This is a genomic window from Enterobacter sp. E14S (assembly GCF_055666685.1).
The window spans coordinates 575,428-629,506 of record NZ_JBVODQ010000002.1 but is presented as its reverse complement, the minus strand read 5'-3'; the positions used below and the strand labels follow the sequence as shown (position 1 = coordinate 629,506).

The 54,079-nt window shown below is 53.1% G+C and carries 56 protein-coding genes, 3 tRNA genes and 6 pseudogenes (1 of these 65 cut by a window edge); 36 read left to right on the top strand and 29 right to left on the bottom strand.

The genetic code is table 11. The features are described from left to right. The coding region (locus ACZ6J2_RS08135; RefSeq protein ID WP_471725357.1) for a contractile injection system protein, VgrG/Pvc8 family at positions 1-386 on the bottom strand (386 nt) is incomplete at its 3' end. A 380-nt stretch (positions 387-766) separates the two neighbouring features. Next, a complete protein-coding gene (locus ACZ6J2_RS08130; RefSeq protein ID WP_023336148.1) occupies positions 767-1,435 on the bottom strand; it encodes a YecA/YgfB family protein in 669 nt (222 codons plus the stop codon). 423 nt (positions 1,436-1,858) lie between these two features. Here ACZ6J2_RS08130 and ACZ6J2_RS08125 point away from each other — a divergent pair, with 423 nt between their 5' ends. The 5 genes from ACZ6J2_RS08125 to ACZ6J2_RS08105 all read left to right on the top strand — a co-directional run bounded on the left by ACZ6J2_RS08125 (position 1,859) and on the right by ACZ6J2_RS08105 (position 6,865). Next, a complete protein-coding gene (locus ACZ6J2_RS08125) occupies positions 1,859-2,980 on the top strand; it encodes a branched-chain amino acid ABC transporter substrate-binding protein (RefSeq protein WP_471725356.1) in 1,122 nt (373 codons plus the stop codon). Positions 2,981-3,079: 99 nt separating this feature from the next. Beyond that, positions 3,080-3,994 carry an ABC transporter permease subunit gene (locus ACZ6J2_RS08120; RefSeq protein WP_023312278.1) on the top strand — a complete coding sequence of 305 codons (915 nt, stop codon included), beginning with the start codon at positions 3,080-3,082 and terminating at the stop codon, positions 3,992-3,994. An 11-nt stretch (positions 3,995-4,005) separates the two neighbouring features. Then, positions 4,006-5,280: a high-affinity branched-chain amino acid ABC transporter permease LivM gene (gene livM, locus ACZ6J2_RS08115; protein WP_471725366.1), complete on the top strand. Its 1,275-nt coding sequence runs from the start codon at positions 4,006-4,008 to the stop codon at positions 5,278-5,280. Then, a complete protein-coding gene (locus ACZ6J2_RS08110; protein WP_471725355.1) occupies positions 5,277-6,152 on the top strand; it encodes an ATP-binding cassette domain-containing protein in 876 nt (291 codons plus the stop codon). The genes livM and ACZ6J2_RS08110 overlap by 4 nt, the downstream gene beginning before the upstream one ends. Then, positions 6,149-6,865 (top strand): ABC transporter ATP-binding protein, encoded by a 717-nt coding sequence (locus tag ACZ6J2_RS08105; RefSeq protein ID WP_471725354.1) that lies wholly within the window; start codon positions 6,149-6,151, stop codon positions 6,863-6,865. The genes ACZ6J2_RS08110 and ACZ6J2_RS08105 overlap by 4 nt, the downstream gene beginning before the upstream one ends. A 168-nt stretch (positions 6,866-7,033) precedes the next feature. Here the strand turns inward: ACZ6J2_RS08105 and ACZ6J2_RS08100 are convergent, their stop codons facing one another. From ACZ6J2_RS08100 to uvrY, 7 genes are all read right to left on the bottom strand, one after another. Next, a complete protein-coding gene (locus ACZ6J2_RS08100) occupies positions 7,034-7,381 on the bottom strand; it encodes a hypothetical protein (protein ID WP_471725353.1) in 348 nt (115 codons plus the stop codon). Between the two features lie 550 nt (positions 7,382-7,931). Further along, a tRNA-Leu gene (locus ACZ6J2_RS08095) sits at positions 7,932-8,018 on the bottom strand. Between the two features lie 12 nt (positions 8,019-8,030). Next, positions 8,031-8,104 (bottom strand) — tRNA-Cys (locus ACZ6J2_RS08090). Positions 8,105-8,150: 46 nt separating this feature from the next. Further along, positions 8,151-8,226 (bottom strand) — tRNA-Gly (locus ACZ6J2_RS08085). A 152-nt stretch (positions 8,227-8,378) separates the two neighbouring features. Next, positions 8,379-8,927 (bottom strand): CDP-diacylglycerol--glycerol-3-phosphate 3-phosphatidyltransferase, encoded by a 549-nt coding sequence (gene pgsA, locus ACZ6J2_RS08080; protein WP_028019572.1) that lies wholly within the window; start codon positions 8,925-8,927, stop codon positions 8,379-8,381. Between the two features lie 56 nt (positions 8,928-8,983). Beyond that, the gene (gene uvrC, locus ACZ6J2_RS08075) at positions 8,984-10,816 is read right to left on the bottom strand and encodes an excinuclease ABC subunit UvrC (protein ID WP_471725352.1); all 1,833 of its coding nucleotides are present in this window, start codon (positions 10,814-10,816) and stop codon (positions 8,984-8,986) included. After that, entirely contained in the window at positions 10,813-11,469 is a 657-nt protein-coding gene (gene uvrY / locus ACZ6J2_RS08070; protein WP_013096026.1) for a UvrY/SirA/GacA family response regulator transcription factor, read from the bottom strand. The genes uvrC and uvrY overlap by 4 nt, the downstream gene beginning before the upstream one ends. A 372-nt stretch (positions 11,470-11,841) precedes the next feature. On the opposite strand from uvrY, the pseudogene ACZ6J2_RS08065 reads away from it, so the two are divergent. Both ACZ6J2_RS08065 and ACZ6J2_RS08060 read left to right on the top strand, forming a co-directional pair. After that, positions 11,842-11,910, top strand: a pseudogene (locus ACZ6J2_RS08065) (hypothetical protein); the annotation flags it as partial. A 25-nt stretch (positions 11,911-11,935) separates the two neighbouring features. Further along, a complete protein-coding gene (locus ACZ6J2_RS08060) occupies positions 11,936-12,160 on the top strand; it encodes a DUF2594 family protein (protein WP_008500345.1) in 225 nt (74 codons plus the stop codon). A 66-nt stretch (positions 12,161-12,226) separates the two neighbouring features. On the opposite strand, the gene sdiA is transcribed toward ACZ6J2_RS08060, so the two are convergent. From sdiA to ACZ6J2_RS08010, 10 genes and pseudogenes are all read right to left on the bottom strand, one after another. Continuing rightward, on the bottom strand, positions 12,227-12,949 hold the full coding sequence (sdiA, locus tag ACZ6J2_RS08055) for a transcriptional regulator SdiA (protein ID WP_033145891.1): 723 nt from the start codon (positions 12,947-12,949) through the stop codon (positions 12,227-12,229). Positions 12,950-13,170: 221 nt separating this feature from the next. Next, positions 13,171-13,923, bottom strand: a complete 753-nt coding sequence (tcyN, locus tag ACZ6J2_RS08050; RefSeq protein WP_047061118.1) for an L-cystine ABC transporter ATP-binding protein TcyN — start codon at positions 13,921-13,923, stop codon at positions 13,171-13,173. After that, entirely contained in the window at positions 13,920-14,588 is a 669-nt protein-coding gene (gene tcyL / locus ACZ6J2_RS08045; protein ID WP_014884380.1) for a cystine ABC transporter permease, read from the bottom strand. Before tcyL ends, tcyN begins: the two co-directional genes overlap by 4 nt. A 21-nt stretch (positions 14,589-14,609) precedes the next feature. Beyond that, complete coding sequence (gene dcyD, locus ACZ6J2_RS08040) at positions 14,610-15,596, bottom strand: D-cysteine desulfhydrase (RefSeq protein WP_112778414.1); 987 nt, start codon at positions 15,594-15,596, stop codon at positions 14,610-14,612. A gap of 106 nt (positions 15,597-15,702) precedes the next feature. After that, a pseudogene (tcyJ, locus tag ACZ6J2_RS08035) lies at positions 15,703-16,502 on the bottom strand (cystine ABC transporter substrate-binding protein). 86 nt (positions 16,503-16,588) lie between these two features. Then, positions 16,589-17,140: a flagella biosynthesis regulatory protein FliZ gene (gene fliZ, locus ACZ6J2_RS08030; protein WP_008500339.1), complete on the bottom strand. Its 552-nt coding sequence runs from the start codon at positions 17,138-17,140 to the stop codon at positions 16,589-16,591. 54 nt (positions 17,141-17,194) lie between these two features. Continuing rightward, a complete protein-coding gene (locus ACZ6J2_RS08025; protein ID WP_039263779.1) occupies positions 17,195-17,914 on the bottom strand; it encodes an RNA polymerase sigma factor FliA in 720 nt (239 codons plus the stop codon). Positions 17,915-18,043: 129 nt separating this feature from the next. After that, positions 18,044-19,039 (bottom strand): flagellin lysine-N-methylase, encoded by a 996-nt coding sequence (gene fliB, locus ACZ6J2_RS08020; RefSeq protein ID WP_471725351.1) that lies wholly within the window; start codon positions 19,037-19,039, stop codon positions 18,044-18,046. After that, positions 19,036-19,248, bottom strand: coding sequence for a hypothetical protein (locus tag ACZ6J2_RS08015; protein ID WP_471725350.1), 213 nt, complete (start codon positions 19,246-19,248; stop codon positions 19,036-19,038). Before ACZ6J2_RS08015 ends, fliB begins: the two co-directional genes overlap by 4 nt. A gap of 62 nt (positions 19,249-19,310) precedes the next feature. Further along, entirely contained in the window at positions 19,311-20,135 is an 825-nt protein-coding gene (locus ACZ6J2_RS08010; RefSeq protein ID WP_033145896.1) for a flagellin N-terminal helical domain-containing protein, read from the bottom strand. 401 nt (positions 20,136-20,536) lie between these two features. On the opposite strand from ACZ6J2_RS08010, the gene fliD reads away from it, so the two are divergent. From fliD to amyA, 4 genes are read left to right on the top strand one after another with little or no spacing between them, the layout of a single operon-like run. Continuing rightward, positions 20,537-21,961, top strand: a complete 1,425-nt coding sequence (gene fliD, locus ACZ6J2_RS08005; RefSeq protein ID WP_033145897.1) for a flagellar filament capping protein FliD — start codon at positions 20,537-20,539, stop codon at positions 21,959-21,961. Positions 21,962-21,982: 21 nt separating this feature from the next. Continuing rightward, complete coding sequence (fliS, locus tag ACZ6J2_RS08000; protein ID WP_033145898.1) at positions 21,983-22,387, top strand: flagellar export chaperone FliS; 405 nt, start codon at positions 21,983-21,985, stop codon at positions 22,385-22,387. Positions 22,388-22,392: 5 nt separating this feature from the next. Next, complete coding sequence (fliT, locus tag ACZ6J2_RS07995; protein WP_033145899.1) at positions 22,393-22,767, top strand: flagella biosynthesis regulatory protein FliT; 375 nt, start codon at positions 22,393-22,395, stop codon at positions 22,765-22,767. Positions 22,768-22,818: 51 nt separating this feature from the next. After that, positions 22,819-24,306, top strand: coding sequence for an alpha-amylase (gene amyA, locus ACZ6J2_RS07990; RefSeq protein ID WP_471725365.1), 1,488 nt, complete (start codon positions 22,819-22,821; stop codon positions 24,304-24,306). A 43-nt stretch (positions 24,307-24,349) separates the two neighbouring features. Here the strand turns inward: amyA and yedD are convergent, their stop codons facing one another. After that, positions 24,350-24,763, bottom strand: coding sequence for a lipoprotein YedD (gene yedD, locus ACZ6J2_RS07985; protein WP_109845215.1), 414 nt, complete (start codon positions 24,761-24,763; stop codon positions 24,350-24,352). A gap of 131 nt (positions 24,764-24,894) precedes the next feature. Between yedD and ACZ6J2_RS07980 the strand changes: the two are divergent. From ACZ6J2_RS07980 to ACZ6J2_RS07960, 5 genes and pseudogenes are all read left to right on the top strand, one after another. Continuing rightward, a pseudogene (locus ACZ6J2_RS07980) lies at positions 24,895-24,987 on the top strand (SOS response-associated peptidase); the annotation flags it as partial. A 230-nt stretch (positions 24,988-25,217) separates the two neighbouring features. Further along, positions 25,218-25,580 (top strand): GtrA family protein, encoded by a 363-nt coding sequence (locus tag ACZ6J2_RS07975; protein ID WP_471725349.1) that lies wholly within the window; start codon positions 25,218-25,220, stop codon positions 25,578-25,580. Next, positions 25,577-26,500, top strand: a complete 924-nt coding sequence (locus ACZ6J2_RS07970; RefSeq protein ID WP_471725348.1) for a glycosyltransferase family 2 protein — start codon at positions 25,577-25,579, stop codon at positions 26,498-26,500. Before ACZ6J2_RS07975 ends, ACZ6J2_RS07970 begins: the two co-directional genes overlap by 4 nt. Further along, entirely contained in the window at positions 26,497-28,131 is a 1,635-nt protein-coding gene (locus ACZ6J2_RS07965) for a DUF6056 family protein (protein ID WP_471725347.1), read from the top strand. The genes ACZ6J2_RS07970 and ACZ6J2_RS07965 overlap by 4 nt, the downstream gene beginning before the upstream one ends. Positions 28,132-28,942: 811 nt before the next feature. Next, positions 28,943-29,290: pseudogene (locus tag ACZ6J2_RS07960) on the top strand (integrase); the annotation flags it as partial. Between the two features lie 26 nt (positions 29,291-29,316). On the opposite strand, the gene fliE reads toward ACZ6J2_RS07960, so the two are convergent. Beyond that, positions 29,317-29,631 carry a flagellar hook-basal body complex protein FliE gene (gene fliE / locus ACZ6J2_RS07955; RefSeq protein WP_008500329.1) on the bottom strand — a complete coding sequence of 105 codons (315 nt, stop codon included), beginning with the start codon at positions 29,629-29,631 and terminating at the stop codon, positions 29,317-29,319. A gap of 228 nt (positions 29,632-29,859) precedes the next feature. Between fliE and fliF the strand changes: the two genes are divergently transcribed. The 14 genes and pseudogenes from fliF to rcsA all read left to right on the top strand — a co-directional run bounded on the left by fliF (position 29,860) and on the right by rcsA (position 41,394). Continuing rightward, positions 29,860-31,539, top strand: a complete 1,680-nt coding sequence (gene fliF / locus ACZ6J2_RS07950) for a flagellar basal-body MS-ring/collar protein FliF (protein WP_471725346.1) — start codon at positions 29,860-29,862, stop codon at positions 31,537-31,539. Beyond that, on the top strand, positions 31,532-32,530 hold the full coding sequence (gene fliG / locus ACZ6J2_RS07945) for a flagellar motor switch protein FliG (RefSeq protein WP_023312301.1): 999 nt from the start codon (positions 31,532-31,534) through the stop codon (positions 32,528-32,530). Before fliF ends, fliG begins: the two co-directional genes overlap by 8 nt. Next, positions 32,523-33,230 carry a flagellar assembly protein FliH gene (gene fliH, locus ACZ6J2_RS07940; protein WP_023312302.1) on the top strand — a complete coding sequence of 236 codons (708 nt, stop codon included), beginning with the start codon at positions 32,523-32,525 and terminating at the stop codon, positions 33,228-33,230. Before fliG ends, fliH begins: the two co-directional genes overlap by 8 nt. Then, on the top strand, positions 33,230-34,600 hold the full coding sequence (gene fliI, locus ACZ6J2_RS07935) for a flagellar protein export ATPase FliI (RefSeq protein WP_023312303.1): 1,371 nt from the start codon (positions 33,230-33,232) through the stop codon (positions 34,598-34,600). Before fliH ends, fliI begins: the two co-directional genes overlap by 1 nt. A 21-nt stretch (positions 34,601-34,621) precedes the next feature. Continuing rightward, positions 34,622-35,065: a flagellar export protein FliJ gene (gene fliJ / locus ACZ6J2_RS07930; protein WP_023312304.1), complete on the top strand. Its 444-nt coding sequence runs from the start codon at positions 34,622-34,624 to the stop codon at positions 35,063-35,065. After that, positions 35,062-36,294 (top strand): flagellar hook length control protein FliK, encoded by a 1,233-nt coding sequence (gene fliK / locus ACZ6J2_RS07925; protein WP_471725345.1) that lies wholly within the window; start codon positions 35,062-35,064, stop codon positions 36,292-36,294. Before fliJ ends, fliK begins: the two co-directional genes overlap by 4 nt. Before the next feature lie 106 nt (positions 36,295-36,400). Further along, positions 36,401-36,871, top strand: a complete 471-nt coding sequence (gene fliL, locus ACZ6J2_RS07920) for a flagellar basal body-associated protein FliL (RefSeq protein ID WP_023312306.1) — start codon at positions 36,401-36,403, stop codon at positions 36,869-36,871. A gap of 4 nt (positions 36,872-36,875) precedes the next feature. Further along, complete coding sequence (gene fliM / locus ACZ6J2_RS07915) at positions 36,876-37,880, top strand: flagellar motor switch protein FliM (RefSeq protein WP_023336184.1); 1,005 nt, start codon at positions 36,876-36,878, stop codon at positions 37,878-37,880. Continuing rightward, the gene (gene fliN, locus ACZ6J2_RS07910; protein ID WP_023312308.1) at positions 37,877-38,290 is read left to right on the top strand and encodes a flagellar motor switch protein FliN; all 414 of its coding nucleotides are present in this window, start codon (positions 37,877-37,879) and stop codon (positions 38,288-38,290) included. Before fliM ends, fliN begins: the two co-directional genes overlap by 4 nt. A gap of 2 nt (positions 38,291-38,292) precedes the next feature. Then, entirely contained in the window at positions 38,293-38,667 is a 375-nt protein-coding gene (gene fliO / locus ACZ6J2_RS07905) for a flagellar biosynthetic protein FliO (RefSeq protein ID WP_471725344.1), read from the top strand. Next, entirely contained in the window at positions 38,667-39,404 is a 738-nt protein-coding gene (gene fliP, locus ACZ6J2_RS07900; protein ID WP_033145903.1) for a flagellar type III secretion system pore protein FliP, read from the top strand. Before fliO ends, fliP begins: the two co-directional genes overlap by 1 nt. A gap of 9 nt (positions 39,405-39,413) precedes the next feature. Continuing rightward, complete coding sequence (gene fliQ, locus ACZ6J2_RS07895; protein ID WP_008500315.1) at positions 39,414-39,683, top strand: flagellar biosynthesis protein FliQ; 270 nt, start codon at positions 39,414-39,416, stop codon at positions 39,681-39,683. Positions 39,684-39,690: 7 nt separating this feature from the next. Beyond that, positions 39,691-40,483, top strand: a pseudogene (gene fliR / locus ACZ6J2_RS07890) (flagellar biosynthetic protein FliR); the annotation flags it as partial. A gap of 287 nt (positions 40,484-40,770) precedes the next feature. Beyond that, the gene (gene rcsA, locus ACZ6J2_RS07885) at positions 40,771-41,394 is read left to right on the top strand and encodes a transcriptional regulator RcsA (RefSeq protein ID WP_008500313.1); all 624 of its coding nucleotides are present in this window, start codon (positions 40,771-40,773) and stop codon (positions 41,392-41,394) included. A 101-nt stretch (positions 41,395-41,495) separates the two neighbouring features. Here the strand turns inward: rcsA and dsrB are convergent, their stop codons facing one another. Then, positions 41,496-41,684, bottom strand: coding sequence for a protein DsrB (gene dsrB / locus ACZ6J2_RS07880; RefSeq protein WP_013097741.1), 189 nt, complete (start codon positions 41,682-41,684; stop codon positions 41,496-41,498). 129 nt (positions 41,685-41,813) lie between these two features. On the opposite strand from dsrB, the gene yodD reads away from it, so the two are divergent. Both yodD and ACZ6J2_RS07870 read left to right on the top strand, forming a co-directional pair. Then, the gene (gene yodD / locus ACZ6J2_RS07875) at positions 41,814-42,041 is read left to right on the top strand and encodes a YodD family peroxide/acid resistance protein (protein WP_008500310.1); all 228 of its coding nucleotides are present in this window, start codon (positions 41,814-41,816) and stop codon (positions 42,039-42,041) included. Between the two features lie 301 nt (positions 42,042-42,342). After that, entirely contained in the window at positions 42,343-43,143 is an 801-nt protein-coding gene (locus ACZ6J2_RS07870) for a mannosyl-3-phosphoglycerate phosphatase-related protein (protein WP_471725343.1), read from the top strand. On the opposite strand, the gene dgcQ is transcribed toward ACZ6J2_RS07870, so the two are convergent. The 3 genes from dgcQ to ACZ6J2_RS07855 form a co-directional block, all read right to left on the bottom strand. Continuing rightward, the gene (gene dgcQ / locus ACZ6J2_RS07865) at positions 43,140-44,828 is read right to left on the bottom strand and encodes a cellulose biosynthesis regulator diguanylate cyclase DgcQ (protein WP_471725342.1); all 1,689 of its coding nucleotides are present in this window, start codon (positions 44,826-44,828) and stop codon (positions 43,140-43,142) included. The two genes, ACZ6J2_RS07870 and dgcQ, sit on opposite strands and share 4 nt — an antisense overlap. A gap of 73 nt (positions 44,829-44,901) precedes the next feature. Beyond that, a complete protein-coding gene (locus ACZ6J2_RS07860; protein WP_023312315.1) occupies positions 44,902-45,084 on the bottom strand; it encodes a YodC family protein in 183 nt (60 codons plus the stop codon). Between the two features lie 78 nt (positions 45,085-45,162). Then, a complete protein-coding gene (locus ACZ6J2_RS07855; RefSeq protein WP_471725341.1) occupies positions 45,163-46,074 on the bottom strand; it encodes a DUF808 domain-containing protein in 912 nt (303 codons plus the stop codon). Positions 46,075-46,252: 178 nt separating this feature from the next. Here ACZ6J2_RS07855 and yedA point away from each other — a divergent pair, with 178 nt between their 5' ends. Continuing rightward, complete coding sequence (yedA, locus tag ACZ6J2_RS07850; RefSeq protein ID WP_033145907.1) at positions 46,253-47,167, top strand: drug/metabolite exporter YedA; 915 nt, start codon at positions 46,253-46,255, stop codon at positions 47,165-47,167. Here the strand turns inward: yedA and ACZ6J2_RS07845 are convergent. The 3 genes and pseudogenes from ACZ6J2_RS07845 to ACZ6J2_RS07835 all read right to left on the bottom strand — a co-directional run bounded on the left by ACZ6J2_RS07845 (position 47,139) and on the right by ACZ6J2_RS07835 (position 49,788). Then, a complete protein-coding gene (locus tag ACZ6J2_RS07845; RefSeq protein ID WP_471725340.1) occupies positions 47,139-47,630 on the bottom strand; it encodes a very short patch repair endonuclease in 492 nt (163 codons plus the stop codon). The two genes, yedA and ACZ6J2_RS07845, sit on opposite strands and share 29 nt — an antisense overlap. Next, positions 47,611-49,025 (bottom strand): annotated as a pseudogene (locus tag ACZ6J2_RS07840) (DNA cytosine methyltransferase). The gene ACZ6J2_RS07845 and the pseudogene ACZ6J2_RS07840 overlap by 20 nt, the downstream one beginning before the upstream one ends. Positions 49,026-49,086: 61 nt before the next feature. After that, positions 49,087-49,788: a phosphohydrolase gene (locus ACZ6J2_RS07835; RefSeq protein ID WP_471725339.1), complete on the bottom strand. Its 702-nt coding sequence runs from the start codon at positions 49,786-49,788 to the stop codon at positions 49,087-49,089. Between the two features lie 283 nt (positions 49,789-50,071). On the opposite strand from ACZ6J2_RS07835, the gene ompC reads away from it, so the two are divergent. Then, on the top strand, positions 50,072-51,247 hold the full coding sequence (gene ompC, locus ACZ6J2_RS07830) for a porin OmpC (protein WP_471725338.1): 1,176 nt from the start codon (positions 50,072-50,074) through the stop codon (positions 51,245-51,247). A 52-nt stretch (positions 51,248-51,299) separates the two neighbouring features. Here the strand turns inward: ompC and ACZ6J2_RS07825 are convergent, their stop codons facing one another. Next, positions 51,300-52,163, bottom strand: coding sequence for an N-acetylmuramic acid 6-phosphate etherase (locus ACZ6J2_RS07825; protein ID WP_471725337.1), 864 nt, complete (start codon positions 52,161-52,163; stop codon positions 51,300-51,302). A gap of 165 nt (positions 52,164-52,328) precedes the next feature. Between ACZ6J2_RS07825 and ACZ6J2_RS07820 the strand changes: the two genes are divergently transcribed. Further along, positions 52,329-53,945, top strand: coding sequence for a sensor histidine kinase (locus ACZ6J2_RS07820; protein ID WP_471725336.1), 1,617 nt, complete (start codon positions 52,329-52,331; stop codon positions 53,943-53,945). Then, positions 53,942-54,079, top strand: the 5' portion of a protein-coding gene (dcuR, locus tag ACZ6J2_RS07815; RefSeq protein ID WP_045887823.1) for a two-component system response regulator DcuR. The gene runs 582 nt beyond the window's last position; 138 of the gene's 720 nt are visible here — the first part of the coding sequence; the start codon lies at positions 53,942-53,944; the stop codon falls past the right edge of the window. The genes ACZ6J2_RS07820 and dcuR overlap by 4 nt, the downstream gene beginning before the upstream one ends.

The window sequence follows — 54,079 nt, the reverse complement described above, 5'->3', positions numbered from 1 at the left end:
CGGTAATTCCGGTCCAGCAGCGCCAGATCATGCTCCAGCACACACTCGTAAAGGGCTTCATCGGCAGAGGACTTCAGACGGGCAAACGACGTGATCACTCCGTTAATCTGGCGCACCGGCAACCAGGATTCTTGATTGTGCCAGGTCGATTTCGCTTTCGGGTCAGGCGCGCGCAGAATAAATTCAGCCATCTGGTTCAGAACGTCTTTGACTGCAACGTTCGGATTTGGACTGGTGAAGCGAATGGTATAACGGTAGGGCTTACTGAGTTCTTCTTCCCCGCAAAACGAATGAACATCCGGTGAAACGGTTTTACTTCGTGGGAAATACAGTAAATAACGATTCAGGGTATCCTGTTGTTGAACCGTGTCTGATTGTCCTGCCATCGTCAAATATCCTTTTGATCAATCGATAAGATTAATCAAAATATACGCCTGGAGACCACTCATTAAAACATTATTTCGCAAAAAGGGATAAGGGATTTAATTTATTCAACGCACAAATAAACACAAAATAAACATTCATGAATTAAATGAAAAGATAAAATAAATACCAGAAAGAAATATGACAATATCAGAATAAAAATAAGCACCTCAAGGCGTATAGATCAATGATATTCGGTGAGCAACGATAACATTGAGCTTATTCACGTCTGATACGCCTGGCCATATAAGGGGCCTCGACGGCCCCTTATCTCGGTCACAGGTTAAAAACGTATTATTCTCTACTGGTCTTAAGGTGAACGAACCAAAACCACAAAAATGTATCAGTGCAAACAGCAGCTCTTAAACTTCTTCCCGCTGCCGCAAGGACACGGATCGTTACGCCCGACCTTCGTGCCGTTCACCGTCGGTTTCTTCACTTCCGGCTGCTGCGGATTGTTAACCCAGTATTGATATAAACGCAGTGCCGCAGGCTGGATGCTTTCGATGCTGGCGATATACTCCTCTTCGGACAGTTCATCCAGCTTTTCGCTGTTCTCTTCCGTCCCGTGCAGGGCAATTACCTCAAGGTCGGCCTTCAGGGCTTCCGGCAGGGCTGACCAGTCCGTCAGCGCCACGCCGCGCATATAGCCATAGCACCACTCTTCCACCACGGTATAACTCTCACCGTCAACGTCGTTATAACCGAACATCGGTTCAAACTGATCCGGGTACTCGCTCAGGCGCTCGGCAATATCGTTCATATGCTTAAAGCAGAGATCGATAAAACGGTTCATCTCACGATCGTTTTTCCAGCGCGGAATGTACTTCTCGCCACCCCACACCGCCACCAGCCAGGCGTCTGGCTCAACGACAACAGGACCGGAAAGCACTGCGGTAAGCATGCCGTCCAGTTCGGACACGTCAATCACGGACGCGTCATCATGACCGTAAGACATTAACGTCTCTTCAAGCCACGCCATTTCGCTTTCATTCAATGGGCCTTCAGTCATCGCTGACACTCCTGCAAAAGGAAACGATCCTAACACATAACTCACGCCTCTCCGGGCTGAAGTTTAGGTCTTTATTGCTGCAAAAGCGTGCAAACCGTGACCTTTGCACAACTTATGGGCTTTATTGTTAACGATATGTGATCTCCGCTGTAATTTCTTCTCCTCCCGCAAGGCGGCATAACGCGGCGCTCTATACTCAAACATGTCGCATGCTCGTCAATGGGTTAACCATTCTGGCAACGTTTTTGCTTAACGTTCTTCGCGCGCCTCTGCGCAGGGAAATCTCGCCGTAATATGCAGGATGCCGTCTGTATCTTGTTCGTTTAGTGCATTTTGTTCTTGCTCGTGTTTCGGATTGGCTGCGCCGTCGGGCGTTCGGGTTTACGCCGTGGTGCAAAAACCTCTTTGCTAAGGAACATAATAATGTCGCTGAAATTAATCAGAACTCCTCTTTCTCTTGTGTTGGCCGGTTGCCTGGTGACGGCGTTTTCCGCCCGGGCAGATATTGTGATTGGCGTGGCAGGGCCGTTCACGGGTCCGAATGCCACCTATGGCGATCAGTACTGGCACGGCGCAACGCAGGCCGCTGAAGACATTAATGCCGCAGGCGGCATTAACGGCGAGAAGATCAAACTGGTTCAGGGGGATGATGCCTGCGAGCCCAAGCAGGCCGTGGCCGTCGCCAACCGTTTAGTTGACCAGGATAAAGTCAACGCCGTGGTCGGCCATTTCTGCTCCTCTTCCACAATGCCCGCCTCCGAGGTGTATAGCGACGCGGGCATTATTGCGATTACCCCCGGCTCAACTAACCCGCTGATCACCGAACGCGGCATGAGCGATATGTTCCGCATGTGCGGACGCGATGACCAGCAGGGTCAGGTTGCCAGCGACTTCATCATCGACAAGCTGAAAGCCAAGCGCGTGGTGATTATTCACGATAAAGACACCTATGGTCAGGGTCTGGCTGACGCCACCAAAGCGGCGCTGGCGAAACGCGGGGTTCAGGATGTGATGTATGAGGGGTTATCTCGCGGTGAGAAAGACTTTAACGCGCTGGTGACCAAGATCGGCGCGCTAAAACCGGACGTCGTGTTCTTCGGTGGCTGTCACCCGGAAGCCGGTCCGCTGGTTCGACAGATGCGCGAACAGGGCGTGCAGGCGAAATTCTTCTCCGGCGACTGTATTGTCAACGAAGAGATGGTGACCGCCGCGGGGGGCCCGCAATACACGAACGGCATTTACATGACCTTCGGTAAAGATCCGCGCCTTATCCCGGACGGTAAAGCGGTTATCGAGAAATTCCGCGCCGGTAAATTCGAGCCGGAAGGTTACACCCTTTACTCCTATGCCTCCGTACAGGCCATTGCCGCAGCCTTCAAGGCCACCGGCGGCAAGGACTCCGCCAAAGCCAGCGAGTGGCTGAAAGCCAATTCCGTCGACACGGTGATGGGCAAAAAAGCCTGGGACAACAAAGGCGATCTGAAAGTGTCTGACTACGTGGTGTACCAGTGGGACGACAAAGGCAAATATAAGGAAGTGCAGTAACGGGACGGAGTCACGCTCAACGTCGGCGGGCCTGCCCGTCGGCGCGTAATAAACATCAGGCTGCGCGCATCGCGCAGCCTATAAAACGAGCGCGCTAAGATGAGTACATTCTTCCTGCAACAGTTAATCAATGGCTTAACGCTGGGCTCCGTCTACGGTTTAATCGCCATCGGCTACACCATGGTGTACGGCATTATCGGGATGATCAATTTCGCCCACGGCGAAGTGTATATGATTTCCGCCTATCTCTGCGCCATTGGTCTGGCGCTGCTCTCGTTCTTCGGTCTGCAGTCGTTCCCGCTGCTGATTCTGGGTACGCTGGTGTTCACCATTGTGGTTACCGGGGTGTACGGCTGGACCATCGAGCGTATCGCCTACAAGCCGCTGCGCAACTCCACGCGCCTGGCGCCGCTGATCTCCGCCATCGGGATGTCGCTTATCCTGCAAAACTACGCGCAGCTGAGCCAGGGTCCGCGTCAGCAAGGGGTGCCGACCATGCTGGACGGCGTGATTCGCCTGCATCTGGGCGACGGCTTCGTGCAGATAACCTACACCAAAGTGTTTATTTTGGTTGCATCGTTTGCCGGCATGCTGGTGCTCACCTGGATTATCAACCATACCCGGCTGGGCCGGATGTGCCGCGCGGTACAGCAGGATCGTAAGATGGCCTCCATTCTGGGCATTAACACTGACCGGATTATTTCGCTGGTCTTTGTGATCGGCGCGGCGATGGCCGGTCTGGCAGGCGTGCTGATCACCATGAATTACGGCACCTTTGATTTCTACGTCGGGTTCGTGATCGGCATTAAAGCCTTCACTGCGGCGGTGCTCGGCGGCATCGGCTCCCTCCCCGGCGCCATGCTCGGTGGCCTTATCCTGGGCGTGGCGGAAGCCCAGTTCTCGGGCATGGTGAACTCGGACTATAAAGATGTCTTTTCGTTCGGCCTGCTGGTCATGATCCTGATTTTCCGTCCCCAGGGGCTGCTTGGGCGCCCGATTGTGGCCAAAGTGTGAGGGAGAGAATGATGACATCACACGGTTTTTCACTTAAACGCTGCATGCTGGACGCGATTTTTTCCGGGCTGATTGCGCTGATAATCTTCGGCCCCATAGCGGGCGTAGTGCTGGACGGTTACAGCTTTAACTTTGCCGGGCAGCGACTGGCCTGGATGGTTGGCATCGTCATGCTCGGGCGTTTTCTGCTGAGCGCCTTTTTAGGTACCGCCGCGGGCACCCGTTTCCAGGCGCGCTTCGAAGCCGATAGCGCGGGCGTATATGTCCGGCCACCGGAATACAAAAGCCGCATGCGCTGGATTATTCCTCTGGTGATTGCTCTTGCGATTTGCTTTCCGTTTGTCGCCACGAAATATGTACTGACCGTCGCCATTCTCGGGCTGATCTACGTGCTTCTCGGTCTGGGGCTGAATATCGTCGTGGGTCTGGCCGGCCTGCTGGATCTGGGATATGTCGCGTTCTACGCAATTGGTGCGTACGGTCTGGCGCTGGGATACCAGTATCTCGGCTTAGGCTTCTGGAGCATGCTGCCGCTGGCGGCAATCATGGCCGCCGCCGCAGGCGCCCTGCTCGGTTTTCCGGTACTGCGCATGCACGGTGACTATCTCGCCATCGTCACCCTCGGGTTCGGGGAGATTATTCGCCTGATACTGAACAACTGGCTGACCTTCACCGGCGGACCAAACGGCGTGTCGGCCCCTCCCCCCACCTTTTTCGGTCTGGAATTTGGACGACGCGCGAAAGAAGGCGGCGTGCCCTTCCACGAATTTTTCCACCTCACCTACAACCCGAACATGAAGTTTATTTTTATCTACGCGGTTCTGTTCCTGGTGGTGATGCTGGTGCTCTACATCAAGCACCGCCTGACGCGGATGCCGATTGGTCGGGCGTGGGAAGCGCTGCGTGAAGACGAAATTGCCTGCCGCTCGATGGGGTTAAATCATGTTCTGGTTAAGCTGTCGGCCTTTACGCTGGGTGCGTCGACCGCGGGCATTGCCGGGGTGTTCTTCGCCACCTATCAGGGGTTCGTAAATCCCACCTCCTTTACCTTCTTTGAATCGGCGCTGATCCTCGCCATCGTGGTGCTGGGCGGTATGGGCTCGACGCTTGGCGTGGTACTGGCCGCCTTTGTGCTTACGGTAACGCCGGAACTGCTGCGCAGTTTTGCCGAGTACCGCGTCCTGCTGTTTGGCATGCTCATGGTGGTGATGATGATCTGGCGTCCACGCGGTTTGATCCGCATTAACCGCAGCGGGTTTGCCGTGCGTAAGGGCGTCGCGCCATGAACGAAACGATATTACGCGTTGAACATCTGATGATGCACTTCGGCGGGATTAAGGCGCTAAACGACGTCAACCTGGACGTGCAGCGCAGCTCAATTACCGCCCTGATTGGGCCAAACGGGGCGGGGAAAACCACCGTGTTTAACTGCCTGACGGGCTTCTACAGAGCCTCCGGCGGCAACATTTTATTTAATACCCGCCATAAAACGACTAACGTTATTCAGGTGCTCGGACAAAAATTCCAGCCGGGTGACTGGATTAACCCCGCGCAGTTCGGGCAGCGTCTGTTCTACAAAATGTTCGGCGGAACGCATCTGGTCAATCGCGCAGGGCTGGCGCGCACGTTTCAAAATATCCGTCTTTTTCGCGAGATGTCTGTCGTGGAAAACCTGCTGGTTGCGCAGCATATGCGCGTTAATCGCAATCTGCTCGCCGGGATCTTAAATACGCCGGCATACCGGCGGGCGGAAAGCGACGCCCTGGACAGGGCCTTCTACTGGCTGGAAGTGGTGGATCTGGTGGAGTGCGCCAATCGTCTGGCGGGAGAGATGTCGTACGGCCAGCAGCGGCGTCTGGAAATTGCGCGAGCAATGTGCACCGGGCCGGAAATGATCTGTCTGGATGAACCCGCCGCCGGGCTTAACCCGGTTGAAACGCACAAGCTGAGCAGCATTATTCGTTTTCTGCGGGATCATCATGACATCACGGTATTGCTGATTGAGCATGATATGGGGATGGTGATGGAGATTTCGGACGACATTATCGTGCTCGACCACGGGGATGTTATTGCCAGGGGAAAACCCGAGCAGATCCAGCATGATGAAAAGGTGATTGCCGCCTACCTGGGTACGGATGAAAGCGAGGTCAACCTATGAGCGAACCGCTGCTGGCATTTCGCGAGGTGGACGTATTTTACGGCGTCATTCAGGCGCTTAAACAGGTTTCCCTTGAGGTCAATAAGGGTGAAACCGTGGCGCTGATTGGCGCAAACGGCGCGGGTAAATCGACATTGCTGATGTCCATCTTTGGCCAGCCCCGTATTCGCAGCGGAAAGATACTTTTCAGCGGCGAGGATATCAGCCATAAATCCACCCACTACGTCGCGTCCGGCGGTATTGCGCAGGCGCCGGAAGGCAGACGAATCTTCCCGGATATGACCGTTGAAGAGAACCTGCTGATGGGGACCATCCCCATCGGCAGCCAGTTTGCCGCTGAGGATATGCAAACCATGTTCGACCTGTTCCCGCGCCTCAAGGAGCGAAGCAAGCAGCGCGCGATGACCATGTCCGGCGGGGAACAGCAGATGCTGGCGATCGCCCGGGCGCTGATGAGCCGTCCGAAGCTGCTGCTGCTGGATGAACCGAGCCTCGGTCTGGCGCCGATTGTGGTGAAACAGATCTTCCAGACGCTGCGCGAGCTGGCCCGCAACGGCATGACTATCTTTCTGGTGGAGCAGAATGCGCATCACGCGCTGAAGCTTTCCGACCGCGGGTATGTGATGGTTAACGGGCAGATCCGGTTGAGCGGCACCGGCGAAGAGCTGCTTGGAAATCAGGAGGTGAGGAAGGCGTATTTGGGCGGGGTGTGACTGACGGATTTTAGGCACAAAAAAACCACCTTTCGGTGGTTTCACGACACTGCTTATTGCTTTGATTATTCTTTGTTTCCCATGGTAGTGGGAATTGGCCCCACACAGCGCGAACGATGGGGATAGTGAATAATGCGTTTTATCACAAAGTTAAGCTATAAGGACTCATTATTGCTGTGTACAGGTGAAACCGCCGTTTATAGTCGGATTACAATTAGTTTCCAGGGTAGGTTTAGGCTGAATACTTTGATTATATGCAGCGCTAGCTGCATTCAGGTTAGCCGCCTTTTGTTGCCATCCTGCTGCCGTACTTTGTGTAATAGCCGCACAATCTGCCGCACTGACCGTAGAAGTGCCCGCCTGTATTCTGGCTTGCATCATTTGAGCCGCTTCCGACCCACTGGTGAACGTGTCACCGCTCATAGCCTGACATAATTCATAGTCAGAGGCGTTAGGATTATTAGCACATCCCGTCATCACTACTGATAAAAAAGCAGCTATCATTATTTTTTTCATTTTTAATTATCCAATTCTTTTAAAATCCAGTCTCTCTCCCGACAGGGATACGGCTTCTTGTTATTGTAAAATATACATTTTGTTAACTGAGATAGGTGTGTTTCTGGTAAAGGCATTACTTGCCAGGACTTAACCCCGTGAACATAAGACTGACGGTTTGGTCCGGCAATATAGCGAATGGCCACCAGCAATTATCAAATTAAACGTCTTCTCGCTACGGCTAAGATACATCACTATTATTTTTTAGCGCGAATTAATTAATATTAGAAATGCATTAACTTAAATCAGTTTGATTTGCATCAATTTATGCGAACCGTGCTTCATTCGAAACTGGAAGATACTCGACTAAAACACAACCGTCTTTAAACATGACTATCTATTTAATAAAAAAAGGAAAAATGGTTGATGTAGGGTGTACGGGACAAGATTGTCCTTTTCCTGAGGCGAGTCAAGCTGACGAAAAAAGTGAACAGAAATTACAGGCACAAAAAAACCACCTTTCGGTGGTTTCACGACACTGCTTATTGCTTTGATTATTCTTTGTTTCCCATGGTACCCGGAGTGGGACTTGAACCCACACAGCGCGAACGCCGAGGGATTTTAAATCCCTTGTGTCTACCGATTCCACCATCCGGGCTCGGGAAGAAAGTGGAGGCGCGTTCCGGAGTCGAACCGGACTAGACGGATTTGCAATCCGCTACATAACCGCTTTGCTAACGCGCCGTAAAACTTTTCAAACTGACACCCGCTACTGCGCATGTCTTTAATCTGGAGCGGGAAACGAGACTCGAACTCGCGACCCCGACCTTGGCAAGGTCGTGCTCTACCAACTGAGCTATTCCCGCATGTCATCAAGTAAACATCTAACCACTTGATTTCATTACCGTCCGGCTTGCTGTGCCGCCGTTCGATGCGTTGCATTCTACTGATATGACGTTATGAGTCAACGTTATTTTTTGCATCCCTGGATCGTTTGCTGAAAATTACGGCGAAACGATCACTGATCAAGCAAATCCCCGCGCGCAGCGTTCAAATATTGCAGCATGGACCACAGCGTCAGCACTGCCGCCACCCACAGCAGACCAATTCCCGCCCATTCAACCCAGGCGTTCGGACGCCAGAGCATCCAGACCAGCGCAGCCATCTGCGCCGTCGTTTTGACTTTACCAATCCACGAGACCGCCACGCTGCTGCGTTTCCCCAGTTCCGCCATCCATTCGCGCAGCGCAGAGATAATGATCTCGCGACCGATCATAGTGGCCGCAGGCAGCGTTACCCACCAGGTATGATAGTGCTCGGCTACCAGCACCATGGCGATAGCGACCATCACTTTGTCTGCCACCGGATCGAGGAAGGCACCGAAACGGGTGCTTTGATTCCAGCGACGGGCCAGGTAGCCATCAAACCAGTCGGTGACCGCTGCGATCAGGAAGATCAACGCACACGCAAAGGGTGCCCAGACGACCGGCAGGTAAAACGCCAGTACAAAGAACGGGATGAGTACGACACGGAAGAGAGTGAGCAACGTAGGGATATTAAATTGCATAATGACGGTAACTGTTTGTTGTCAGTAAAATTTAGCTCTATGTTGCTACAGAGCCCTCAATGTTTCAACGAGTAGTAGATCTTTTCTGCCAGCCCTTGCGAAATACCCGGCACTTTTGCAATTTCCTCCATGCTGGCGTTGAGTAATCCTTGCAATCCGCCCATATACTTCAGCAGCATCTGGCGACGTTTTGGCCCCACGCCTTCGATCGTTTCCAGGCTACTGGTATTTTTCACCTTCGCCCGTTTTTTGCGGTGACCGCTGATGGCATGATCGTGTGATTCATCGCGAATATGCTGGATGACGTGCAGCGCCGGGGAATCCGGCGGAAGGCTGAAGCCCTCGCCTTCCGGCTCGAAGAACAATGTCTCCAGACCGGCCTTACGATCGGCCCCTTTTGCGACGCCCAGCAGCAGCGGATGGTTTTTATCCCAGCTGACATCAAGCGATTCAAATACCGCTTTCGCCTGGCCGAGCTGCCCTTTCCCGCCGTCAATCAGGATCACATCCGGAATTTTGCTCTCCTCTATGGCTTTACCATAGCGACGACGCAGCACCTGATTCATGGCCGCATAGTCATCGCCCGGCGTGATCCCGGTGATGTTGTAGCGGCGATACTCGGCGCGCAGTGGGCCATTAGCATCAAACACCACGCAGGAGGCCACCGTCTGTTCTCCCATCGTGTGACTGATGTCGAAACACTCCATCCGTTTCACTTCCGGAAGCTTCAGCAGCGTCGCCAGGGCCGTTAAACGCTGATTGACCGTCGACTGCTGCGACAGCTTCGTGGTGAGTGCCGTCGCCGCGTTGGTTCGCGCCAGCTTAAGATAACGTGCACGGTCGCCGCGCGGTTTGGTTTGTACATTCACCCGACGGCCCGCCAGTTCAGAGAGCGAATCGGCCAGCAGGGTTTTATCGTCAAGATTAAAATCGAGCAGGATCTCAGAAGGCAGCGTGCGCATCTGGCTCCCCTGCAGGTAGAACTGGCCTACAAAGGTTTCCACCACTTCACCCAGTTCAGTACCGCCGGGCACTTTCGGGAAATAGCTGCGGCTGCCGAGCACTTTGCCCTGGCGAATAAACAGCACGTGCACGCAGGCCATCCCGGCGTCAAAGGCTACGCCGATGACGTCGAGATCGTCACCGGTATTCGAGACAAACTGTTTCTCAGTGACTCTGCGCACCGCCTGGATTTGGTCGCGGATCCGCGCGGCCTCTTCGAACTCGAGTGCGGCGCTGGCTTTTTCCATGCGCGCGATCAGCTGCGTTAAGACCTGATCGTCTTTTCCGGCTAAGAACAGGCGCACATAATCCACCTGCCGGGCATACTCTTCTTCACTTACCAGCCCTTCCACGCAGGGCCCCAGGCAGCGTCCAATCTGGTACTGCAGGCACGGGCGCGAGCGGTTACGGTAAACGCTGTTTTCACACTGGCGGATAGGGAAGATTTTTTGCAGCAGCGCCAGCGTTTCACGCACGGCATAGCCGTTAGGGAACGGCCCGAAGTATTCGCCCTTGGCGTGTTTTGCACCGCGGTGCATGGCGAGGCGCGGATGGGTATCGCCGCTCAGAAAAATAAACGGGTAGGACTTATCATCACGCAACAGGACGTTATAGCGCGGCTGGTAGAGCTTAATATAGTTGTGCTCAAGCAGCAGCGCTTCTGTCTCGGTGTGCGTGACGGTGACATCAATATTCTGAATGAGTGAGACCAGCGCTTCGGTCTTTCGGGAGGCCAGGTTGCTGCGAAAATAGCTGGAGAGGCGTTTTTTAAGATCTTTTGCCTTCCCCACGTAGATAACCGTACCGCCAGCGTCATACATGCGATAGACGCCAGGCTGGCTGGTTACGGTTTTCAGAAATGCTTTTGAATCGAACACATCACTCACTGACTTAACAACGTCTCCGCATTACACAAACCGTGCCGGATGGCCAGGTGCGTCAGTTCAACGTCGCCATGAATGTTCAGTTTACTGAACATCCGGTAACGATAGCTGTTCACCGTTTTCGGGCTGAGATTCAGCTGCTCCGAGATCTCATTCACCTTCTGACCTTTGGTGATCATCAGCATAATCTGCAATTCACGCTCGGACAAACTGGCAAACGGTGATTCGGTTTTTTCGGGCTCAATCTGACTCAGCGCCATCTGCTGGGCAATGTCGGACGCTATGTAGCGCTGTCCGGCAAACACGGAACGGATTGCATTGACGACTTCCTGCGGCGCAGCACCTTTACTCAGGTAGCCCGCTGCGCCCGCCTGCATCACTTTCGCGGGCAGTGGGTTTTCGGTATGCACGGTCAGCATGATGACTTTGGTATCAACAAAGGTACGCGCGATTTTGCGTGTTGCTTCAAGGCCACCGATACCGGGCATGTTCATATCCATCAGTACCACATCGGCCGAGTTTGTGCGGCACCATTTTACCGCATCTTCGCCACAGCACGCCTCACCGGCAACTTTAATACCTTTAATATCTTCAAGAATGCGTCGTATCCCTGCGCGCACCAGTTCGTGGTCATCAACAAGAAGGACGTTGATCAAAGGAAATGTCTCCAGAATAGGGATAACGCTACTGAGTGATAATTTGGTTTATATTAACGGTTTTCCTCGCAAGATTAAAACGTTAAAAAACCGGCTATTCGATTTTGCTCTCGTTTTTGGAAATTAGGCTGTACAGTCCGTGGAAAGAGAGACCATGCATTCAGGGCTTTTGCAGCTTTTTTTAAGCATCTGTATTCAAAAAGTTACAAAAAACTTGCAGGCTTTTCCTGCAAAAAAACAGATCTCAAATTTTTGTAACAATAATTAACGGCAAGCGAACCGGGCATAAACAATTAATAGCCTTTCACGGCGGTTTAGTTTACCGGTGCGTTCTGTTTACGCAATTAAACATCCACGTAAAAGTACGAAAAACAACCGCTGCATTTTTTGCTGCAGCTTGTGGTATACTCCGCCGCCTTGACTTTCGTCGTCGCGCTTTAGCGCCGTTAAATAATGAGGAAAATAAATGAGCACACCTGAATTTGCCACTGCGGAGAATAACCAGGAACTGGCACAGGAAGTAAACTGCCTGAAAGCACTGCTGACGCTGATGCTGCAGGCGATGGGCCAGGCGGATGCCGGTCGTGTGATCATTAAAATGGAAAAACAAATCGCGGAGATGGAAGACCAGGCTGAATCTGCGGTATTTGCTAACACCGTTAAGCAAATCAAACAAGCCTATCGCCAGTAACAAAAAACGGCTGGATGCAGTGCATTCAGCCGTTTGTTCGTCTGTCACGCAGAACGTATTATCCTGTCAGATCAGTCCCGTTGCCGCCGCGTAGCACGCAATCTGGGTTTTGTTAGGCGCGTTGAATTTCTTCTGCATATTTTTCTGATGGAAGTTAACGGTATTCTCTGAGATAGAGAGAATGATCGCTATTTCCGCTGACGTCTTCCCTTCCGCAGTCCATTTCAGAATTTCGCGCTCGCGTTTGCTGAATTTCATTTCAGGTGGCATGACCATCTCATCTTCAAAACGCACCAGAGAAGTTAAGGCCATTTGCACCAGCATTTGCAGCCGCAGTTCTATTTCCTCACGGGCAAACGGCCCTTCCAGTACACTAGTACGGGAAACAGACAGGAAGCCGAGCGCATGATTAGGCAACATCAGACACTGCGTTATTCCCTCGCGTAAACCGTGGTCCTGCGCGCTGTGCCATAATTCCTGCGCGTCAGCGAATAATGCGTCTGTCCAGGGTAAATGACCCTGAATGAAATTCTCCGGTTTTAAGACGGGATCAATAGCGAAATAGTTCGCGGATTGATATTGCGCCATCCACTGCTTTGGGTAAGTGGTATGCACAGAGATCTTAGGCCGGGTAAACGGCACGGGATGGCGCACGCAGAGCGAGTAACAATCGAATTCAAGCGTCTGAGTTTGTCGCTGTAATTCCTGATATACCTCGTCGACACAGGTCAATTCCTGAAACCGGAGGGAGCAATCCCGTCGCCAGGTGAAAAAGTCTGAATCCTTCATACTTACTAAATGAAGCCTCTGAAAAGATAATCATTATTATGGTGAATATAACCTAACACATAAAACTTTTTTCTAACTACAAAATATTGGCATTAGCACAATTAACTTTACTATTGATAAGGTTTATCCGGGCCGGATGGAATAAAAAAACAAACGACTGCCCCCGAAGGGAGAATAATTTGCTCCAGCCTAAATTTCTGGAGCAAATTAGTGCAAAAATGCTACTGCATCAGGAATTTTTCAAGGAACTGACGGGTTCGCGGCTGCTGAGGATTAGCGAACAGGCTTTTCGCCGGCCCCTGCTCCACAATCCGCCCCTGATCCATGAAGATGGCTCTGTCAGCCACATCGCGTGCAAAGCTCATTTCATGCGTCACGATCACCATCGTCCGTTTTTCCTGCGCCAGCTGGCGAATGGTGTTCAGCACCTCACCTACCAGTTCCGGATCGAGCGCAGATGTCGGTTCATCAAAAAGGATCACGTCAGGGCGCATAGCCAGCGCGCGCGCTATCGCCACGCGCTGCTGTTGCCCGCCAGACAGACGGCGCGGATAGCTGGTCTCTTTCCCCGCGAGCCCGACTTTAGCGAGCAGTTCGCGCGCGCGCGCCGTCGCGTCCTCTTTCGATTCACCTTTTACAATGACCGGTCCTTCAATAATGTTCTCCAGCACCGTACGGTGCGGGAAGAGATTAAAGCTCTGGAAAACGAAGCCGACATGCTGGCGCAGGCGGCGAATTAACCCTTTCTGTTGGCTAATGGATTTCCCGGTATCAATCGTTATCTCCCCTACCCGAATAGTGCCGCCTTCCGGCTGTTCAAGCAGGTTAATACTGCGCAGCAGCGTCGTTTTTCCCGAACCGCTTGGTCCGATAATCGCCACCACTTCACCCTGCTCGACTTCAAGATCGATCCCGTGGAGCACCGTTTGACCGTGGAATTTTTTCACCAGGTTTTTGACGTCGATAGCACTCATTTTGGATCACGCTCCTGGCGGTTAAGCTGGTTTTCGAAGTAGTTTTGCAGAGCAGACAGCACCGTCGCCATCACCCAGTAAATCAGCGAGGCGGCCAGATACATGGTAAAGACTTCAAGCGTGCGCGAAGTAATGAGCTGCGCCTGACGGAACAGTTCCGGTACCTGAATCGTTGCCGCCAGGGACGTATCTTTCACCAGGCTAATGAAGCTGTTGCTCAGCGGTGGAAGCGCCACGCGCGCCGCCTGCGGCAGAATGGCCCGACGCAGCGTCTGCCATGGCGTCATCCCGATACTGGCCGCCGCCTCCCACTGCCCTTTGTCAATGGAGGAGATCGCCGCTCGCAGGGTTTCTGACGTATACGCCGCGGTATTGAGCGACAGACCAATCATCGCTGCGGGGATCGGATCCAGCTCGATACCAAACTGCGGCAAGCCGTAGTAGATCATAAAGAGCTGGGCGATAAGCGGCGTGCCGCGAAATACGGAAATATAAAAGCGCGCCAGCCAGCGTACCGGCAGGATGGGTGACATGCGCATTAATGCCAGCACAAATCCCAGCACCAGCCCGAAGAACATCCCGCCGATACTGAGCTGTAACGTAAATACCGCACCTTTCAGCAGATACGGCAGAGAATCAATAACCAGCTGAATACTTTCTTGCATTATTATTTTTCGACCTGATTTTTAGACATGAGGATGGTAGGCAAACAGCGCAGGCGCCCCGCCGGTATGGACAAATAAAATCGGCCCTTCATCCTTAAAACGTTTCTGCGCAATGCCGTCAATCAGTCCGGCCATCGCTTTGCCGGTATAGACCGGATCGAGCAGTATCCCCTCGAGGCGCGCCAGCAGCTTCACCGCCTCCATGCCCTCTTCGTTAGGCGTGCCGTAACCCGGCGCAAAATAGTCGTCCCAGAGCAGAATATCGGCCTTTGCCTTCAGCTCCAGCTGCGCGGCTACCGCCTGTTGTAAAGTAACCACTTTCGGCTTCTGATCCGCGACGCTGCGGGACACCGTTACGCCAATCAGCTCGACGTCAGGCAGCAGTTGCTCCAGCCCCACCGCCAGCCCGGCATGCGTGCCCGCACTGCCGGACGCAACAACCACGGAGGAGAGGCTCACCGCGCCCTCGCACTGCTGCGCGATTTCCAGCGCACTCTCCACATACCCCAGCGCGCCCAGCGCGTTCGAACCGCCGACGGGGACAACGTAGGGGCGGAACCCCTGCGCTTCCAGACGCGTCGCCAGCTCGTCGAGCTGGGCGGTCGGGTCGGTCAACGCCTCCACCATTTCGACCTGCACGTTAAACAGATCCAGCAGCAGGCGGTTACCGTTGGTAAGATAGTTTTCTGCCCGCGTGCCAATCGGGTTTTCCAGCAATGCCACGCAGTGGAGCCCGAGCTTTGCCGCCACTGCCGCCGTCTGACGAACGTGGTTGGACTGGATAGCTCCGGCGGTAATGAGCGTATCCGCGCCTTCGCGCAGTGCGTCAGCCGCCAGAAACTCCAGCTTGCGCAGCTTATTGCCCCCCATCGCCATCGGCGTCACGTCGTCACGCTTGATAAAAATATCGCGCCCTAAATAATCAGAAAATCGCGGCAGGTACTCCAGCGGCGTCGGCGCGCCGATGAACTCCAGGCGGGGAAAGCGCGTTAAATTCTGTAGTGACATGGGTTCTCCAGTAACTCTGACAAAATGTGATTTTTTTCATTATGCACGCAGACGCGAAAGAAATAAAAAAGGCGCTTTTAAAAGCGCCTTTTTTTACGTCAAAGACTTATTTGGTGACGTCTGCACCGAACCACTTCTCGGAGAGCGCCTTCAGGCTGCCGTCTTTTGCATGTCAGCAATCGCGGAATCAATCGCTTTGACCAGGTCTTCGTTACCTTTACGAACGGCAACGCCTGATTCCTGACGAGAGAACGCATCACCCGCTACCGCCAGGGTATTGTTGGTTTTCTTCACCAGATCCAGCGCTGCCAGGCGGTCAACCAGAATGGCGTCGATACGGCCCACGCGCAGATCCTGGTATTTCGTCGGGTCATCATCATAGGTGCGGATATCCACGCCCTGCACGTTCTGGCGCAGCCACTCTTCGTAGTTGGTACCCAGACCGACACCGACTTTCTTCCCTTTCAGGTCCGCGGCAGTTTTAATTCCGCCTTCGTTGCCTTTCTTCACCAGCGCCTGAATACCGGACACGGTGTACGGCGTAGAGAAGTCATATTTCTTCTTACGCTCGTCAGAAATGGTCACCTGATTAATCACCACATCAATACGTTTGGAATCCAGCGACGCCAGCATACCGTCCCATTTGGTCGGTTTCAGTGACGCTTTAACGCCGAGGTGCTTCGCCAGCTCTTCAGCAAACTCCACTTCAAAACCGGTCAGCTTACCGTCATCGCCCTGGAAGCTGAACGGAGGATAGGTTCCTTCCAGCCCGACCAGCAGCGTACCGCGCTCTTTTACTTTATTCAGCAGGTTTTCTGCGGCGAACGTTTTCACGCTCATGCCCGCAACCAGCGCAACGGCCATAACACCCATCAGCGCCTGACGACCCAGAAGTGCAAATTTCATAAATACCCCGATATAGTGGAATTTTTACGTAGTGTAGAGAAATCGCCTGCAACGTCAAAGGCGACTGCGCTACATCTTATTCTTTTTTAATATATATCAGAAGTTGTTCCGGCGTGGGCTTTCTGCTTTATGGCACCCGGCATTTGTACCTTGTATTGCGCATACTTGCGCAGCGCAATTCGGTAGTTGTTGGTGCTGGTCGCAGGCAGCCACGGCTCCAGATTTTCATCCAGATAACCGGTTTTCAGCAGATCGCGAGAAATATTGTTTACGGTCAGATGTTGCCCAAGGCGGCGCAGGCGAACGACATATTCGCGAACGGTGCCGTGGCTCATCTCCGTTTGTTCAAACAGGAACTGCTTGAAGCCGATAATATCGAAGAAGTCGCTTTGCTCTTTGCAGTGGAGATCCCCACAGAAACGGCAAAGCGCCACCCACTCTTTTTGCTCTTCGAGCCATGCTGCTTCGTCCATCAACGTGTCGAGACGCGAAATCGCAATCTTATTGACGATTTCGCCCCGGCGAACCAGCGTGATACGATCGAGTAACTTGTTACAGTGGGCGCAATGCGTCTGGCTGTGTTTAAAGTCTTTCAGGTAGCGGCTTAAAGGCCGTCTTTTAGATTGCTGCACCGTCATGATAACTCCTGGTTGTCAATACGTTGTGCGGCATTTTTAAGGTGAATCAATCACCTATAACTTACCCAGCTTGGTTCGTAAGCGTTTAATGGCCTGGCTGTGCAGCTGGCTCACCCGCGACTCTCCCACCTCCAGAACAGCGCCAATCTCTTTGAGGTTAAGCTCTTCCTGGTAATAAAGGGTCAATACCAGCTGTTCGCGTTCAGGCAGAGCTTCAATAGCCTCCATGACGCGCTGGCGTAAATTCCCTTCCATTAAATGGTGTAACGGGTTTTCATGCTGGTGCTCGTCCGTCACCAGCTCGATGCTATCGCCATGCTCTTCGCGCCACTCGTCATAAGAGAAGAGTTGGCTATTATTGGTATCGAGCAACATCTGACGATACTCTTCAACAGCAATGCCAAGACGTTCCGCCACTTCGGTTTCCGTTGCGTTACGTCCCAGTTCCTGTTCCAGCTGCCCCATCGCATGCGCCACTTCGCGCGCGTTGCGGCGAACACTGCGCGGCACCCAGTCGCGGCTGCGCAGCTCGTCCAGCATCGCACCACGAATACGCTGAACTGCGTAAGTCGTAAATGCCGTTCCTTGCAGAGCGTCGTATCGGTCAACTGCATTCAATAACCCGATACCGCCCGCCTGTAGCAGATCGTCGAGTTCCACGCTCGCCGGCAAGCGCACCTGGAGGCGCAATGCTTCGTGACGCACCAGCGGGACATAACGCTGCCACAGCGAGTGTTTATCCATTACACCTTCAGCGGTATAGAGTGAATTCACGATAAACAGCCCTGCGTTAGTTGAGTTATCGGCATGATTATCCGATTCTGCAGGGCGTTCAATTGGATGAAAAAGGGGGATAAAATGAGGTTATTCTGAGGTTGCCCACAACAGGGGCAACTTTTCTGCCTAAATTAACAGTTGTAACAATGAAAGATCGTCGCCCAGTTTGACGCTATCTATATGTTGATGAAAGAGCTTTCCCGCTTCCTGATTATGCTGGCTAAGGGAGTGGAAGCTGTAAATAACATCAATAATATTATCTTGTTCAATTTTCCCCGCCACGATCGCCTGACCGGCAAGTAACGTTTTAAGGAAATAGAACTCCGCAACGATTAAATAAAGGTTATTCAACATGCTGCGGCCATTGTTCTGCGGGAAGCCCTGCTCCCAGAGTTTGTATTTAAAAAAGTTCTTGAATAAATGGTCATGGGTCGCCAGGTAACTGCCCGCCACATCGCGCCAGACGGACTCGATGTTCTCCATGACCTTCTCTGCCGGCACGGTGTCACCCGCAGACTCAAATTGTTGATAAAGCTGAGTAAAATAACGGTTTAATACCGCACCTCCGCGGGCTGTCACTTTCTTCGTGAAGTAGCTCTGGATGAGCGAAATTAACGCGAACTTCAGGCTGTAGTTCTGATTAAAGCCGCCTAATTCCGTTTTGATTTTACCGCTCACCAGTTCGTTAACCAGCGAGAAATAGACCGTTTCGAGCGTGCCGATATTCTCTGCGATATTATCGAGCTTTTCAGCCACCATCAGGAATTTCACCACGGCGTAAACCTGTTCTTCAACGCTGACGTCCTCAACGCTGAAAATATTCTGGCAGAAGAGATTGATGACCTTTGCCTTCAAATCAATCATCGGCGCATTATTGACGTCCTGCTGAACAATGACAGATTCCATCAACGACATAGACTCCCGATCGTTCAACAGAAGTCGGGTCACTTCCGGACACGAGAGGTTCAGCGATTTTTCGATTTCATTTTTATAGACCCGGTTTGTCCGCGGAAACGACGTACAGGTTGGGCTTAAGGCCTGGATGCCCATGGCGCTATGAACAGAACAGAGTTTTTCCGTATCCATAAACGGGCAGTTTTTACTTTCCGTATGGAAAATCACTTCACCCCAGTGGTCATAGTTTTTTTGGTGACTTTTATCGCCGTTTTCGCCGTCTGACGAATAGCGGCATTTTTACTGTTCAGATAGCGATTAACGGAGGATTTATCAAACGCGATGGTCCAGCCCTGACAACAATGTTCACGGCATTCCCCACCGACACATGAAAAATCTGCGACCAGCTTTGGTTGAGTGACACTGATTTGTTTCACAGGCGGATTCTCAAATAGCAGAGATAAAAAAACCCCGCCGAAGCGGGGTTTCACGCGTAAAATTAACGCAGCAGAGACAGAACGGTCTGTGGAACCTGGTTTGCCTGAGACAGAACAGAAGTACCAGCCTGCTGCAGGATCTGCGCGCGGGACATGTTGGAAACTTCAGTTGCGTAGTCAGCGTCCTGGATACGGGACTGAGCAGCAGACAGGTTAGTTGAGGTATTGTTCAGGTTGTTGATTGCAGAAGTGAAACGGTTCTGCACAGCACCCAGACCAGAACGTGCTTTATCAACTTTAGCGATAGCTGCGTCGATGGTGCCCAGGTCGGTAGCGGTCATAGTTTTCAGGTCGATAGCAGCAACACCCAGAGTCGTGGTGTCAGCTTTTGCACCGCTCAGGTCCAGATCGATGGTGTCGCCGTCGTTCACGCCAACCTGAATTTTAACTACGCCAGCAGTACCTGCAGTGCCGTCCAGCAGTTTGATGCCGTTGAAGTCAGTTTTGCCTGCAACACGGTTGATTTCATTCAGACGAGCGGTAACTTCATCCTGCAGAGAGGCCAGGTCAGAGGTGCTGTTGGTGCCGTTGCTTGCCTGAACAGCCAGTTCACGAACGCGCTGCAGGTTGTTGTTGATTTCGTTCAGAGAACCTTCAGCAGTCTGCGCCATGGAGATACCGTCGTTGGCGTTACGCGCAGCCTGGTTCATGCCTTTAATCTGAGCGGTCATGCGGTTTGCAATCGCCTGGCCAGCAGCATCGTCTTTCGCGCTGTTAATACGCAGACCGGAGGACAGACGCTCGATAGCAGTGCCCAGAGAAGACTGAGATTTGTTCAGGTTGTTCTGAGTGGTCAGGGACAACAGGTTAGTATTGATAACTGCCATAATTTTGTTTCCTTCAAAAATTGGGTTTTAGGTCCGGTGCCTAACACTCACAGCGTCTCTCACCGTCAACAAGGTTATCGACGGGTCCCCAAAAGACTTTAGAATCAATTTCGAAAAAATTACAAAACACTGATTTTTAATAATTTTATTTTTAAAAAATCAATTAAGGTCCATCAGAGCGTTATTATTTATGCTTTTTTAACGCGCAAAGAGATGACAAAAAAGGCACACACTTATTCGTGTTTTCAATGCACGGATAATGACCCTAAAGTGCAATCCTTTCATTTACCCCGCCAGGATGTGCCTATTCTTTGGATTATTTTTTTCTCACCATCGTAAACTTTTACGTTGAGAGGCCGATAAGAGTCCTGAACTACTTTCGTATTTTAAGGAAAATATGCATGGCTACTATCAGTAACCTCGGGATAGGTTCTGCAGGACTCGGGGATTTATATAATCAGTTGGATGCAGCAGAAAGAACCAAGCTGACGACGATTACTTCCCAGCAATCAACGTATAACGCACAGTTAAGCGCTTACGGCAAACTGCAGAGCGCCATGACATCGCTGCAGACTGCGACCGCTGCGCTGGGTAAAGCAACTACCTGGAACTCAACGTCCGTTAGCAGCACCAACACGGCCTTTACCGCCACGACAACGGCTGACGCGTCCGTGGGTTCCTTTGTTGTAAACGTCAACCAGGTTGCAAAAGCACAGGCACTGACTACCGGCTCCTATGCAAACAACACGGATCTGCTGGGCGATACGACAGGTACGACGCGTAAAATCACTATCACCCAGCCGGGCACGAAAACGCCTTTAGAAGTCACCCTGGCGGATGGCGATACGTCTCTGGCCGGGATCGCGAGCGCCATTAATAAAGCGAACGGCAACGTCACCGCCAGCGTCATTAAAGCGAAAGACGGTGATTACCGCCTGATGCTGTCATCTAAAACCACCGGTACGGATGGTGAAATGACGATCAGCGTCACTGGCGACGATAAGCTGCAAAACGCAATTGGTTACAACTCAACCACAAAAACGGGCGCACTGACGGTTAACACCGGAGCTCAAAACGCAATTGTGGTAGTGAACAGCATTTCGATTGAGCGCCAGACGAATACCATTACCGATGCCCTGCCTGGCGTGACTTTCTCGCTGAAAGCAGAAAGCAAGGCAGATGAAACATTAGAGGTGACTCGCGCAACGGATGCTAACCAGAAAGCGATCACCGACTGGGTCACTGCGTATAACTCGCTGCAGTCCACCATTAACAGCCTGACGAAGTATGTTCCGGTTGATGCAGGCGCCGGCAGCCAGTCAGCCAGCAACGGGGCACTTGTTGGTGATGCAAACGTGCGCGGGATCCAGTCTCAGCTGCGCGGCCTGCTGACCGAAGTGCAGAGCGGATCGGTACAGATCATGGCCCAACTGGGAATTACCCAGGACCCGGTAAAAGGTTCTGACGGTACCGTCGGTAACCTGAAAGTCGATACCGATAAGCTGAAAAAAGCGCTGACCGAGAACCCGAACGCCGTACAGCAGTATTTTGTCGGTGACGGCAAGAAAACCGGTATGGCGACCCAGATGAACAACACGCTGACCACCATGCTCAGCACCAGTACCGGCAGCGCCGGGGTGATCCAGAACGCGAAAGACGGGATCAACAAAACGCTGAAAACGCTGGGTGAGCGTTACGATGCTATGGAAGCCACTATTGATGCCACCATGGCGCGTTACAAAACCCAGTTCACCAGTCTGGACGTATTAGTCACCAAAATGACCAATACAGCCAACTACCTGACCCAACAGTTCTCACAAAAATAGTCGTAGCCTTCAGGAGTGGATATGTATAAGACCTCTGGTGTTCAATCCTATCAGCAGATAGGAGTCGAAAGCGCAGTCATGAATGCCAGTCCACACCAGCTGATTGTCATGTTATTCGACGGGGCGCATAGCGCCCTTGTTCGCGCGCGTTTGTTCATGGAAGCCGGACAAATTCGTGAGAAAGGCGAAGCGTTAACGAAAGCCATCAATATCATCGACAACGGTTTAAAAGCAGGACTGAACATGGAGGTTGAGAGCGAGTTGTCCGGTAATCTTGCCTCCTTGTACGAATATATGGTTCGACGTTTGTTGCTGGCGAATGTCAGTAACGACGTAGACGCAATTGTTGAAGTCGAGGGTTTATTAAACAACATTGCGGATGCGTGGAAGCAAATCGGCCCCAATGCGTCCTCTATTTCAGGATAATTTTGATGAATAATCCCAGCGCAGCGCTTAGCCACTGGCAGGCGTTACATGCTCAGAGCATTGCTATGCTAAATCTCGCACATTCTGGTCAATGGGATGCGCTTATCGAGCAGGAAATGCATTATGTTCAACTGGTGGAAAAGATATCTCAAACGCCCATCATGTCATGCCCTCCGGCTCAGGTTGAGCAAGCGCGTGCGCTGCTGGAAATGATCCTTGAAAACGAGAATGCGCTAAAGGCACTGCTGAAGGTCCGCATGGACGAACTGCGTAATCTGATTGATCAAACCGGCAAACAGCAATCCATCACGTCTACCTATGGAAAGCTGTCAGGGAATATTCTTTATCCAGAAAGTTTGACCCGCGACACACAACTATGATTTCTTCATCCATACTCCAGAAGTCTGCCAATGGCTTCTGGAGCAAGGATGATGAAAAACCCCACCCTGTTACAATGTTTTCACTGGTACTACCCTGCTGGCGGTGAATTGTGGCGTGAGGTCACGGCGTTAGCTCCCAATCTTAACGAAATCGGCATCAACATGATCTGGCTGCCGCCCGCCTGTAAAGGGGCATCCGGCGGGTATTCTGTCGGCTATGACACCTATGACCTGTTCGATCTTGGCGAGTTTGACCAGAAAGGCAGTATCGCCACGAAATACGGCGACAAGGCGCAGCTGCTGGAGGCTATTGATGCCCTTAAAAGCAACGACATTGCCGTGCTGCTGGACGTGGTGGTCAACCACAAAATGGGCGCCGATAAAAAAGAGCCCGTGCGCGTTCAGCGCGTGAACGAACAGGACCGCACGCAAATCGATGACGAGGTCATTGAATGCGAAGCCTGGACTCGCTACACCTTCCCAGCCCGGGCCGGGCAGTACTCACAGTTTATCTGGGACTACAAATGCTTCAGCGGCGTCGACCACATTGAAAACCCCGATGAAGACGGCATCTTTAAAATCGTCAACGACTACACCGGCGAAGGCTGGAACGATCAGGTTGATGATGAGATGGGCAACTTCGACTACCTGATGGGCGAAAATATCGACTTTCGCAATCACGCCGTGACCGAGGAGATCAAATACTGGGCCCGCTGGGTCATGGAACAGACGCGCTGCGACGGTTTTCGTCTGGACGCCGTCAAGCATATTCCCGCCTGGTTTTACAAAGAGTGGATTGAGCATGTCCAGGAAGTCGCCGACCAGCCGCTGTTTATCGTGGCGGAATACTGGTCCCATGAGGTGGATAAACTTCAGGCCTATATTGACCAGGTCGAAGGCAAAACCATGCTGTTTGATGCCCCTCTGCAGATGAAATTCCACGAGGCGTCACGTCAGGGCCGGGATTACGATATGAGCCAAATCTTCACCGGTACCCTGGTGGAAGCCGATCCGTTTCATGCGGTCACCCTCGTCGCGAACCACGACACCCAGCCTTTGCAGGCGCTGGAAGCACCGGTCGAAGCCTGGTTTAAACCGCTGGCGTACGCGCTGATCCTGCTGCGGGAAAACGGCGTGCCGAGCGTCTTTTATCCGGATCTCTTCGGTGCCAGCTATGACGACGCGGGAGGAGACGGTGAAACGTACCATATTGATATGCCGGTCATTGAGCAGCTTCACGAGCTGATCCTCGCGCGCCAGCGTTTTGCCCACGGCGTGCAAACGCTGTTTTTCGACCATCCAAACTGCATCGCCTTCAGCCGCAGCGGTACGGAAGACGATCCCGGCTGCGTGGTGGTGATGTCGAACGGGGATGATGGTGAAAAAGTGATTTGTCTTGGGGAAAACTACGGCAACAAAACGTGGCGGGATTTTCTCGGCAATCGCGAAGAAACCATCACCACGGCGGCGGATGGCGAAGGGACGTTTACCTGTAATGGGGGAAGCGTCAGCGTTTGGGTGATAGAGGATGCGTTGTAGAAACAATGCCGGGTGGCGCTGACGCTTACCCGGCAACAAACGGCTACGGTAGTTTACTCTCTAGCGGATTTTTACTCAGGTAATCGGCACACTCAACCGTTGGACGGTCGACCTTCTGCAGCTCCAGCCCGTCATACTCCAGCGTCGAGCCATCGCGCTCCAGCGGATAGATATCCAGCTTACGCGTCACGTTGTAATAACTGTCTGAACGCAGCATGATTTTACCCGGCACGGCAATCACGCGCTGCCACTGACGGCAGTCCAGCGTATCGCCCTCTTCCGTCACCACCAGCGTGGCAATCGCATTCGGGCTGACCATGTTGCTCTGCGGCCCTTTCGACTGCCAGTATCCCGCCAGATGCGCCGGGACAGGATGCTTGATCACGTCGTTATAATTATCGACCTGAACGCATCCGGTCAGTGCCAGCAGCGCGCCAGCAATTGCTATTTTTTTCATCATCTTTCCTGCATTCGAAGAAAAAAATATTGTGGCATTAAAGCGCTGCGGCTGCCAGCGAAGATCTTCAGGTCCTAAACCTGCATCCCCTACATGAGCATACAATTTTCATAATTGACGAAGCTGAATAGATAGCTGCCGACAGGACAATCCCAGCCGACAGGTTTATATGGCACGCCCTGACGCGCGCCGTGAGTAATTTGAAGAACCAAGGCCGGAATTAACCTAGTGAATTACCTGACAACAAGCAGATCTAGGTATCTCGGCGTATACTGCGGCGACAGCATTCCTCACTTCATCTGCCACTGCAGCTGCACACTCAGCCCGGCAAAATAAAGCGTTCTCATCGAACAGTTTTAGCTGTATATAAATACAGAATCGTTAGATTTGAGGGTCGATCAAGTGATCATCTGGTGCTAAACTTCAGACTTTTCAGAATTGACTAATCTATATAATGTTAATGCTCTTTGCTAAGTACACATCAATCGGTGTAATCAACACGCTCATCCACTGGGTTGTGTTTGCTGTTTGCATATATGCGTTACACACAGATCAGACTCTCGGCAACTTCGCCGGGTTTGTCGTGGCGGTGTCATTCAGCTTCTTTGCCAACGCCAGATTCACGTTCAAGTCTTCCACAACAACCATGCGCTACATGCTTTATGTGGCTTTCCTGGGCTCATTAAGCGCAGCAGTCGGTTGGGCGGCGGATAAAACAGATCTAGCACCTCTTATTACTTTAACCGTGTTCTCCGCCATCAGTCTGGTGTGCGGTTTTATTTATTCAAAGTTTATTGTCTTTAGGGATGCGAAATGAAAATTTCTTTGGTCGTTCCGGTGTTTAATGAAGAGGAAGCTATTCCTATCTTCTATAAAACCGTGCGGGAGTTTGAAGAGCTTCAACAACATGACATTGAGATAGTCTTCATCAATGATGGAAGCAAAGACGCGACAGAATCAATTATTAACGCGCTTGCCATTGCTGATCCGCTTGTTGTGCCACTGACATTCACGCGTAATTTTGGAAAGGAGCCAGCTCTGTTCGCCGGGCTTGATCACGCGACTGGTGAGGCTATTATCCCAATTGACGTTGATTTGCAGGATCCGATTGAGGTCATTCCTCACCTGATTGAGAAGTGGCAAGCAGGTGCAGATATGGTTCTTGCGAAGCGCACCGACCGTTCAACCGACGGTCAGTTGAAACGAAAAACTGCTGAATGGTTTTATAAACTCCATAACAAGATCAGTAATCCCAAAATTGAAGAGAATGTTGGTGATTTTCGCTTGATGTCACGTGAGATAGTTGAAAACATTAAAAAGATGCCTGAACGTAATCTTTTCATGAAGGGGATATTAAGCTGGGTGGGTGGAAATACAGATATTATTGAATATGCTCGCGCAGAGCGCGTTGCTGGCAACTCAAAATTTAATGGTTGGAAATTATGGAATTTAGCTCTTGAAGGCATCACAGGCTTTTCAACATTTCCACTTCGCATATGGTCATATATCGGTTTCTTTATAGCATTTCTTTCATTAAGTTATGGATTTTGGATGGTTGTAGATACCCTGTTTTTTGACAACCCAGTAAGAGGGTACCCATCTATTATAGTATCGATACTTTTTCTGGGAGGGGTTCAGCTTATCGGTATTGGTGTACTCGGTGAATATATTGGTAGAATTTATGTTGAATCAAAAAACAGACCGCGTTACTTTATTAAGTCAAAGGGATTGAAATGAGCCGTAAAATTTATTGCTTACTTGCATCTTTAGTAATATTCGCACTGGTATTAATACCATCCTTGCACACACCAATGTTATCTGATGATTATTACTACATATCGATTGCAAATTTGCATGATCAGATTGCTCACTATAGAGAATGGAGCGGTAGAATTTTAACCAATATGCTTAGTTCATACATGATGTATTATGTCCCACATGCATTGTATGAAACCTTAACTGCAATTGCGTTAACTGCTACTATTTGTTTCATAGCATGTATTCCGAATGCATTGATTAAAAATGAACTAAATTTCCATCCGTTATCTGCTTTAGGTTTGTTTGCATTATACTGGATAGCAAATCCTTCATTAGGGGAGACAACATTTTGGTTTGTTGGAGCCGCAAACTATCTTTGGACAACATTTTATGTTTCATTTTTCATTCTAACAATAGTATTGCAAAAACCTAAAATAACATGGTGGAAATTGCCATTTGCATTATTATTAGGTTTTGCGGCAGGTTGTTCAAATGAAAACACCAGCATTGTGACGCTACTACTGACAATTTCTTTTATTATATACAAGAAGAATCTTTCAGCTATTTACCCTTATCTGATAGGCTTAATTATCGGTATTGGTGTGTTACTGCTTGGTCCTGGGACGGCTAACCGCTCACTGTATTTTACTGACTGGCACAATTTAACAATGTTAGGTAAGATTGAATTACAACTTTTCACTCGAATGCCAGAGTCAATGTCTATATTTTGGCAGATCTACATTGTCATTGTGATTTTAGCTTTTTTGATAGGTTTAAATGGTTCATATAGTAAAAAACATATTGCTTTTAGTGCTATTTTTTTCGTTTCAGCAATTATGTGCAATGCAGCATTTATTGCCTCTCCGTTCATGCCGCCACGCGCATATAGCGGAGCATTGTTCATGATTTTATTATCTGTATCATTTTTGACAAGTGCTGTTTTAGATAATAAGAAAACAATTTATGAATACACTGGATTATCCATTGCTGGAATATTCACTCTTTTATATTTCATACCATCATATTACATAATGACTAACGCCATCCTAGGTTCATGGAACCAGGAAAAAATTAGATTATCTATGGTTCATGAGCAAGTAAGTCGTGGAATAAAAGAAATCACTATACCAGATCTATACATGCCAAAACTTATTAAATCCACCGATGGTTACCCTGTATATAAACATCCTGCAAGAAACGATTTTTTCCATGTAAACTCAATAAATGAAGAGCAAACGCAATTCGATTACTCATCATTGAATAAACAAAAAACGTTTGTTGTTAATAGTTCTATTTATAAAGAGATAATGCTTGATAAAGTTACTTTTTATACTGAGCATTTATATGGATCAGAAAAAATCATCCTAAAACTATCAGGGGATATTAATAGAGAACTAAATGATGGAAAGGTAATATACGTTCATTTATTTATGGATAATGGTAAATTCGTGAATAAAGATACAGCAATGAAAGCCATTTTTATAGATGGTAGTTATTATACATACACTAACACAACAGATATTGATTTTAGCAAAATAAAACAAATAGAACTGGGGATGTATGATGCTAAAACAGGAGCACCATTCTCAAAATTAGTAATCAATATATAGCTACCCGTGGCAATGGGTTATCTATTTACAACCCATTGACTGTATATGAAAAAAAATTCAAATGCACTATAATCTTCTATAGTGCATTTATACAACATCATAAAACTATAATTTTATTTAGTTAGTTAAAATCATTCCCTTAAATGATATCTGAGTTAAAGAAGTATTGTTATGCACAATTACAGCACCATCCATGTTGAAATGAATGTGAACAGGACAGGTATTCCTCCACGTAATTAAGCATCGTGTAACGCTCTTATGTAGAAATTCAGGCAACGTCATAACTAAACTGATCAGTGCGATCTGATCCCTCCAGGCGCCCCTTAGCTCAACACTATTCATTGTGTATCGATATTGTGTTTTATTAGTTAAGCCTGAGGTCTCACCAGGTCATACCATGCCATCCAATCCGACGGCTATTTAACTACCAGGCATATTTGGGCCGCACTTTCTTTGCAATCTCGTGGCCGTAAAACGGTATGCGTATGCAATAGGTGAGGTTATACGCAATATACTTAAGGCGCAGCGACTGGCTGAGAAGTGACTGTTCTCCAGAGGAAAGCAGCGAGGTCATGTATAACCACAAAGCTATCGACCACTGGGGTTGAGAGCCTCAAAAAGAAACAGCCGGGTGTGCGAAAACCTCGGCGTGCCCGATACATCAAAAAATAGTATGGTCTCTGGCGAGCAGCGCTTGTTAGCGTGCATTGCTATACAGACCGACAATTTCAACTATACCTCAGCTCCCTGACTCTCCTTACCTGAAGAAATTCGGGGTGGAGAATAGTTTGTTCGCAGCGAAGCATATTTGTGCACAATCGTGTTTAACCCCAAAAAGGGATTGCGCAATGGCCCTGCAGGGAATCATTACACTGTGGGGTCGATCAACCAGTCCAGAGAGGCAGCAATGCGGCTCACCGGGATTCGCTATCGCAGAGCATACCAGTCCCGACACACGTATGCATGCTGGTCGTTGGCTGCCGGTGCTAACCCGAACTTCATCGCGAAGCAAATGGGCCACACCGACGCACAAATGGTTTACCGGGTGTACGGAGCCTGGATGGCTGAAAATAACCAGGACCAGGTACTCATCCTCAACCAGAAATTGAGTGAGTTTGCCCCATCCATGCCCCAAGCTGTGGAATCGGATGGTTATTAATTATAAATATCATTAGGTTAGTTAACCTAAACCTGCATCCCCATCACTTCCTGATACGCAGACACCAGCTTGTTACGCACCTGGATCCCCATCTGCAGGGAAACTGAGGCTTTTTGCAAATCGGTCATCACATCATTCAGCGCCACGCCCGGCTCACCGAGGGTGAACTTTTCGGCCTGAGTGCGCGCGGCGGTCTGGGTATCACTGATACGGTCAAGAGCGGCATGCAGTTGCCCCGCGAAGCTGATGCTCGGCTGCTGATCTGCCACATTCTGATTACGGGCCGTCATCGCCGTTGCCTGCAACTGACTGATTACCCCTTCAATGCCCTGTATAGCCATGACTCTCCCCTGGATGGTTTTTTACGCGGTCAAGACTAACAGCTTGTCAATAAGATAATGGCGGTAAATAGCATGAAAAAACCAGGTTATTTGACGCATAGAAAATCACGAATCATCAAATAATGGCAGGGCCATCAATATGGAACTTTTGTCGTGTTTGCCGACCCGGGAGTCAGTTTTGTTTCTCTACACGAATAACGTAAACCACCAGGATTTAAGAGGTGCGCAATGAGTGCAACAGCATCGACAGCGCCGCAGAATAAATCACTCGAGTGGATGAACCGCCTTCGCGCGAATCCTAAAATCCCGTTGATCGTGGCAGGCGCTGCCGCAATTGCGATCCTTGTAGCGATGGTCCTGTGGGCGAAAAGCCCTGATTACCGGACGCTCTACAGTAACCTTTCCGATCAGGATGGCGGCGCCATCGTCACCCAGCTGACCCAGATGAACATCCCTTATCGCTTTGCCGATAATGGCGGTGCGCTGGAGGTCCCGGCAGATAAGGTGCACGAACTGCGTCTGCGTCTGGCTCAGCAGGGGCTGCCGAAGGGCGGTGCGGTTGGCTTTGAGCTGCTGGATCAGGAAAAATTCGGTATCAGCCAGTTCAGCGAGCAGGTGAACTACCAGCGTGCGCTGGAAGGTGAACTGGCCCGCACCATTGAAACATTAGGCCCGGTGAAGAGTGCCCGCGTGCACCTGGCGATGCCTAAACCTTCTTTATTTGTCCGCGAACAGAAATCACCTTCAGCTTCCGTTACCGTGAACCTTGAACCCGGCCGCGCGCTGGACGAAGGGCAAATCAGCGCGGTGACGCATCTCGTCTCCAGCGCCGTCGCCGGTCTGCCGCCGGGTAACGTGACGCTGGTCGACCAAAGCGGTCACCTGCTGACGCAGTCCAATACCGCCGGTCGCGATCTGAATGATGCGCAGCTGAAGTATGCCGCCGATGTCGAAAGCCGTCTCCAGCGCCGTATTGAAGCCATCCTCGGCCCGGTGGTGGGTAACAGCAACGTGCACGCGCAGGTTACCGCGCAGATTGACTTCGCGAATAAAGAACAAACTGAAGAGCAGTACAGCCCGAACGGCGATGCGGCTCAGGCGGTGATGCGTTCACGCCAGATCAATTCGAATGAGCAGGTCGGCGGTGCCTACCCGGGCGGCGTGCCGGGCGCACTCTCTAACCAGCCTGCCCCGGCTAACGCGGCACCGATCTCTACGCCGCCGGCCAATCAGCAGAACGGTCAGCAAAATAATCAGCAGACCACCTCAACGACCAATAACACCGGTCCGCGCACCAGCAGCCGTAACGAAACCACGAACTACGAAGTGGATCGGACGATTCGCCACACTAAACTGAACGTGGGCGATATTCAGCGTCTTTCCGTTGCGGTAGTGGTGAACTACAAAACGCTGGCGGACGGCAAACCGCTGCCGTTGACCGCCGAGCAGATGAAGCAGATTGAAAACCTGACCCGTGAAGCGATGGGTTACTCCGAGAAGCGCGGCGATACCCTCAACGTGGTGAACTCACCGTTCAACTCGGTTGATGAGACCGGCGGTGAATTGCCGTTCTGGCAACAGCAGGCGTTTATCGACCAGCTGATGTCCGCAGGACGCTGGCTGCTGGTGCTGATTGTCGCGTGGCTGCTGTGGCGTAAGGGCGTTCGTCCGCAGCTCCAGCGCCGTGCTGAAGCAGAAAAAGCGGCTCGCGAGCAGATGAACACGCGTCAGGAAACGGAAGAAGCGGTTGAAGTGCGCCTCAGCAAAGATGAACAGATACAGCAGCGTCGTGCTAACCAGCGCATGGGCGCTGAGGTCATGAGCCAGCGCATTCGCGAAATGTCAGATAACGATCCGCGCGTCGTGGCGCTGGTCATCCGCCAGTGGATGGGTAACGAACATGAGTAATACGCTTACGGGCACCGATAAAAGCGTCATCCTGCTGATGACCATTGGCGAAGATCGTGCGGCAGAGGTGTTTAAACACCTCTCCCAGCGAGAAGTGCAAATTCTCAGTGCGGCCATGGCCAACGTGCGTCAGATCTCCAACAAGCAGCTGACTGAAGTGCTGGCAGAGTTTGAACAGGAAGCTGAACAGTTTGCCGCGCTCAACATCAACGCCAACGACTACCTGCGCTCCGTGCTGGTCAAGGCGCTGGGCGAAGAGCGTGCCTCCAGCCTGCTGGAAGACATTCTCGAAACGCGCGATACCGCCAGCGGTATCGAAACGCTCAACTTTATGGAGCCGCAGAGCGCCGCCGACCTTATCCGCGACGAGCACCCGCAGATTATCGCCACCATCCTTGTCCACCTCAAACGTGGTCAGGCGGCCGATATTCTGGCCCTGTTCGAAGAGCGTCTGCGTCACGATGTGATGCTGCGTATCGCGACCTTCGGCGGCGTCCAGCCGGCCGCGCTGGCGGAGCTGACCGAAGTGCTGAACAACCTGCTCGACGGTCAGAACCTCAAGCGCAGCAAAATGGGCGGCGTGAGAACGGCGGCGGAAATCATCAACCTGATGAAAACGCAGCAGGAAGAGGCCGTCATTACGGCGGTTCGCGAATTCGACGGCGAGCTGGCACAGAAAATCATCGACGAGATGTTCCTGTTCGAAAACCTCGTCGAAGTGGACGACCGCAGCATCCAGCGCCTGCTTCAGGAAGTGGATTCCGAGTCGCTGCTTATCGCCCTCAAAGGTGCCGAGCAGCCGCTGCGCGAGAAGTTCCTGCGCAACATGTCTCAGCGTGCGGCCGATATCCTGCGCGACGACCTTGCCAACCGCGGCCCGGTTCGTCTGTCTCAGGTGGAAAACGAACAGAAAGCCATTCTGCTTATTGTTCGTCGTCTGGCGGAAACCGGCGAGATGGTGATTGGCAGCGGAGACGACACCTATGTCTAATGAGCTGCCCTGGAAGCGCTGGACGCCGGACGATCTGGCGCCTCCCCTCTCCGAGTTCACGCCGGCCGTCATCGCAACCGAAGAGCTTGACCCTGACGTCGAGCAGCCCGAGCTGACCGAAGAGGAGCAGCAGGCCCAGATGCTGGCGCAGCTGCAAATGCAGGCGCACGAGCAGGGCTATAACGCCGGTCTGAACGAAGGCCGACAGAAAGGCCACGAGCAGGGGTATCAGGAAGGTCTGGCGAAAGGGTTAGAGCACGGTATCGATCAGGCGCGCCAGCAGCAGGCGCCGATCCATGCCCGCATGCAGCAGCTGGTCAGCGAGTTCCAGCACACCCTTGACGCGCTGGACAGCGTGATTGCCTCGCGACTGATGCAGATGGCGCTGGAAGCCGCGCGTCAGGTCATCGGCCAGACGCCCGTGGTGGATAACACCGCGCTTATCAAACAAATTCAGGGTCTGCTTCAGCAGGAGCCGCTGTTCAGCGGGAAACCTCAGCTGCGCGTCCATCCGGACGACCTGCAGCGCGTTGAAGAGAGCCTGGGCGCGACGCTTAACCTGCACGGCTGGCGTCTGCGCGGCGACCCGTCGCTACATCACGGCGGCTGCAAAGTCTCTGCCGATGAAGGCGATCTGGATGCCAGCGTCGCCACCCGCTGGCAGGAACTGTGCCGCCTGGCGGCACCGGGAGTCGTCTGATGACCGCGCGCCTCACCCGCTGGCTCACCACGCTCGACAACTTTGAGACGAAGATGGCGCTACTGCCATCTGTTCGTCGTTATGGGCGACTGACGCGCGCCACCGGCCTGGTTCTCGAAGCCACCGGCCTGCAGCTTCCGCTGGGCGCGACCTGCGTCATTGAGCGTCAGGATGGTCTGGAAACGCGTGAAGTTGAAAGCGAAGTGGTCGGATTTAACGGCCAGCGCCTGTTCCTGATGCCGCTTGAAGAGGTGGAAGGCATTCTGCCCGGCGCGCGCGTGTATGCCAAAAACATTTCTGGCGATGGGCTGCAAAGCGGGAAGCAGCTGCCGCTTGGCCCTGCCCTGCTGGGCCGCGTGCTGGACGGCAGCGGGAAACCGCTCGACGGGCTGCCCTCCCCGGACACCACCGAAACCGGCGCGCTGATCACCCAACCGTTCAACCCCCTGCAGCGTACCCCTATCGAGCATGTGCTGGATACCGGCGTGCGCCCGATTAACGCCCTGCTGACCGTGGGACGTGGACAACGTATGGGCCTGTTCGCCGGCTCAGGCGTGGGTAAATCCGTCCTGCTCGGCATGATGGCGCGCTATACCCAGGCCGACGTGATCGTCGTGGGGCTGATCGGTGAACGTGGTCGTGAAGTAAAAGACTTTATTGAAAATATTCTGGGTGCGGAAGGCCGCGCCCGCTCGGTGGTGATCGCCGCACCGGCAGACGTGTCGCCGCTGCTGCGCATGCAGGGTGCCGCGTATGCCACCCGTATCGCCGAAGATTTTCGTGACCGCGGCAAGCACGTGCTGCTGATCATGGATTCCCTGACCCGTTACGCGATGGCGCAGCGTGAAATCGCGCTGGCTATCGGTGAGCCACCGGCGACCAAAGGCTACCCGCCTTCGGTATTCGCCAAACTCCCTGCGCTGGTGGAACGCGCGGGGAACGGCATCAGCGGCGGCGGCTCCATCACCGCGTTCTATACGGTACTGACGGAAGGCGATGACCAGCAGGACCCGATTGCCGACTCCGCGCGCGCGATCCTTGACGGTCATATTGTGCTGTCGCGCCGTCTGGCCGAAGCCGGGCACTACCCGGCCATCGATATTGAAGCCTCTATCAGCCGCGCAATGACGGCGCTGATAACCGAGAAGCACTACGCCCGCGTGCGTAACTTCAAACAACTGCTTTCCAGCTTCCAGCGCAACCGCGATCTGGTCAGCGTTGGGGCGTATGCCAAAGGCAGCGACCCGATGCTCGACAAGGCGATTAGCCTGTGGCCGCAGCTGGAGGCATTTTTGCAACAAGGCATTTTTGAACGCGCCGACTGGGAAGATTCAATTCAGGCACTGGAGCTGATTTTCCCGCAGGTGTAACACAGGTGGAGGGCGAAGGTCATGGCGCAAAACAGCGCGTTATCAACGCTGAAAGATCTGGCTGAAAAAGAAGTTGATGATGCCGCATTGCAGCTAGGCGCAATGCGACGCGGGTGCCAGCAGGCTGAAGAACAGTTGAAGATGTTGATCGACTATCAGCATGAATATCGCACCAACCTCAATACCGATATGACACAGGGCATTGGAAGCCAGCGCTGGATTAACTATCAGCAGTTTATCCAGACGCTGGAGAAGGCGATAGATCAGCATCGCCAGCAGCTTAACCAGTGGACCCAGAAAGTCGATACCGCGCTCAATTTCTGGCGCGAGAAGAAGCAGCGGCTGCAGGCCTGGCAGACTTTACAGGACCGACAGATCGCGGCAACGACCCTGGCGGAAAACCGTCTGGATCAGAAGAAAATGGATGAGTTTGCCCAGCGCGCATCAATGAGGAAACCGGAATGATCACACTGCAACAACTGCTGATGAGCGACAGCGACCTGTCAGGCGGCACGCAAACGGGGAAAGGCGCCGACGGTGCACAGGACTTTCTCTCTCTGCTGGCGGGCGCCCTCTCGGACGCAACGGGCAAGGGCAAAGATGCGCCGCTGACCCTGGCTGATCTGAAAGCCGCCGGCAGTAAACTGTCAAAAGTGGCTGAGGACGCCAAAGGGGATACCACCCTGCAGGCCAAAATTGCCGACCTGCTCTCGCGCCAGACCGCGCTGAACGGCGATGAAACGTCGCCCGTCACGTCGCTTGATACGCTGGTTTCCGGGCTGGTGCCGCTGTCTAAGGGCGACGCGCTGAAGACGCTCAATGCGGCGAACAGCAAAGATGACGGTAAAAGCGAGCTGAGCGAAGAAGAGCTGGCCGGATTAAGCGCGCTGATGGCGATGCTGCCGCACCAGCAGCAAACTACCGCCTCTCGCGCGGCAGGCAGCGAGGGCGTTTCCGCCACCTCAACGCTGAATTCCGCGACGCTTTCAAACGGCGCGGGCCAACCGTCCCTGAACGCGTCTGCGGGAAGCCACGATAAAGCGCAGAGTGCTACGCCTTATCAGAACCAGGTGAAAAATCACGAGCCGGCCCTGCAGGGCAACGCGCCTGCTACACCGGCCGTGGCCGCAGCGGCAGAGAAGCAGGAGCTCGCCAGTTCGTCCTCATCATCATCACCAACAGCTACTCTGGCACCGATTATGTCCAGCCATGCGACCAGTCAGACGGCCGCCACCGTCGCCAGCGCGCCGGTATTAAGCCAGCCTCTGGGGACCCACGAATGGCAGCAGTCCCTGAGCCAGCACATCACCCTGTTCACTAAGCAGGGCCAGCAGACGGCAGAGCTGCGCCTGCACCCAGAAGATCTGGGTCAGGTGCAAATTTCGCTTAAGCTGGATGATAACCAGGCCCAGCTGCAGATGGTCTCTGCGCACAGCCACGTCCGTGCGGCACTGGAAGCCGCGCTGCCGGTACTGCGGACCTCACTGGCGGAAAACGGCATTCAGCTTGCGCAGAGCAGCGTCAGCAGCGAGAGCTTCGCCGGGCAGCAGCAGTCTTCATCCCAGCAGCAGCACCAGGCTTCGCGTTCCGGCAACACCGGCGGTTTTAATGAAGAGAGCGATGAGTTACTGCCTGTTCCTGCCGCCCTGCAGTCCGCAGCGCGCGGTAATAGTGCCGTAGACATCTTCGCCTAAACGCCAGAGGTAGCGTGATTATCCCCGTCTTTTCCACGCTTTGACGACAGCAGGACACGGGATAATCACCTTATTAAGCTGTACCGAAACAGGAAGCTCGTATCAGATGACTGACTCCGCTATCACCAAAAAAAGTAAGCGTTCCATCTGGATCCCGCTGCTGGTGTTGATCACGCTCGCCGCCTGCGCTACCGCGGGCTATAGTTACTGGCGTATGCAGCAGGAACCGACCACCGCTGCAGCCAAAGCTGAAGCACCGCCTCCGCCGGCTCCAGTGTTCTTCCCGCTGGATACCTTCACCGTCAATCTGGGTGATGCGGATCGCGTGCTTTACGTTGGCATTACGCTGCGCCTGAAAGATGAAGCCACCCGTTCACGTCTGAACGATTACCTTCCTGAAGTGCGTAGCCGCCTTCTGCTGCTGTTCTCTCGTCAGGACGCTTCGGCGCTGGCTACCGATGTGGGTAAGCAAAAGCTGGTCGACGCCATTAAACAAACGCTGGCGACCCCGCTGGTAAACGGCCAACCTAAGCAGGAAGTCACTGACGTTCTGTATACAGCATTCATTCTGCGGTAACGACATGGGCGACAGTATTCTTTCTCAGGCAGAAATCGATGCGCTGCTCAACGGCGACAGCGATAACAATGATGATCCTAAACCGGGTATTGGCGGCGATAGCGATATTCGTCCCTATGACCCGAATACCCAGCGTCGCGTGGTACGTGAACGTCTGCAGGCGCTGGAGATCATTAACGAACGTTTTGCACGTCAGTTCCGTATGGGGCTGTTTAACCTGCTGCGTCGTAGCCCGGATATTACGGTCGGTGCGATCCGCATTCAGCCGTATCATGAGTTTGCCCGCAACCTGCCGGTGCCGACCAACCTTAACCTGATTCATCTGAAGCCGCTGCGCGGCACCGGCCTGGTGGTGTTTTCGCCAAGCCTGGTGTTCATCGCGGTGGATAACCTGTTCGGCGGCGACGGGCGTTTCCCGACCAAAGTAGAAGGTCGTGAATTCACCCACACCGAACAGCGCGTCATTAACCGCATGCTGAAGCTGGCGCTGGAGTCTTATAGCGACGCGTGGAAAGCGATTAACCCGCTGGAAGTGGAGTACGTCCGTTCTGAGATGCAGGTGAAATTTACCAATATCACCACCTCCCCGAACGATATCGTCGTTAACACGCCGTTCCACGTGGAGATCGGTAACCTGACCGGCGAGTTCAACATCTGCCTGCCGTTCAGCATGATCGAACCGCTGCGCGAGCTGCTGGTAAACCCGCCGCTGGAGAACTCCCGCAACGAAGACCAGAACTGGCGTGAAAACCTGGTCCGCCAGGTCCAGCATTCGCAGCTTGAGCTGGTGGCGAGCTTCGCCGATATCCCGCTGCGGTTATCTCAGATCCTGAAATTACAACCCGGTGATGTTTTGCCGATAGAAAAACCCGACCGCATTATTGCCCATGTGGATGGTGTCCCCGTGCTGACAAGCCAGTACGGCACGATTAACGGTCAGTATGCGTTACGCGTTGAGCACTTGATCAACCCGATTTTGAATTCGCTGAATGAGGAACAGCCCAAATGAGTGACATGAACAATCCGTCCGATGAGAACAGCGGAGCACTGGACGATCTGTGGGCTGACGCGTTAAACGAGCAAAAAGCACCCCCGGCCAAAAGTGCAGCGGATGCCGTATTCCAGCAGCTCGGCGGCGGTGACGTCAGCGGTACGCTGCAGGACATCGACCTGATTATGGATATCCCGGTTAAGCTGACCGTTGAGCTGGGACGCACCCGCATGACCATTAAAGAGCTGCTGCGCCTGACGCAGGGTTCCGTGGTGGCCCTTGACGGTCTGGCTGGCGAGCCGCTGGATATTCTGATCAACGGTTATCTGATTGCCCAGGGTGAAGTGGTGGTGGTTGCCGATAAATACGGTGTACGCATCACCGACATCATTACCCCGTCTGAACGTATGCGTCGTCTGAGCCGTTAAGCATGAAAACCCAGGCAACAATATCACAGCCTTCTGCCGTTCCCGGCTCGCCTCTGCTCCAGGTGAGCGGAGCATTGTTCGGTATTATTGCCTTTATTCTTATCTCCGCCTGGCTGGCGAAGCGCTTTGGCCTGGCGGGTAAAAGCGCCGGTGCCCGCGGCCTGAAGGTCAGCGCCAGCACCACGCTGGGACCACGCGAGCGCGTGGTCATCGTCGAGGTAGACGATGCGCGCCTGGTCCTGGGCGTCACGGCCTCAAACATCAGCGTATTACATAAGCTGCCGCCCGCCCCTGTTGTGGTGGACGAGCGCGCAGACGCCCCTGCGGATTTTCAGTCCGTCATGAAGAGTTTGCTTAAGCGTTCCGGGAGATCCTGATGCGCCGTTTGTTATCCCTGACGCTTGCGGGCGTTGGCCTGTTTGCTCCCGCGGTCTATGCACAGCTGCCCGGTCTGGTCTCCACCCCTCTCGCGGGCGGCGGACAAAGCTGGTCGCTTCCGGTGCAGACGCTGGTGTTCATCACCTCGCTGACGTTTATTCCGGCCATCCTGCTGATGATGACCAGCTTCACCCGCATCATCATCGTCTTTGGTCTGCTGCGAAACGCGCTTGGAACCCCTTCCGCGCCGCCAAACCAGGTTCTGCTGGGGCTGGCGCTGTTTTTGACCTTTTTCATTATGTCGCCGGTGATCGATAAGATTTATACCGACGCCTACCAGCCGTTCAGCGAAGACAAAATCTCCATGCAGGAAGCGCTGGATAAAGGCGCCCAGCCGCTGCGGGAATTTATGCTGCGCCAGACGCGCGAAGCCGACCTGGCCCTCTTTGCCCGCCTGTCCAACACCGGCGAGATGCAGGGACCGGAAGCGGTGCCAATGCGTATTCTTCTGCCTGCCTATGTCACCAGCGAGCTGAAAACCGCGTTCCAGATTGGCTTTACCATCTTTATTCCGTTCCTGATTATCGACCTGGTGATCGCCAGCGTCCTGATGGCGCTCGGTATGATGATGGTGCCGCCCGCGACCATTGCCCTGCCCTTTAAGATCATGCTCTTTGTACTGGTCGACGGCTGGCAGCTGCTGGTCAGTTCGCTGGCGCAGAGTTTCTACAGTTAAGGAACGGCAATGACACCCGAATCGGTCATGATGATGGGCACGGAAGCGATGAAAATCGCGATTGCCGTTGCCGCGCCGCTGCTGCTTGTCGCGCTGGTTACCGGTCTGATTATCAGTATCCTGCAGGCCGCCACGCAGATTAACGAAATGACGCTGTCGTTCATCCCGAAAATCATCGCCGTGTTCGTGGCGATTATCGTGGCCGGGCCGTGGATGCTGAACCTGTTGCTGGACTATATGCGCAACCTGTTTACCAATCTGCCGTACATCATCGGCTGACCTGACGATGCTGCACTTCACCAGCGACCAGTGGGTTCAATGGCTCGGCGTCTATTTCTGGCCGATGCTGCGCATCATGGCGCTAATATCCACCGCCCCGATTCTCAGTGAGAAATCGATACCCAAGCGCGTCAAGGTGGGGCTGGGCATCATCATCTCCATTATCGTCGCGCCCTCTCTTCCCCCCGTGGATATTCCGATCTTCTCGGCGAATGCGGTGTGGGTGGCCCTGCAGCAGGTGATGATTGGCGTCGCCGTCGGCTTTACCATGCAGCTCGCCTTTGCCGCGGTGCGTACCGCAGGGGAACTGATCGGCCTGCAGATGGGACTATCGTTCGCCACGTTTGTCGATCCCGGTAGTCATCTCAACATGCCCGTGCTGGCGCGTATTATCGATCTGCTCGCCATGCTGCTGTTCCTGTCGTTCAACGGCCATCTCTGGCTGATCTCCATGCTGGTGGATACCTTCCATACGCTGCCGATTGGCGAAAATCCGGTGAACAGCAACGCTTTCCTCGCGCTTACTCGCGCTGCGGGGCTGATTTTCCTCAACGGGCTGATGCTGGCGCTGCCGATCATCACCCTGCTGCTGACCGTCAACCTGGCGTTAGGTTTACTCAACCGAATGGCGCCGCAGCTTTCGGTGTTTGTCATTGGTTTTCCGCTGACGCTGACGGTTGGGATTTTATTAATGTCATTACTGATGCCACTTATCGCTCCCTTCTGTGAACATTTATTCGGCGAGATATTCAACCTTTTAGCGGATATTGTCAGCGAGCTGCCACGTAAATAATAGCCCTCACTGTTGCCATTGTCTTTCTGAGGATATTCCTAAAATAAAACGCGTAAAACATCTTCCAGGATATATCTGACGCGGTTTAATTGTTTCTAACCATCTCACAATACTTAATATTTACTTTACTTTAAGAAGATTCCTGGCAAATTATACGTAACTTTACGGGATAGTGAGTCCGCCTGAAAGTCTTTGTCATGCTCACAGGTTTATTATTTTTTTCCATCCCGTATGGCTGTTTTGAGCTCTCAGGCAGATGGTGAATTATCGTTACGCATTGAGTGAGGGTATGCCATGTCAACGATCATTATGGATTTATGCAGCTACACCCGGCTAGGGTTAACCGGGTACCTGGCAAGCAGAGGGGTAAGAAAGAGAGACATCAACGATGCACACACCGTTGACGAACTCGCAGCCGCTTGTGACGAACTAAAACCAGGCGTGGTGTTTATTAATGAGGACTGTTTCATTCACGATCCAGCCAACAGTCAGCACATTAAGCAAATCATTAATCAGCATCCAAAAACCCTGTTTATTGTTTTTATGGCGATCGCGAATATCCATTTCGATGAGTATTTGTTGGTCCGTAAAAATTTATTGATCAGTTCTAAATCGATTAAACCCGAGTCGCTGGATGACATTCTGGGTGATTATTTGAATAAAGAAGTTAAAAATGTAGGAGCGGTTAACTTACCCACCCTATCATTAAGCAGGACTGAATCAAGTATGCTGCGAATGTGGATGGCGGGACAAGGAACTATTCAGATCTCCGACCAGATGAATATTAAAGCGAAAACCGTTTCGTCACACAAAGGAAATATCAAAAGGAAAATTAAAACGCATAATAAGCAAGTGATCTACCACGTGGTACGCCTGACCGATAATGTGACGAACGGGATTTTCGTCAACATGCGTTAGTCGCTTAAGACCTGTGCACCCTACCTTTGATCTCTGGCCTGGCCAGAGATTTTTGCTTCTGAAGAGGTTGTCGGGCACGCGATGTGCTACCCGACGCCGTGCTACTCCGCCTTCTCGACAAAAATGCCGTCCGGATGCCCCAGTTCGTTAAAAAACCAGATACCGAGCGGGTAGTCCTCAAGCGATACCAGGTACATTGTGCCTTCGCTAAACTCTTCAATTGCCAGCACCACACCCGGGCGGCGCGGCCCACCGTCCGTTTTAACGGTTACCCGATCGTTGACCTTCATACATTCCTCCTCTGGTTTTGAGCCAGTGTAGAACAAAACGCAAAAACGCACATCGCCGCCCGGCGTGATTGGCGTTTTTATACACAGTCTATACTTACCGTTGGACACGGCTGAAAGAGGAACCCCGTAATGAAGACCGATAAAGAGTACAGCGACACCATCAAGCGCGAAGTCGAGGTGGATGTCGATGCCCTGCTGGCCGCCATCAATGAGATCAGTGAGTCAGAAGTCCGCCGGTCGGACGACAATTCGGACCGCGTCATTGTCAACGGAAGGGATTATCACACCTATCGCGAGCTGGCGGAGGCCTTCGAGCTTGATATTCACGACTTTAGCGTGTCTGAAGCCAATCGGTAGGGCGAAAAAAATCCCGGCCATGGGGATGACCGGGATCAAAACTTGCTTATGCAAGAAGCACTTGAAAATTCGTTACACCAGGAAATCTGATGTACATGCCACACTATCCCCAACGAATTTGGCTGACAAGCATATATTCTTACGATGAATATAATATTTTTAACACAATGCTTTTTGTTATGAGCAATAACACACGCCGAATGCGGGTTTGCCAGGAGCATTCCTCTTTTCTCCGGTTTTCGCCTTAATTATTTTTTAGGAATTTTCTTAGAGCGAGACGCATCTGTTACCAGGAGTCGCTATGCCTTCACTGCGGGATACATTGCTGATTTTCTCTGACCTGGATGGTTCACTGCTGGATATTCACACCTATGAGTGGCAACCCGCCATGTCCTGGCTGGACAGGCTGCTGGATAATCAGGTTCCGGTCATTCTTTGCAGCAGCAAGACCGCGGCAGAGATGCTCGATCTCCAGCTGGATCTGGGGCTTGAAGGCTTGCCTTTTATTGCCGAGAACGGCGCGGTGATTCAGCCTGACGTGCGCTGGGATAAGGTTCAGCGCCAGATCAGGGGGATGACGCACCGGGATATTCGCCCGCGGATCGAGCAAATTCGCCTGCAGACGGGCTATAAATTCACTACCTTTGACGACGTGGATGAGCATGTTATTAGCGAGTGGACCGGACTGTCGCGCTACCGTTCGGCGCTTGCCCGCAAGCATGAAGCGTCCGTCACGCTCATCTGGCGCGATACCGACGAGAAAATGGTTCAGTTTGAAGAGGAGCTGGCGAATGTCGGCCTTAAATGCCTGCAGGGCGCGCGCTTCTGGCATGTTCTGGACGCCCGCTGCGGCAAAGACGTTGCGGTGAACTGGCTGATTGAGCAATACCGCGAGCTGGAAGAGATTGAACCCACCACGCTGGGGCTCGGCGACGGTCCCAATGATGCGCCGCTGCTCGACAGCGTTGACTTCGCGGTAGTGATTAAGGGCATTAACCGTGAGGGCATCACGCTACGGGACGATAACCCCGCCCGGGTTTATCACACCCGGCAGCCCGGCCCGGCGGGCTGGCAGGAGGGGCTGGATCACTTCCTCTCTTAATCCCGCCAGACGACCCGGTTACGCCCGCTCTGTTTGGCCTGATACAGCCGGACGTCCGCCACGGACTGCAGCTGTTCAAACTCGTAGTTACCTGCTTCATCCGCGCTGCTGACCCCCAGCGACGCGCTGACGCGCAGGGTCGTGCTCTTCTTCACCAGGATCTCCTTACTGTTGATGCGGCAGCGAATACGGTCCGCGACGCTTCTCGCCTCCTCCAGGCCGATCCCCGGCAGGACGACGCAAAACTCTTCCCCGCCTACGCGCCCTGCCACATCATTCTTGCGTAACGCGCTGGCAATCAGTCCTGCCGTGTGGGAGAGCACCTTATCCCCGGCCTGATGGCCGAAGCGGTCGTTGATGTTTTTAAAATGGTCGAGATCGATCTGAATCACCGAGAACGGCAGCGACTGCTGGCGACAGGTTTCCGCCAGCAATTTTGCGCGGTCGAACAGCGCGCCGCGGTTATTCAGCCGGGTAAGCGGGTCATGCCAGGCCTGCCACTGGAGCGAGTGCTGAAGCGTGTACATGTTACTCACCATGCGGCGGATCACCAGCCACGAGATCAACAGCATGGCGGTAAAGAGCGCCCACATCAGCGCCAGCACGATACTGATGCTGCCGAAGTCGTCCTGTACCCCTTCGTGCAGGGTGTGGATCCGCAGGACAACGCCGTCGAAGTGATCGAGTCGCTCCCAGCTGACAAAACGGCTTCCGAGGCGGATCCCGCCGCCGGTAGCGTGCTCAATCGCCTGCGCAATCTGCGCCGTTTCGCGTTCGTCAAAATGGTTAACCGCGTTTCCCGTATGGGCAGAGGTGGCAATCATATTGAGCCGGGTATCGTACAGCTGATACTCCCCTTCCGTTCGGTCTTCCGTCGCATCGGCCAGCAGGCGCTGCATGGTGTCCAACGTAAAATCCATCGCCACGACGCCATACCAGTAATGATCGAAATAGATGGGAACGCTGGCGGTGATCGTACGTTCATCATTGGTCCAGGATGAAGGGGTAGAGATGAACCAGCGCACCGCGCGAGCGCGATTGTTCCGCTCTGACTGCTGGGTAAACCAGGACTGCGTGACAAGATGGTAATAGCGGGAGGTAATATCGCCCGCCTGGTCCGGCGTATCGGTGGAAATGAAAAACCCGGCGCGGGAGACGTAGATCACGCGCGCTTCCGTTTGTGCTCTCGACGACGCCAGCCTGAGCAGATACCCCACTTCCAGCGCGGCGGAAATTTCGTGGCTGAGGCGTTCATCGTCACGATTCAGAAGCGTGGTTTTCTCGACGAATGCATCCGAAACTCCGTTAATGGGAAGGGTGCGTTTTTTATCAACGGCAAGCTGCCAGGTAGGTAGCATGCGGACTGAGCTAAAGCGAGATACCGCATTCTGGAGTACTTCAAATGCCAGCGGCGTCTGGATTGCATCGCGCATGCCCTGACGAAACAGCAGCATCCTGTCCACGCTGTTCTGCAGCTGTCTGTCCAGCGAACTGGCCACCGTATCCAGATGGTTACGCTGGCTGGAGATGTACGCTTCTTCCAGTACCACCACTTCACGCCAGGTCAGTAGAGTCGAAAACACCAGGACAACCAGAAAACAGAGATTAACAATCAACCCCGGATTGCTACGCTTATGCAGCCATTGCAAAAAAGATTGTCTTACAACAAAGGTATCGCGCTGCACACACACTCCCTGATCGCTGCCTTACACCCGGTACTGGAAATAAAAACGCCCGGCAAAGCCGGGCGTTATGTGATTAAGCCTTGTCCCGCTGGTGCTGCCCGTCCCCCGGCTGAAGCTCATCTTCACGAAATGCTTCCCGCTTGATGCCATAGCCATCGTGCCACCGACATTCCACCATTCCGCTGGAATACCCGGTCACAATCATACGTGGGCCGCCCTTCTTAGGCTTAACTTCATCACTGACCAAAAAGACCATACCTGCCTCCTGTATCAGGGTGAAACTGTTTCAATTTAGACGAGGAATGGTCTTTTTGCACCCCATAACGGGTAACAATTAGTGCGACGTGCCGCGTATTTTTTCAACCAGCTTCACCGCCGCGACCACGATAGCGCCAATGATGAAGCCCAGCACCAGATTCAGCAGCGTGGGCAGAATCGCCGCGACAACGGCGCCCTGCGCCGAGGAAAAATGTTCGATCGCATGGTGCAGCGGCGCGATACCGTGCACCACGATCCCGCCGCCCACGAGGAACATCGCCAGCGTGCCTACCACCGATAAACTCTTCATCAACCACGGGGCCATCACCAGCAGGCTTTTGCCGATGCCTCTTGCCACCGCGCTCGATTTCTCTTCCAGCCAGTAGCCGATATCATCCAGCTTGACGATCAGTCCCACCAGGCCGTAGACGCCGACGGTGACCAGAATGGCGATGCCGGAGAGGATCAGAACCTGATTCAGGAGCGGCGCGTCAGACACGATGCCCAGCGTAATGGCGACAATCTCTGCGGACAGGATAAAGTCGGTCCGAATAGCGCCTTTGACCTTATCGCGCTCGAAGGTTTTCGGATCCTGAGCGGCCAGCGCTTCAAGACGCTGCTGGCGCATCTCCGGCGTATCGCTCTGCTTGCGCGCGCTAAAGGAGTGCAGGACCTTCTCTACGCCCTCGAAGCAGAGAAACGCCCCGCCAATCATCAGCAGCGGCGTGATGGCCCAGGGAATAAACGCGCTGATCAGCAGCGCCAGCGGCACCAGAATCACCTTATTCAGGAAGGAGCCTTTTGCCACGCCCCACACCACCGGCAGTTCACGGTTAGCCCTCACCCCACTCACCTGCTGGGCGTTAAGCGATAAATCATCTCCCAGCACGCCTGCGGTTTTTTTCGCCGCCAGTTTCCCCATCACTGAAATGTCATCCAGTAAGGTCGCAATATCATCCAGCAATGTTAATAAGCTACTTCCTGCCAAAATCTTAATCCTTCATTTTTTGGTAATTAGGTGAATAGTATGGAGCAAAAGCGCAAACCCGGAAACACCCACCTCGCGTCAACAAAAAATTCACATCAGCTACACAATTAAAGGGCTCGCCAGGGAGATAGTTTTCGCGTTTACTATCAGCGACCTTTTTATTTCGTCGTGAGGGATTATGCGTTTCCGGCAATTGCTACCGCTCATTGGGGCACTCTTTTCGCTGTACATCATCTGGGGCTCAACCTACTTTGTCATTCGCATCGGCGTGGAAAGCTGGCCGCCACTGATGATGGCGGGCATCCGCTTTCTCTCGGCTGGCGTGCTGCTGCTGGCCTTCCTGCTGCTGCGCGGGCATAAGCTTCCCCCGCTGCGCCCGATGCTGAATGCCGCCCTGATCGGCCTACTGCTGCTGGCGGTGGGAAATGGGTTTGTAACGATTGCCGAGCACCAGAACGTACCGTCCGGGATCGCCGCCGTGGTCGTTGCCACCGTACCGCTGTTTACCCTCTGCTTTAGCCGCCTTTTTGGTATCCGCACCCGCAAGCTGGAATGGCTGGGGATTGGTATTGGCCTTGCCGGCATCATTCTGCTGAACAGCGGCGGTAACCTGAGCGGGAATCCGTGGGGCGCAATCATCATTCTGATTGGCTCGATGAGCTGGGCGTTTGGTTCCGTCTACGGTTCGCGTATCGAACTGCCGACCGGCATGATGGCGGGCGCGATTGAGATGCTCGCCGCCGGGATTGTACTGCTGCTCGCCTCCACGCTGACGGGAGAAAAGCTGACGACCCTGCCGCCGCTGTCGGGCTTTCTGGCGGTAGGCTACCTGGCGCTGTTTGGTTCCATCATCGCCATTAACGCCTATATGTTCCTGATCCGCAATGTCTCGCCGGCAGTCGCCACCAGCTATGCCTACGTCAACCCGGTCGTGGCCGTGCTGCTCGGGACGGGATTGGGGGGAGAAACGCTCTCTTCCGTTGAATGGCTGGCATTAGGAGTGATTGTTTTTGCCGTCGTGCTGGTCACCCTGGGCAAATATTTACTGCCCGCAAAACCGGTGGTCACGCCTTGTGAGGTGGAGAAACCGTAAGCAGGTGAATACCCTGCGTGTCGATCTGCGCGGTCTGGCCGCCGCCGCAGATCCACTCCTCCAGCCGCTCGGTCAGATCGGTATCGTTCAGTTTTAATCTGCCTCTCAGCGCACACTCCCAGACGATCAGCACCCGCCAGCCCTGCGCAATCAGCGCGGTGAGATCCCGGCTGTCGCGCTCGACGTTCTTGCCAATTTTATCCAGCCAGAAATCGGTGCGCGTCGCGGGGACCTTAAACAGGTAGCAGTCGTGGTGATGCCAGAAACAGCCGTGGGTAAAGATGATGCACTGCCAGGCGTCGATGACGAAATCGGGGCGACCCGCAAGCGCAGGATCCTGTACGCGGAAATCAAACCCCGCCTGCGTCAGCAGCCCGGCCAGGCGCTTTTCGATGGCGGTGTCACGCGTGCCGATGGCACGCATATTTTTGCTGCGCGTGGCCTTATCGTGAACATCCGTCATTGACGGCCTCACCCTGACGGAGTGCCACCGCCTGTCTGATGCGCGAGGCCAGCAGTTTGGCCACGGCCGCGAACGCGGGAACCACCACCGAGTTACCAAACTGGCGGTACGCCTGAGTATCCGAAACCGGAATGCGGAAGCGGTAACCCTGCGGGGTCTCAAATCCCATCAACCGGGCGCATTCCCGCGGCGTTAAGCGTCGCGGACGGTGACGCTGGTTGTGCGGATCGTCGAAATCTTTTTCACCCAGCGCCTTGTCCCAGCCTCTGTCGATCAGGATCTCTGCCCCATCCTTATAGTAGCGAGCGGACAACGTACGGGTCACGCTGTGCGGATCGTTGGGGTTTACCATCCCAAACCCGAAGCCGTTGCCCTTCGCCTGATGTTTCTTGGCATAGCGGTAGAGGTATTTCCACAGCACCGGGGTAAGGATAAATTTCGCGTCAACGACAGGTTCCAGCAGGTCGGCAACGGTAGGACGACGCTCGGGATACAAAGACGGGATATCCCGCAGGGTGAAATCCCCCTTGAGATTGAGGTCGCGGCGGAAACCCACCAGCACGATACGTTCGCGATGCTGGGGCAGAAAATGTTTCCCATCAATGATTTTGGGATCGTCCGCGCCCATGTCCTGCGAGTCGGCCACGTCATAACCCAGCTCATCCAGGGTCTGCATAATAATGCGGAAGGTTATTCCGCCGTCGTGGCTTTTTAAATTTTTAACGTTTTCCAGCACAAAGATGGCCGGGCGACGGGCGTCAATAATGCGCGCCACATCAAAAAACAGCGTTCCCTGGGTATCGCAGGCAAAGCCGTGGGCGCGTCCAAGGGCATTCTTTTTGGAGACACCGGCCAGCGAGAAGGGCTGACACGGGAAGCCGGCCAGCAGCACGTCATGCGCCGGGATCGTCTGGCGAATGTGCTCGGCGGCGTGTTCATCGCTCACGCCGCTTTTATGGCTCAGGGTGACATCGCGGATATCCGCGTTGAAATGGTGCTCGTGCGGATCGCAATACCAGTTGGCCTTGTAGGTCCGGACGGCATGTTTGTTCCACTCGCTGGTAAACACGCACTGTCCGCCGATAGCTTCAAAACCGTGTCGGATACCGCCGATACCGGCGAACAGATCGATAAAGCGGAAGGCATAGTTCGGGTGCGCGGCAGGAGGACGCGGAAGCAGGTTTTGCAGATAACGAAACTCGCCTTCGCTCAGGCGCGCCCTGCGCGCTCGCTGGTCAGCAGACGCTTAAGGATCGCCGGGCTCCAGTGGCTCTCGCCGTGCGCCACCAGCAGATTGGCCAGCGTTTTAGCATCATAGATATCCAACAGCTGGCGCAGCAACGCCTGCACCGTTGCCGTTGATTTCTCAGCCTGCTCGGGCGCGGGCTCTGTCACTGATCGATTTTCCTGCATTCTTTTAACCGGAGAGTAAAGACTGGGAACAGATTACCACAGTTCAGTTGCGCAAACTGCGACGGAAGCGGCTCAACACCTGGCTATCCAGCCCGATGCAGTCACCGTGTAATTCGGCACTGAGTTTCGCCATAAACTGGATCAGGAAATCGGCATTGTGACGTGCCAGCTCGCGGCCCATTTCCGTTTGCATTGTATCAGGCAATCGCAGCAGCTTGGTCTGAAAATGGTCGAGGGCAAACGCACGGTCATCAAGGATACGCGCATCGGCAAAGGGATCGTCTGCATCAAAAAGCGGCATGCCCAGCGCGCCCGAGACGGCAAAGACGCGCGCCAGGCCGATAGCGCCTAACGCTTCCAGCCGGTCTGCGTCCTGCACAATTTTGGCTTCCATGCTCTGCGGCGCAATCCCGGCGCTGAAGCTGTGCGCCTCAATCGCGTGCGCGACGGCGGCAGTATGCCCTGGCGTGAAGTCAGGGAAGTCGCGGCGCAGAATGTCACACGTCCTGCGTGCTGCCATCTGGGATGACCGGCCGCGTTCGGGATGGTTTTTCGGCAGGCTGACAATATCGTGGAAATAGCATGCGGTCAGGATCACCAGCGGCTCCACCGCCTGGTCAGCCATGATTTTTTGCGCCGTCATCCAGACCCGACGAAAATGCGAAATATCATGTGCGGTATCGTCGATGCTGTGGTTTTCCTCGAGCCAGCGCTCAAATCGCTGCTGCCACCGGACAAGTTCCATCGTCATATCCTGTTGTTTAAAAGTGCATGAATTATAACATAGACGAATTAAATCAATTTAAAAATAGAACCACGAAATACTTAATAATAATTACACCATATAAATTCAATGAATTAATTCACAAGAAAAATAAAGAGATTAATAGAAATATTTAGCAATATTTCATAGAATTTAATTACATTTATTTTGAAACTAAATAACACTTCCTGGAATAGTATCAAGCCTGTAATTGCGGAGGGTGATTACATATATTCATATAAATTATGTTTGAAGGGAATATATAATGAAAAGAAAAGTTCTGGCAATTGTGGTACCCGCGTTATTAATGGCAGGCGCAGGCAATGCGGCTGAAATGTACAACAAAAACGGCAACAAAGTTGACCTGTACGGCAAAGTCGACGCGCGTCATACCTTCTCGGACAACCCTGGCGACGACGGCGACGAAACCTATGTGCAGATTGGTTTCAAAGGCGAAACCCAGATCGCTAACGATCTGATCGGTTACGGCCAGTGGGAATATAAAACCTTCGCTAATAATACCGAGGGCGCGGGTGACAAATCGTTTAACCGCCTGGCGTATGCTGGCCTGAAATATGGTGAATACGGTTCATTTGATTATGGCCGTAATTACGGCGTCGTGTACGACGTTGAAGCCTGGACCGATATGCTGCCTGTATTTGGCGGTGACTCTTACACATGGACCGATAACTTTATGAACGGTCGTGCTAACGGTCTGGCAACCTACCGTAACCAGGATTTCTTCGGTCTGGCTGAGGGTCTGAATTTCGCGCTGCAGTATCAGGGTGCGAATGAAGGCCAGGATGCAGCAGAAGATCAGGAAGGCACGAAAAACGGCCATGACGATGTTCGTTTCCAGAATGGCGACGGCTTCGGTATGTCTACCACCTATGATTTTGACTTCGGTCTGAGCCTGGGCGCGGCATATTCATCTTCCGACCGCACGAACACGCAGGTTGCATACGGTGCAGGTAACTACAACCGCTACAGCCCATATGCAGGTGGCGAACGCGCTGAAGCCTGGACCATTGGCGCAAAATATGATGCGCAGGGTGTTTACCTGGCCATGATGTATGCGGAAACCCGCAATATGACGCCATTTGGTAGCGGTGAGACGGTTGGTATCGCCAACAAAACGCAGAACTTTGAAGCCGTAGCGCAGTACCAGTTCGACTTCGGCCTGCGTCCGTCTCTGGCATGGGTTTACTCCAAAGGTAAAGACATTGGCGGCAATGATTACAACCCAGGTAATAACTACGACTATGTTGATCAGGATCTGGTGAACTATATCGATCTCGGTATGACCTACAGCTTCAACAAAAACTTCTCGACTTACGTTGATTATAAAATCAACCTGCTGGACAACGATGAAAGCTTCTACGAAGCCAATGGCATCTCAACTGATGACATCGTTGGCGTAGGCATGACCTACCAGTTCTAATTCCCCAAAATACCAAAGGCCGCAATTGCGGCCTTTTTACTATCTGAAGATCTTACGGCGCTTCCTGCAGCGCCACGCGAATAAACCCGTTATTCTGCGCCAGCAGCTCATGGGCTTTCCATGCATCCAGCCCTGTCAGCACCATCAATACCGCCGTTTTACAGTTATGGTTACAGCTCTCAAGCGCAGCTTTTGCCTCGGCCCGTGTGCATCCCCCCGCTTCCATCACAATGGCGACTTGCCGTTCAGCCCATTTGGTCGTGCTTGCCTCAAGATCCACGCGTAGGTTGCTGTAAACCCGTCCGGTTCGGACGGCCAGCCCGGTGGCAATCATCGAGAGGATCATTTTTTGCGCGATCCCCGCTTTGGTGTTGATATAGCCTGCGACGACGTCGGCCCCCAGCTCCGGAGCGATAACCATGCTCGCCAGCTGCGCGGCTTCGCTTTGCGCATCACCGGTAATAATGGCGACCGGTGAACCCAGCGACCACGCATGGCGCATTGCCCCCCAGACCCACGGCGTTTTTCCGCTGACGGTCACGGCCAGCATCATATCGTGTTCACCAAACTTGATGGCCTGCAGATCGGCAACGCCGCGCTCGTAGCTCCCTTCCCCTTCTTGTGCCGTAACGGCCATCACAGGGGTTTTGCCCGGCGCATATTCATCGGCAACCTGTTGCGCAACGCGCCCTGAAGGCCCCGCGCCAACGACGATCAGGCGACCACCGTGGCTGAGCGTCGCGGCGGCATTGTCCACCACGCGGGCAATAGTATTTAAACAGGGGGTAATCGCAGCAGAAATGAGTGCATCATCCTGGTGAATGACTTTCAGCATGTCCAGCGTGGACAATCTATCAATATTCATCGTGCTGGCGTGCCGTCTTTCCTTGACCGAACCGGTAAGCATAACGCTCATAAACAGCCTCCTTATTATGAGTACCCACACACTATAAAGTGTTTTATATAGATGACCTGCGAGGAGGGTCACGAAAAGAGGACCAAATCCACGCCTTTACATGGCTTTAAGAAAAGCGCGTCATCGGCGATAATTACCCCTTTTCTTAATTATCGCGGAGTGTTGATGAGCGATTTGCAGCCTTTCCTTACTACGCGCAAGCGCCCCATGAAGCTGAACACCCTGGTCACGCTGATGGTGTGCGCGATTATTGCCTCTGTGCTGCTGGTGGTCTTTGCGCTCTACTCCGTACAAATCACCCGGGCGACCCGCGATGATGTAAAAGATACGGCTCTGGGTATTGCCAGAACGCTGGCCAACAGCCCGGAGATCCAGCGCGGCCTGATGCAGGCACCGCAGGAGAATATTATTCAGCCCATCGCCCAGGCGGTGACGAAACGAAACGATCTGCTGTTCACCGTGGTCACCGATATGCGCGGGATCCGCTACTCTCACCCGAACGAGGCGCTGCTGGGGCTGCATTTTATCGGTGACGATTTAACCCCCGCGCTGGAAGGCAAAGAGAACGTATCGGTAAACCGGGGTGCGCTCGCCGAAGCGTTGCGCGTTTTTACCCCAGTCTACGACGGCCAGCACGAGCAGATCGGCGTGGTGGCGGTAGGTATCTCCCTGAAAAAGGTTGAAGAGCAGATCGCTCGCGGGCGGCTAAACGCCGTCTGGACCATTTTATTCAGTATTTTTATGAGCTCCATGGCGATTTGGGGTCTGGTGCGGGTCCTGAAGCGCATCCTGTTCGGGCTCGAACCTTACGAAATTTCCGCCTTGTTCGAACAGCGTCAGGCGATGCTGCAGTCGCTTCGCGAGGGGGTGCTGGCCGTCGATATTCACGGGCGCGTGACGATGATCAACCAGACCGCCAGAGAAATATTGCTTCTCCCTTCCGGCAAGCAGACCGAAAACGCCAGCGCCCCCCTGCTGGCCAGCCTGCGCGAAGTTTCAAAGACGGGCGTCGCGCGCCAGGATCAGGAGATCAGCTGTAACGGGCGTCTATTGCTGTGCAATATGGTGCCCGTTAAAAGCCAGGATCGGGTAATCGGCGCCATCACCACCTTCCGTGATAAAACGGAAATCAGCCAGCTGATGCAGCGTATTGATGGCATGGTTAACTACGTCGACGCCCTGCGCAGCCACACGCACGAGTTTATGAATAAACTGCATGTGATCCTGGGCCTGCTGCACATGAAGCGCTACGACAAGCTGGAAGAGTACATTATCCAGACGGCACATAATTACCAGACGGATATCGGCACGATACAGAGCAAGGTAAAATCCCCGGTGATTGCCGGGTTCCTGCTGGGTAAAATCAATCGGGCGAAAGAAGCGGGCGTCACCCTGACGCTGGCGGATGAATGCCAGATACCGGATACCGCGAGCGAAGAGCAGGTCGCGGTGCTGATCACCGTGCTGGGTAACCTCATTGAAAACGCGCTCGACGCGATGGAAGGACAGCAGGAAGGTGAGATCGGCCTGCTGCTGCATTATCAGAACGGCTGGCTCAGCTGCGAAGTGAGCGACGATGGCCCCGGCATTGATCCCGCTCAGCTTGAGGCTATTTTTACAAAGGGCTTCTCAACAAAAGGTGAAAACCGCGGCGTTGGGCTGTTTCTTGCTCGCCAGCAAATCCAGAATCTCGGCGGCGATATCACCGTCGAGTCTGAGCCAGGCGTATTTACCCAATTTTTTGTTCACATCCCCTGGGATAGCGAGAGGAATATCGCGTGATAAATGTATTAATTGTCGATGATGACGCCATGGTAGCCGACCTCAACCGTCTGTATGTCAACCGTGTTGAAGGTTTTAGCTGCTGCGGCGTCGCCTCCACGCTAAACCAGGCCGAGGCCATCATTAATAACCCC

Coding starts and splice junctions, on each gene's coding strand:
- tcyL (WP_014884380.1), bottom strand. CDS start 14,588: ATGCAAGAAAGTATTCAGCTGGTTATTGATTCTCTGCCGTATCTGCTG.
- ACZ6J2_RS07975 (WP_471725349.1), top strand. CDS start 25,218: ATGTTAATGCTCTTTGCTAAGTACACATCAATCGGTGTAATCAACACG.
- ACZ6J2_RS07870 (WP_471725343.1), top strand. CDS start 42,343: ATGCCTTCACTGCGGGATACATTGCTGATTTTCTCTGACCTGGATGGT.
- dcyD (WP_112778414.1), bottom strand. CDS start 15,596: ATGTCACTACAGAATTTAACGCGCTTTCCCCGCCTGGAGTTCATCGGC.
- amyA (WP_471725365.1), top strand. CDS start 22,819: ATGAAAAACCCCACCCTGTTACAATGTTTTCACTGGTACTACCCTGCT.
- ACZ6J2_RS07825 (WP_471725337.1), bottom strand. CDS start 52,163: ATGAGCGTTATGCTTACCGGTTCGGTCAAGGAAAGACGGCACGCCAGC.
- ACZ6J2_RS08105 (WP_471725354.1), top strand. CDS start 6,149: ATGAGCGAACCGCTGCTGGCATTTCGCGAGGTGGACGTATTTTACGGC.
- fliF (WP_471725346.1), top strand. CDS start 29,860: ATGAGTGCAACAGCATCGACAGCGCCGCAGAATAAATCACTCGAGTGG.
- livM (WP_471725366.1), top strand. CDS start 4,006: ATGACATCACACGGTTTTTCACTTAAACGCTGCATGCTGGACGCGATT.
- yedD (WP_109845215.1), bottom strand. CDS start 24,763: ATGAAAAAAATAGCAATTGCTGGCGCGCTGCTGGCACTGACCGGATGC.
- tcyN (WP_047061118.1), bottom strand. CDS start 13,923: ATGAGTGCTATCGACGTCAAAAACCTGGTGAAAAAATTCCACGGTCAA.
- fliE (WP_008500329.1), bottom strand. CDS start 29,631: ATGGCTATACAGGGCATTGAAGGGGTAATCAGTCAGTTGCAGGCAACG.
- fliL (WP_023312306.1), top strand. CDS start 36,401: ATGACTGACTCCGCTATCACCAAAAAAAGTAAGCGTTCCATCTGGATC.
- ACZ6J2_RS08125 (WP_471725356.1), top strand. CDS start 1,859: ATGTCGCTGAAATTAATCAGAACTCCTCTTTCTCTTGTGTTGGCCGGT.
- ACZ6J2_RS08100 (WP_471725353.1), bottom strand. CDS start 7,381: ATGAAAAAAATAATGATAGCTGCTTTTTTATCAGTAGTGATGACGGGA.
- ACZ6J2_RS08010 (WP_033145896.1), bottom strand. CDS start 20,135: ATGGCAGTTATCAATACTAACCTGTTGTCCCTGACCACTCAGAACAAC.
- fliH (WP_023312302.1), top strand. CDS start 32,523: ATGTCTAATGAGCTGCCCTGGAAGCGCTGGACGCCGGACGATCTGGCG.
- sdiA (WP_033145891.1), bottom strand. CDS start 12,949: ATGAAGGATTCAGACTTTTTCACCTGGCGACGGGATTGCTCCCTCCGG.
- ompC (WP_471725338.1), top strand. CDS start 50,072: ATGAAAAGAAAAGTTCTGGCAATTGTGGTACCCGCGTTATTAATGGCA.
- fliI (WP_023312303.1), top strand. CDS start 33,230: ATGACCGCGCGCCTCACCCGCTGGCTCACCACGCTCGACAACTTTGAG.
- fliT (WP_033145899.1), top strand. CDS start 22,393: ATGAATAATCCCAGCGCAGCGCTTAGCCACTGGCAGGCGTTACATGCT.
- fliP (WP_033145903.1), top strand. CDS start 38,667: ATGCGCCGTTTGTTATCCCTGACGCTTGCGGGCGTTGGCCTGTTTGCT.
- fliM (WP_023336184.1), top strand. CDS start 36,876: ATGGGCGACAGTATTCTTTCTCAGGCAGAAATCGATGCGCTGCTCAAC.
- ACZ6J2_RS07860 (WP_023312315.1), bottom strand. CDS start 45,084: ATGGTCTTTTTGGTCAGTGATGAAGTTAAGCCTAAGAAGGGCGGCCCA.
- ACZ6J2_RS08120 (WP_023312278.1), top strand. CDS start 3,080: ATGAGTACATTCTTCCTGCAACAGTTAATCAATGGCTTAACGCTGGGC.
- fliG (WP_023312301.1), top strand. CDS start 31,532: ATGAGTAATACGCTTACGGGCACCGATAAAAGCGTCATCCTGCTGATG.
- pgsA (WP_028019572.1), bottom strand. CDS start 8,927: ATGCAATTTAATATCCCTACGTTGCTCACTCTCTTCCGTGTCGTACTC.
- dsrB (WP_013097741.1), bottom strand. CDS start 41,684: ATGAAGGTCAACGATCGGGTAACCGTTAAAACGGACGGTGGGCCGCGC.
- yedA (WP_033145907.1), top strand. CDS start 46,253: ATGCGTTTCCGGCAATTGCTACCGCTCATTGGGGCACTCTTTTCGCTG.
- ACZ6J2_RS07965 (WP_471725347.1), top strand. CDS start 26,497: ATGAGCCGTAAAATTTATTGCTTACTTGCATCTTTAGTAATATTCGCA.
- fliN (WP_023312308.1), top strand. CDS start 37,877: ATGAGTGACATGAACAATCCGTCCGATGAGAACAGCGGAGCACTGGAC.
- ACZ6J2_RS08110 (WP_471725355.1), top strand. CDS start 5,277: ATGAACGAAACGATATTACGCGTTGAACATCTGATGATGCACTTCGGC.
- yodD (WP_008500310.1), top strand. CDS start 41,814: ATGAAGACCGATAAAGAGTACAGCGACACCATCAAGCGCGAAGTCGAG.
- ACZ6J2_RS07845 (WP_471725340.1), bottom strand. CDS start 47,630: ATGACGGATGTTCACGATAAGGCCACGCGCAGCAAAAATATGCGTGCC.
- ACZ6J2_RS07835 (WP_471725339.1), bottom strand. CDS start 49,788: ATGGAACTTGTCCGGTGGCAGCAGCGATTTGAGCGCTGGCTCGAGGAA.
- fliZ (WP_008500339.1), bottom strand. CDS start 17,140: ATGACGGTGCAGCAATCTAAAAGACGGCCTTTAAGCCGCTACCTGAAA.
- fliK (WP_471725345.1), top strand. CDS start 35,062: ATGATCACACTGCAACAACTGCTGATGAGCGACAGCGACCTGTCAGGC.
- ACZ6J2_RS07970 (WP_471725348.1), top strand. CDS start 25,577: ATGAAAATTTCTTTGGTCGTTCCGGTGTTTAATGAAGAGGAAGCTATT.
- rcsA (WP_008500313.1), top strand. CDS start 40,771: ATGTCAACGATCATTATGGATTTATGCAGCTACACCCGGCTAGGGTTA.
- fliD (WP_033145897.1), top strand. CDS start 20,537: ATGGCTACTATCAGTAACCTCGGGATAGGTTCTGCAGGACTCGGGGAT.
- fliQ (WP_008500315.1), top strand. CDS start 39,414: ATGACACCCGAATCGGTCATGATGATGGGCACGGAAGCGATGAAAATC.
- ACZ6J2_RS08060 (WP_008500345.1), top strand. CDS start 11,936: ATGAGCACACCTGAATTTGCCACTGCGGAGAATAACCAGGAACTGGCA.
- fliJ (WP_023312304.1), top strand. CDS start 34,622: ATGGCGCAAAACAGCGCGTTATCAACGCTGAAAGATCTGGCTGAAAAA.
- ACZ6J2_RS08130 (WP_023336148.1), bottom strand. CDS start 1,435: ATGACTGAAGGCCCATTGAATGAAAGCGAAATGGCGTGGCTTGAAGAG.
- fliS (WP_033145898.1), top strand. CDS start 21,983: ATGTATAAGACCTCTGGTGTTCAATCCTATCAGCAGATAGGAGTCGAA.
- ACZ6J2_RS07820 (WP_471725336.1), top strand. CDS start 52,329: ATGAGCGATTTGCAGCCTTTCCTTACTACGCGCAAGCGCCCCATGAAG.
- fliO (WP_471725344.1), top strand. CDS start 38,293: ATGAAAACCCAGGCAACAATATCACAGCCTTCTGCCGTTCCCGGCTCG.